This is a genomic window from Ramlibacter sp., assembly GCF_036676645.1.
Lineage (GTDB): Bacteria > Pseudomonadota > Gammaproteobacteria > Burkholderiales > Burkholderiaceae_C > Ramlibacter.
In genome coordinates, this window is record NZ_JAKFCM010000022.1 from 1 (window position 1) to 57,063 (window position 57,063).

The 57,063-nt window shown below is 70.1% G+C and carries 49 protein-coding genes (1 of these 49 only partly in view); 37 read left to right on the top strand and 12 right to left on the bottom strand.

The features are described from left to right. Positions 1-111 precede the first annotated feature (111 nt). Positions 112-1,260 carry an NAD(P)/FAD-dependent oxidoreductase gene (locus V6M57_RS04275; protein WP_332813745.1) on the top strand — a complete coding sequence of 383 codons (1,149 nt, stop codon included), beginning with the start codon at positions 112-114 and terminating at the stop codon, positions 1,258-1,260. Between the two features lie 80 nt (positions 1,261-1,340). Here the strand turns inward: V6M57_RS04275 and V6M57_RS04280 are convergent, their stop codons facing one another. Continuing rightward, entirely contained in the window at positions 1,341-2,393 is a 1,053-nt protein-coding gene (locus V6M57_RS04280) for a quinone-dependent dihydroorotate dehydrogenase (protein WP_332813746.1), read from the bottom strand. Positions 2,394-2,431: 38 nt separating this feature from the next. Between V6M57_RS04280 and rpiA the strand changes: the two genes are divergently transcribed. Further along, positions 2,432-3,103, top strand: coding sequence for a ribose-5-phosphate isomerase RpiA (gene rpiA, locus V6M57_RS04285; protein WP_332813747.1), 672 nt, complete (start codon positions 2,432-2,434; stop codon positions 3,101-3,103). On the opposite strand, the gene V6M57_RS04290 is transcribed toward rpiA, so the two are convergent. The 5 genes from V6M57_RS04290 to V6M57_RS04310 form a co-directional block, all read right to left on the bottom strand. After that, the gene (locus tag V6M57_RS04290; RefSeq protein ID WP_332813748.1) at positions 3,100-3,756 is read right to left on the bottom strand and encodes a DUF4124 domain-containing protein; all 657 of its coding nucleotides are present in this window, start codon (positions 3,754-3,756) and stop codon (positions 3,100-3,102) included. The genes rpiA and V6M57_RS04290 overlap by 4 nt on opposite strands. A gap of 28 nt (positions 3,757-3,784) precedes the next feature. Next, positions 3,785-5,815, bottom strand: coding sequence for a M3 family metallopeptidase (locus V6M57_RS04295; RefSeq protein WP_332813749.1), 2,031 nt, complete (start codon positions 5,813-5,815; stop codon positions 3,785-3,787). Between the two features lie 68 nt (positions 5,816-5,883). Then, positions 5,884-6,735: a bifunctional methylenetetrahydrofolate dehydrogenase/methenyltetrahydrofolate cyclohydrolase FolD gene (folD, locus tag V6M57_RS04300; protein ID WP_332813750.1), complete on the bottom strand. Its 852-nt coding sequence runs from the start codon at positions 6,733-6,735 to the stop codon at positions 5,884-5,886. Then, positions 6,732-7,361 (bottom strand): response regulator transcription factor, encoded by a 630-nt coding sequence (locus tag V6M57_RS04305; protein WP_332813751.1) that lies wholly within the window; start codon positions 7,359-7,361, stop codon positions 6,732-6,734. Before V6M57_RS04305 ends, folD begins: the two co-directional genes overlap by 4 nt. Continuing rightward, positions 7,358-9,895 carry a PAS domain-containing sensor histidine kinase gene (locus V6M57_RS04310; protein ID WP_332813752.1) on the bottom strand — a complete coding sequence of 846 codons (2,538 nt, stop codon included), beginning with the start codon at positions 9,893-9,895 and terminating at the stop codon, positions 7,358-7,360. The genes V6M57_RS04305 and V6M57_RS04310 overlap by 4 nt, the downstream gene beginning before the upstream one ends. A gap of 185 nt (positions 9,896-10,080) precedes the next feature. Here V6M57_RS04310 and aceE point away from each other — a divergent pair, with 185 nt between their 5' ends. Genes aceE through lpdA (V6M57_RS04330) form a run of 4 tightly spaced genes read left to right on the top strand, consistent with a single transcriptional unit; the run spans position 10,081 to position 17,037 of the window. After that, complete coding sequence (gene aceE / locus V6M57_RS04315; protein WP_332813753.1) at positions 10,081-12,792, top strand: pyruvate dehydrogenase (acetyl-transferring), homodimeric type; 2,712 nt, start codon at positions 10,081-10,083, stop codon at positions 12,790-12,792. Between the two features lie 43 nt (positions 12,793-12,835). After that, positions 12,836-14,578 carry a dihydrolipoyllysine-residue acetyltransferase gene (gene aceF / locus V6M57_RS04320; protein WP_332813754.1) on the top strand — a complete coding sequence of 581 codons (1,743 nt, stop codon included), beginning with the start codon at positions 12,836-12,838 and terminating at the stop codon, positions 14,576-14,578. A 30-nt stretch (positions 14,579-14,608) separates the two neighbouring features. Continuing rightward, positions 14,609-15,199, top strand: coding sequence for an MFS transporter (locus tag V6M57_RS04325; RefSeq protein WP_332813755.1), 591 nt, complete (start codon positions 14,609-14,611; stop codon positions 15,197-15,199). After that, complete coding sequence (lpdA, locus tag V6M57_RS04330) at positions 15,196-17,037, top strand: dihydrolipoyl dehydrogenase (RefSeq protein ID WP_332813756.1); 1,842 nt, start codon at positions 15,196-15,198, stop codon at positions 17,035-17,037. The genes V6M57_RS04325 and lpdA (V6M57_RS04330) overlap by 4 nt, the downstream gene beginning before the upstream one ends. 12 nt (positions 17,038-17,049) lie before the next feature. Here the strand turns inward: lpdA (V6M57_RS04330) and V6M57_RS04335 are convergent, their stop codons facing one another. Further along, on the bottom strand, positions 17,050-17,589 hold the full coding sequence (locus tag V6M57_RS04335) for a C40 family peptidase (RefSeq protein ID WP_332813757.1): 540 nt from the start codon (positions 17,587-17,589) through the stop codon (positions 17,050-17,052). A gap of 216 nt (positions 17,590-17,805) precedes the next feature. On the opposite strand from V6M57_RS04335, the gene V6M57_RS04340 reads away from it, so the two are divergent. Then, entirely contained in the window at positions 17,806-18,867 is a 1,062-nt protein-coding gene (locus tag V6M57_RS04340) for a PQQ-dependent sugar dehydrogenase (protein WP_332813800.1), read from the top strand. 7 nt (positions 18,868-18,874) lie between these two features. Here the strand turns inward: V6M57_RS04340 and V6M57_RS04345 are convergent, their stop codons facing one another. Both V6M57_RS04345 and V6M57_RS04350 read right to left on the bottom strand, forming a co-directional pair. Further along, complete coding sequence (locus V6M57_RS04345; RefSeq protein ID WP_332813758.1) at positions 18,875-19,525, bottom strand: response regulator transcription factor; 651 nt, start codon at positions 19,523-19,525, stop codon at positions 18,875-18,877. 9 nt (positions 19,526-19,534) lie between these two features. After that, entirely contained in the window at positions 19,535-20,605 is a 1,071-nt protein-coding gene (locus tag V6M57_RS04350) for a hybrid sensor histidine kinase/response regulator (protein WP_332813759.1), read from the bottom strand. A gap of 217 nt (positions 20,606-20,822) precedes the next feature. On the opposite strand from V6M57_RS04350, the gene V6M57_RS04355 reads away from it, so the two are divergent. The 8 genes from V6M57_RS04355 (at position 20,823) to V6M57_RS04390 (ending at position 32,330) form a co-directional block, all read left to right on the top strand. Beyond that, positions 20,823-22,034 (top strand): GGDEF domain-containing protein, encoded by a 1,212-nt coding sequence (locus V6M57_RS04355; protein WP_332813760.1) that lies wholly within the window; start codon positions 20,823-20,825, stop codon positions 22,032-22,034. 48 nt (positions 22,035-22,082) lie between these two features. Beyond that, positions 22,083-22,682, top strand: coding sequence for an isochorismatase family protein (locus V6M57_RS04360; RefSeq protein WP_332813761.1), 600 nt, complete (start codon positions 22,083-22,085; stop codon positions 22,680-22,682). 77 nt (positions 22,683-22,759) lie between these two features. Continuing rightward, positions 22,760-24,649: a propionate--CoA ligase gene (locus V6M57_RS04365; RefSeq protein ID WP_332813762.1), complete on the top strand. Its 1,890-nt coding sequence runs from the start codon at positions 22,760-22,762 to the stop codon at positions 24,647-24,649. Between the two features lie 220 nt (positions 24,650-24,869). Then, positions 24,870-27,740 (top strand): 2-oxoglutarate dehydrogenase E1 component, encoded by a 2,871-nt coding sequence (locus V6M57_RS04370; RefSeq protein WP_332813763.1) that lies wholly within the window; start codon positions 24,870-24,872, stop codon positions 27,738-27,740. A 118-nt stretch (positions 27,741-27,858) separates the two neighbouring features. Next, positions 27,859-29,124 carry a 2-oxoglutarate dehydrogenase complex dihydrolipoyllysine-residue succinyltransferase gene (gene odhB / locus V6M57_RS04375; protein WP_332813764.1) on the top strand — a complete coding sequence of 422 codons (1,266 nt, stop codon included), beginning with the start codon at positions 27,859-27,861 and terminating at the stop codon, positions 29,122-29,124. Positions 29,125-29,192: 68 nt separating this feature from the next. Next, positions 29,193-30,626, top strand: coding sequence for a dihydrolipoyl dehydrogenase (gene lpdA, locus V6M57_RS04380; RefSeq protein WP_332813765.1), 1,434 nt, complete (start codon positions 29,193-29,195; stop codon positions 30,624-30,626). A 10-nt stretch (positions 30,627-30,636) separates the two neighbouring features. Next, positions 30,637-31,734, top strand: a complete 1,098-nt coding sequence (gene zapE / locus V6M57_RS04385; protein WP_332813766.1) for a cell division protein ZapE — start codon at positions 30,637-30,639, stop codon at positions 31,732-31,734. Next, entirely contained in the window at positions 31,731-32,330 is a 600-nt protein-coding gene (locus V6M57_RS04390) for a hypothetical protein (protein WP_332813767.1), read from the top strand. Before zapE ends, V6M57_RS04390 begins: the two co-directional genes overlap by 4 nt. A gap of 36 nt (positions 32,331-32,366) precedes the next feature. Here the strand turns inward: V6M57_RS04390 and V6M57_RS04395 are convergent, their stop codons facing one another. Continuing rightward, positions 32,367-33,128, bottom strand: a complete 762-nt coding sequence (locus V6M57_RS04395) for a PP2C family protein-serine/threonine phosphatase (RefSeq protein ID WP_332813768.1) — start codon at positions 33,126-33,128, stop codon at positions 32,367-32,369. Between the two features lie 108 nt (positions 33,129-33,236). On the opposite strand from V6M57_RS04395, the gene V6M57_RS04400 reads away from it, so the two are divergent. Together V6M57_RS04400 and V6M57_RS04405 are read left to right on the top strand one after the other, a co-directional pair. Beyond that, positions 33,237-33,440 carry a YdcH family protein gene (locus V6M57_RS04400; protein ID WP_332813769.1) on the top strand — a complete coding sequence of 68 codons (204 nt, stop codon included), beginning with the start codon at positions 33,237-33,239 and terminating at the stop codon, positions 33,438-33,440. Further along, positions 33,440-35,482 carry an ATP-dependent DNA helicase gene (locus tag V6M57_RS04405; RefSeq protein ID WP_332813770.1) on the top strand — a complete coding sequence of 681 codons (2,043 nt, stop codon included), beginning with the start codon at positions 33,440-33,442 and terminating at the stop codon, positions 35,480-35,482. Before V6M57_RS04400 ends, V6M57_RS04405 begins: the two co-directional genes overlap by 1 nt. Before the next feature lie 150 nt (positions 35,483-35,632). Here V6M57_RS04405 and V6M57_RS04410 read toward each other — a convergent pair whose 3' ends face one another. Next, a complete protein-coding gene (locus V6M57_RS04410; RefSeq protein ID WP_332813771.1) occupies positions 35,633-36,430 on the bottom strand; it encodes an outer membrane protein assembly factor BamD in 798 nt (265 codons plus the stop codon). Between the two features lie 15 nt (positions 36,431-36,445). On the opposite strand from V6M57_RS04410, the gene V6M57_RS04415 reads away from it, so the two are divergent. From V6M57_RS04415 to V6M57_RS04510, 20 genes are all read left to right on the top strand, one after another. Further along, positions 36,446-37,552, top strand: coding sequence for an RluA family pseudouridine synthase (locus tag V6M57_RS04415; protein ID WP_442968777.1), 1,107 nt, complete (start codon positions 36,446-36,448; stop codon positions 37,550-37,552). 75 nt (positions 37,553-37,627) lie between these two features. Then, positions 37,628-38,374, top strand: coding sequence for an SMC-Scp complex subunit ScpB (gene scpB, locus V6M57_RS04420; RefSeq protein WP_332813772.1), 747 nt, complete (start codon positions 37,628-37,630; stop codon positions 38,372-38,374). Further along, complete coding sequence (locus V6M57_RS04425; protein WP_332813773.1) at positions 38,371-39,825, top strand: pseudouridine synthase; 1,455 nt, start codon at positions 38,371-38,373, stop codon at positions 39,823-39,825. The genes scpB and V6M57_RS04425 overlap by 4 nt, the downstream gene beginning before the upstream one ends. A 112-nt stretch (positions 39,826-39,937) precedes the next feature. Further along, positions 39,938-40,363 (top strand): nucleoside-diphosphate kinase, encoded by a 426-nt coding sequence (gene ndk, locus V6M57_RS04430; RefSeq protein WP_332813774.1) that lies wholly within the window; start codon positions 39,938-39,940, stop codon positions 40,361-40,363. A gap of 19 nt (positions 40,364-40,382) precedes the next feature. After that, a complete protein-coding gene (gene rlmN / locus V6M57_RS04435) occupies positions 40,383-41,552 on the top strand; it encodes a 23S rRNA (adenine(2503)-C(2))-methyltransferase RlmN (RefSeq protein WP_332813775.1) in 1,170 nt (389 codons plus the stop codon). Positions 41,553-41,554: 2 nt separating this feature from the next. After that, positions 41,555-42,379, top strand: coding sequence for a type IV pilus biogenesis/stability protein PilW (gene pilW / locus V6M57_RS04440; RefSeq protein WP_332813776.1), 825 nt, complete (start codon positions 41,555-41,557; stop codon positions 42,377-42,379). Next, positions 42,372-43,316: a helix-turn-helix domain-containing protein gene (locus tag V6M57_RS04445; protein WP_332813777.1), complete on the top strand. Its 945-nt coding sequence runs from the start codon at positions 42,372-42,374 to the stop codon at positions 43,314-43,316. The genes pilW and V6M57_RS04445 overlap by 8 nt, the downstream gene beginning before the upstream one ends. A 76-nt stretch (positions 43,317-43,392) precedes the next feature. Continuing rightward, the gene (ispG, locus tag V6M57_RS04450; protein ID WP_332813778.1) at positions 43,393-44,670 is read left to right on the top strand and encodes a flavodoxin-dependent (E)-4-hydroxy-3-methylbut-2-enyl-diphosphate synthase; all 1,278 of its coding nucleotides are present in this window, start codon (positions 43,393-43,395) and stop codon (positions 44,668-44,670) included. A gap of 11 nt (positions 44,671-44,681) precedes the next feature. Beyond that, positions 44,682-45,965: a histidine--tRNA ligase gene (gene hisS / locus V6M57_RS04455; protein WP_332813779.1), complete on the top strand. Its 1,284-nt coding sequence runs from the start codon at positions 44,682-44,684 to the stop codon at positions 45,963-45,965. A 60-nt stretch (positions 45,966-46,025) separates the two neighbouring features. Continuing rightward, positions 46,026-46,706 carry a YfgM family protein gene (locus V6M57_RS04460; RefSeq protein ID WP_332813780.1) on the top strand — a complete coding sequence of 227 codons (681 nt, stop codon included), beginning with the start codon at positions 46,026-46,028 and terminating at the stop codon, positions 46,704-46,706. Next, entirely contained in the window at positions 46,703-47,860 is a 1,158-nt protein-coding gene (gene bamB / locus V6M57_RS04465) for an outer membrane protein assembly factor BamB (protein ID WP_332813781.1), read from the top strand. The genes V6M57_RS04460 and bamB overlap by 4 nt, the downstream gene beginning before the upstream one ends. A 23-nt stretch (positions 47,861-47,883) precedes the next feature. After that, positions 47,884-49,221, top strand: coding sequence for a ribosome biogenesis GTPase Der (der, locus tag V6M57_RS04470; RefSeq protein WP_332813782.1), 1,338 nt, complete (start codon positions 47,884-47,886; stop codon positions 49,219-49,221). A gap of 136 nt (positions 49,222-49,357) precedes the next feature. Continuing rightward, positions 49,358-49,606, top strand: coding sequence for an RNA chaperone Hfq (gene hfq / locus V6M57_RS04475; RefSeq protein WP_332813783.1), 249 nt, complete (start codon positions 49,358-49,360; stop codon positions 49,604-49,606). 106 nt (positions 49,607-49,712) lie between these two features. After that, positions 49,713-50,849 (top strand): GTPase HflX, encoded by a 1,137-nt coding sequence (gene hflX, locus V6M57_RS04480; RefSeq protein WP_332813784.1) that lies wholly within the window; start codon positions 49,713-49,715, stop codon positions 50,847-50,849. 45 nt (positions 50,850-50,894) lie between these two features. Continuing rightward, positions 50,895-52,214: an FtsH protease activity modulator HflK gene (gene hflK / locus V6M57_RS04485; protein WP_332813785.1), complete on the top strand. Its 1,320-nt coding sequence runs from the start codon at positions 50,895-50,897 to the stop codon at positions 52,212-52,214. 18 nt (positions 52,215-52,232) lie between these two features. Next, a complete protein-coding gene (gene hflC, locus V6M57_RS04490) occupies positions 52,233-53,135 on the top strand; it encodes a protease modulator HflC (RefSeq protein ID WP_332813786.1) in 903 nt (300 codons plus the stop codon). Positions 53,136-53,138: 3 nt separating this feature from the next. After that, positions 53,139-53,327: a DUF2065 domain-containing protein gene (locus tag V6M57_RS04495; RefSeq protein ID WP_332813787.1), complete on the top strand. Its 189-nt coding sequence runs from the start codon at positions 53,139-53,141 to the stop codon at positions 53,325-53,327. Positions 53,328-53,408: 81 nt separating this feature from the next. Then, positions 53,409-54,557 carry an ATP phosphoribosyltransferase regulatory subunit gene (locus V6M57_RS04500; protein WP_332813788.1) on the top strand — a complete coding sequence of 383 codons (1,149 nt, stop codon included), beginning with the start codon at positions 53,409-53,411 and terminating at the stop codon, positions 54,555-54,557. A 29-nt stretch (positions 54,558-54,586) separates the two neighbouring features. Beyond that, the gene (locus V6M57_RS04505) at positions 54,587-55,915 is read left to right on the top strand and encodes an adenylosuccinate synthase (RefSeq protein ID WP_332813789.1); all 1,329 of its coding nucleotides are present in this window, start codon (positions 54,587-54,589) and stop codon (positions 55,913-55,915) included. A gap of 19 nt (positions 55,916-55,934) precedes the next feature. Beyond that, positions 55,935-56,459 (top strand): phosphoribosyltransferase, encoded by a 525-nt coding sequence (locus tag V6M57_RS04510; protein ID WP_332813790.1) that lies wholly within the window; start codon positions 55,935-55,937, stop codon positions 56,457-56,459. A 10-nt stretch (positions 56,460-56,469) separates the two neighbouring features. Here V6M57_RS04510 and V6M57_RS04515 read toward each other — a convergent pair whose 3' ends face one another. Beyond that, on the bottom strand, positions 56,470-57,063 hold the 3' portion of the coding sequence (locus tag V6M57_RS04515) for a LysR family transcriptional regulator (RefSeq protein WP_332813791.1). It continues 321 nt past the right edge of the window; 594 of the gene's 915 nt are visible here — the last part of the coding sequence; its start codon lies beyond the right edge, outside the window; it ends in the stop codon at positions 56,470-56,472.

Sequence of the window (57,063 nt, forward strand, 5' to 3'; positions counted from 1 at the left end):
GCCTTCACACGGCAGGGGTCACATGTTCGATCCATGTATCACCCACCAGGAATCCCGAAGCCGGCCTCGTGCCGGCTTCTTCGTTTCCGGCGCTGACAGAGGGGCGGAGGAATGGATCGAGTCGATGCCATCGTGATCGGTGCCGGGGTAGTCGGCCTCGCGGTGGCACGCGCGCTCGCGCAGGGCGGCCGCGAGACGATCGTGCTGGAGGCCCAAGCGGGTATCGGCCAGGGCGTCAGCTCGCGCAACAGCGAGGTGATCCATGCCGGCCTGTACTACGCGCCGGGCTCGCTCAAGGCCCGCTTGTGCGTGCGCGGCAAGGAGCTGCTGTACGCACTGTGCGCCAGCCACGGCATCGGGCATCGCCGCTGCGGCAAGCTCACGGTGGCCAATAGCGAGGCAGAGGTCCCGTCCTTGCGCGGCCTGCAGGCCCGCGCAGTTGCAAACGGCGTCGAGGTCGAGTGGCTCGAGAGCGACCAGGCGCTGGCCATGGAGCCGGGCCTGCGCTGCATCGCGGCGCTGCACTCGCCCAGCACTGGCATCGTCGACAGCCATGGCTTCATGCTGGCGTTGCAGGGCGACCTGGAGCGGGCCGGCGGGATCGTGGCGTTCGGCGCGCCGGTGGATTCGGCCCGCCTCGGGGTACAGGGCGGGCTGCACGTGGTGAAGCTCAGCGACGGCACCGAGCTGGCCGCGCCGGTGCTGGTCAACGCGGCCTCGCTGCATGCCTGCGCGCTGGCACGGCGCTTCGAAGGTCTCGATCCGCGCTTCGTGCCGCGCGAGTGGTTCGCCAAGGGCAACTACTACGCGCTCAGCGGCCGCGCGCCGTTCACTCGCCTGATCTACCCCGCGCCGGCCGATGCCCACCTGGGCACGCACCTGACGCTGGACCTGGGCGGCCAGGCCAAGTTCGGGCCCGACATCGAGTGGCTGGACATCCGCACGCCCGAGGAGATCGACTGGCGAGTCGATCCTGCGCGCGCGGATGGTTTCTATTCCGAGGTGCGGCGCTACTGGCCGGGGCTGCCCGATGGCAGCCTGCAACCCAGCTACAGCGGCGTGCGGCCCAAGATCCATGGGCCGCACGAGAAGGCGCCGGATTTCCGGATCGATGGGCCGGCGCTGCATGGGGTGGCGGGGCTGGTCAACCTGTTCGGGATCGAATCGCCGGGGCTGACGAGCGCGATGGCGATCGGGGAGGAGGTCGCGGCGATGTTGCAGGCGACGGGTGATGGATTGCGCGGCTCAAGCCCGCAATGACATGAATCCGGGCGGCGCCATGAGCCCCGGGGTAACGTCCGGCGCCATGAGTCCGGGCGGCACCGCACCGGAGGAGGCCGTCACGCCGGCGCGTGGCGCATCTGCTTGACTGCCTGCGCCGCCTCGCGCACCAGCGCCGGCCCTTTGTAGATGAGCCCGGTGTAGATCTGCACCACGTCGGCGCCGGCGCGCACCTTGCTCACGGCGTCCTCGCCGCTCAGGATCCCGCCCACGCCGATGATCGGGAACCCCGCTCCCAGCGCTGCGCGCAGTTGGGCGATCACCCGGTTGCTGGCCGCCAGCACCGGCGCGCCGCTCAGGCCTCCCGCTTCTTTGGCATGCGGCAAGCCCTTCACCGCCTCGCGCGAGACGGTGGTGTTGGTGGCGATGACGCCGTCCATGCCGTGCCGGCGCAGGGTGGCGGCGATCACGCCCACCTGCGCTTCGTCCAGGTCCGGCGCGATCTTCACGAACAGCGGCACGCGGCGGCCGTGCTCGCGCGCCAGTTCTTGGCGTCGGGCGGCCAGGGCGCCCAGCAGCGCGTCCAGCGCCTCGTCGGACTGCAGCGTGCGCAGGTTCTTCGTGTTCGGGCTGGAGATGTTGACCGCCACGTAGTCGGCATGCGGATAGACGCCCGCCAGCCCGAGCAGGTAATCCTGCGTGGCCGATTCGATCGGCGTGGCGGCGTTCTTGCCGATGTTCAGCCCGAGGACGCGGCCCTGGCGGCGGAACGAGGACCGCTGCACGTTGGCCACGAAGGCATCCAGGCCGTCGTTGTTGAAGCCCAGCCGGTTGATCAGCGCATTCGCTTGCGGCAGCCGGAACATGCGCGGCCTGGGGTTGCCCGGCTGCGGCCTGGGCGTGACGGTGCCGACCTCGACGAAGCCGAAGCCCATCGCGCCCAGTCCGTCGATGGCGCGTGCGTTCTTGTCCAGCCCGGCGGCCAGGCCGACGCGGTTGGGAAACTTCAGCCCGGCGAGCTCGACCGGGTCGTCCACCAGCCCCGCGCACCAGGCCCAGGACAGCGGCGTGCCCTGCAGCCGGGCCAGCGATTCCATGGTGAGGTCGTGTGCGGCTTCGGGGTCCAGCCCGAACAGGAAGGGGCGCGCGAGCGAGTAGGGCAGCAGCGGCATGGATAATTTGTGGCTTTGCAACAGCCGGGGATTGTCGCGTGACCCAGGATGAACTGAAGGCCCTGGTCGGCCAGGCCGCATTGCAGTACGTGGTGCCGGGCGAGATCGTCGGCGTGGGCACCGGCTCCACCGTCAACAAGTTCATCGAGGCGCTGGCCGGCATGAAGGACCGCATCCGCGGCGCCGTCTCCAGCTCGCTCGCCTCCACCGATCGCCTGCGGGCCATCGGCGTGCCGGTGTTCGATGCCAACGAAGTGGAGGAGCTCTCGGTCTACATCGACGGCGCCGACGAGATCGACGGCGGGGGCTTCATGATCAAGGGCGGGGGTGCCGCGCTGACGCGCGAGAAGATCGTGGCGGCGCAGTCGCGGCGCTTCGTCTGCATCGCCGACGAATCCAAGCTGGTGCCGGTGCTGGGCGCCTTCCCGGTGCCGGTGGAGGTGATCCCGATGGCCGCCGCGCGCATCACGCGCCAGTTCGCGGCCATGGGCGGGCAGTCCCGCCTGCGGCTGAAGGACGGCGCGCCGCTGGTCACCGACAACGGCCAGCACATCCTGGACGTGGGCGGCCTGCGCATCCAGGATCCGCTCGCGTTCGAGAGCGAAGTGAACCAGTGGCCGGGGGTGGTGACGGTGGGCGTGTTTGCCCGCCAGAAGGCGGCCGTGTGCCTGCTGGGCACCGCAGGCGGCGTGCGGACGCTGCAGTTCTAGAAGATGATGCCGGCCGGGTTGTTGCCGGGCGGCAGTGCGGGCGCCGGCGCGGGGGCCGCCGCGGCCGGCCTGGCGGCAGCGGTGGGGGTGGCGGCGCGCAGGGGCTGCGCCACCACCAGCGGGCTCGGCTCCGGCTGGCGGTATCCACTGGGCAGGCGCGAGGTGCGCGGGTAGCCGGCCGCATCGAGGAACTGCGACCATTCGGCTTCCGAGAAGCCCTTGAGCTGCTGCGAGCCCACCGTCACCAGCGGCAGGGCGGCCGAGCCACCGCTCAGGCGTTCCATCGCCGCGACGTCCTCGTCCGAAGTGACCGTCTTCTCGGTGAATGGAATGCCACGTTGCGACAGGAACACCCGGCCCGAGCTGCAGGGGGCGCAGTCGGGGCCGGTGTACAGCGTCACCGGGTAGCGGCCGGCGACCTGGCGCAACTCGAAGGGCAGGGCGGCGTTCCCGGTTGCCGCCAGGCCGGGCGCGGCCACCACCGGCGCCGGCGCGGCCTTCACGCCGGGGTCCACCGGCGGCTTGTCGGAAAAGGTCACCCGCCCGTCGGGCCCCACGATCCGGTACACCTGCTGCGCGCCGGCGGTGCAGGCGCCCAAGGCCAGCGCGAGCGCGGCCAGTCGGATGGCGAAGGGGGCGGCGGCGATCGTCATGCCGCGAATTGTCCTTCCGTGACCGAGGTCACGCCATGCCTTGGTGGCGTAACAGGGCATCCAGTGTGGGCTCGCGGCCACGGAAGGCCTTGAAGGAGTCCATGGCCGGGCGGCTGCCGCCCGTCTCCAGGATGGCCTGCCGGTAGCGGCGCCCGGTCTCCACGCTGGGCATGCCGTCCGGCGCGGCGGTCTCCTCGAAGGCTGCATAGGCGTCGGCCGACAGCACCTCGGCCCACTTGTAGCTGTAATAGCCGGCCGCGTAGCCGCCCGCGAAGATGTGGCTGAAGGTGTGCGGCGTGCGGCTGAATTCCGGCGAAGGCAGCACCGCCACTTCGGCACGCACCTGCCGCAGCAGCGCCATGAAGTCGCCGGCCGGGTCGTGCCCGGTGTGCAGCAGCATGTCGTACAGCGCGAACTCGATCTGGCGCAGCGTGGCCAACCCGCTCTGGAAATTCTTCGCGGCCAGCATCTTGTCGAACAGCTCGCGCGGCAGCGGCTCGCCGGTGTCCACGTGCGCCGTCATGTGGCGCAGCACCGCCCACTCCCAGCAGAAGTTCTCCATGAACTGGCTGGGCAGCTCCACGGCGTCCCATTCCACACCGCTGATGCCGGACACGTCGCGCTCCTTCACGCGCGTGAGCATGTGGTGCAGGCCGTGGCCGGATTCGTGGAACAGCGTGATCACGTCGTCGTGCGTCAGCAGCGGCGGCTTGCCGTCCACGCCGTCGGCGAAGTTGCAGACCAGGTGCGCCACGGGCGTCTGCAGGCGGCCATCGTCGGGCCGCGCCCAGCGTGCCCGCACGTCGTCCATCCAGGCGCCCCCGCGCTTGCCGTTGCGCGCGGCCGGATCCAGGTAGAACTGGCCCACCAGCTCGCCGGCGCGCTCGATCCGGTAGAACTCCACGCGCGGGTTCCAGGTCGGCGCCTCGTCGCGCCGGATCGCCACCTCGAACAGCGTCTCGATGATCCTGAACAGGCCCGCCAGCACCTTGGGCGCGGTGAAGTACTGCTTGACCTCCTGTTCGCTGAATGCATAGCGCGCCTCCTTGAGCTTCTCGCCGATGTAGCTCCAGTCCCAGGGTTGCGGGTCGGCAATGCCGAGCTGGTCGGCGGCGAAGGCGCGCAGGTCGGCCACGTCCTTCTCGGCATGCGGCCGGGCCCTGGTCGCGAGCTCGCGCAGGAATTTGATGACCTGTTCCGGCGACTCGGCCATCTTGGGCACGACCGAGACCTCGCCGAAGTTGCGGTAGCCCAGCAAGCGCGCTTCTTCCAGGCGCAGCGCCAGGATCTCGCGGATGTTGGCCGTGTTGTCGAACTTGCGGAATTCCTCCGGGGCCTGGTCGCTGGCCCGCGTGACGTAGGCGCGGTACAGGCGCTGGCGCAGCTCGCGGCTGTGCGCGAACTGCATCACCGGCAGGTAGCTGGGCATCTTGAGCGTGAGCTTCCAGCCTTCCTTGCCTTCCATCTCGGCCGCGGCGCGGGCGGCGTGGACCACGTCATCCGGGACGCCGTCCAGCTCATCGCGGCTCGCGTAGTAGGCGAAGGAATCGGTGGCGTCCAGTGCGTTCTCGCTGAACTTCTGGCCCAGCTCGGCCTGGCGCTCCTGGATTTGCGCGAAGCGCTCCTTGGCCTCGCCCTGCAGTTCGGCGCCGCCCAGCACGAAGTTGCGGACGGCGTTCTTGTGGGCCTGGCGCTGCTCGGGATCCAGTTTCGCGGGGTCCATGGCCTTGTACTTGGCGTACAGGCGCTCGTCGGAACCGAGGCGGGTCCAGAAATCGGTGATCTTCGGCAGGGCGGCGTTGTAGGCGGCGCGCAGTTCGGGCGTGTCGGCCACGCTGTTGAGGTGGCTCACCGCACCCCAGGCACGGCCCAGCCGTTCGGTGGTGCAGTCCAGGCGCCGTGCCATGGCCTGCCAGTCGGCGGGGAAGTCGGGCGCCACGACCGCTTCGAGGGCCGCTTCGCTCTCCGCGAGCAGGCTGTCGATGGCGGGAGCCACGTGCTCCGGACGGATCCGGTCGAAAAGGGGAAGGTCCTGGAAGTCGAGCAGGGGATTGGGCATGCCGGTCATTTTGCGGCAGCCCCGCCGACTTCAACGGCCTGCGGGATCGGCTTTGCCGATGGCGGCGATCAGCCTGCCGCGCGCTCGGCCGCTTCCAGCGTATTGACCAGCAGCATGGCGCGGGTCATGGGGCCGACCCCGCCGGGCACCGGGGTGATCCAGCCGGCGACTTCCTTCACGCCGGCGAAGTCGACGTCGCCGCACAGCTTGCCTTCGTCGTTGCGGTTCATGCCGACGTCGATGACCACGGCGCCGGGCTTGACCATGTCGGCTGTCAGCACGTTGCGCCTGCCCACGGCGGCGACCACCACGTCGGCCTGCAGCGTCAGGGCCTTCAGGTCGCGGGTGCGGCTGTGGCAGACGGTGACGGTGGCGTCCTTCTGCAGCAGCATCAACGCCATCGGCTTGCCGACGATGTTGCTGCGGCCGATCACCACCGCATGCTTGCCGCGCAGCTCGTAGCCGATGCTCTCCAGCATCTTCATGCAGCCATAGGGCGTGCACGGCCAGAAACCGGGTTGTCCGGTGAGCAGCGCACCGGCGCTGGCCACGTGGAAGCCGTCCACGTCCTTGGCCGGCGCGATGGCCTCGATCACCTTGCTGGCGTCCATGTGCCTGGGCAGCGGCAGCTGCACCAGGATGCCGTGCACGGCGGGGTCGTCGTTCAGCGTGCGGATGCGCTCGAGCAGCTTGTCCTCCGGCAGGTCGGCCGGGTAGGTCTCCAGCGTGGCCTTCAGGCCGGTCTGCGTGCTGTCGTTGGCCTTGTGGCGCGTGTAGACCTGGCTGGCGGGGTCTTCGCCGACCAGGATGATGGCCAGCGCCGGCTCGATGCCGCGCGCCTTCAGGGCCTGGGTGCGGCCGGCGACTTCGGCACGGATCCTCTGGGCGAGCGCGTTGCCGTCGATCAGCTGGGCGGTCATGCCTTGGCCGGGTGTTGCTGGCCGAGGGCGATCTTCAGCAGGTCGGCCACCGTGTTGGCGTTCAGCTTTTCCATGATGTTGGCGCGGTGCGCCTCCACGGTCTTGATGCTGATGCCCAGGTCGTCGGCGATCTGCTTGTTCAGGCGGCCGGCGACGATGCGCTCCAGCACCTGCGCTTCGCGGCTGGTCAGCTTCGACAGCAGCGCGTCGCGGCTGGCGGCGCTCTGGTATTCGGCGAAGGCGCCCCTGGCGTGCTCCAGCATCCGCTCGACCAGGCTGACCAGCTCCTCTTCCTTGAAGGGCTTCTGGATGAAATCCATGGCGCCCTTCTTCATCGTGTTGACGGCCATCGGCACGTCGCCGTGGCCGGTGATGAAGACCACCGGCAGCGGCGACTTGCGCTCGATCAGGCGGTCCTGCAGTTCCAGCCCGGTCATGCCCGCCATGCGGATGTCGACGATCAGGCAGGCGACTTCGCGCGGGTCGTAGCGGGAGAGGAAGGACTCTGCGGATTCGAAGCAGCGGACCCGGTAGTCCTTGCCTTCGAGCAGCCACTGGAGGGAGTCGCGCACGGCCTCGTCGTCATCGACGACATAGACGGTGCCCTTCTTGGGGATCAGGCTCATGCAACGGCTCCGGCGTCCTTGTTTGCTGCGGAAGTGATAGCGCCCGAGACCGGTATCCAGAAGGAGAAACGGCAGCCGGCGACTTCGCTCCCATTGTAGATGTTCTCCGCCTGCATCCGGCCCTGGTGCGACTCCACGATCGAGCGGCAAAGGTTCAGGCCGATGCCCATGCCTTCGGCCTTGGTGGAGAAGAAGGCCTCGTACAGGCGCTCCAGGACTTCGGGCGACAGGCCCTGGCCGGTGTCCTGCACCGAGAAGTCCACCACCGGCTGGTTGTCGACGTGCCGCGGCACCACGCGCAGTTCGACGCTGCGCTGCGCAGTGGGCCGGCGCGCATGCTCGATCGATTCGGCCGCATTCTTCAGCAGGTTGACCAGCACCTGCTCGATCAGGATCGGGTCGACCATCAGCATGGGCAGGCGCGCCGCGACGTAGTGCGACAGCCGCACGTTGCGCCGGCGCAGTTCGATCTCGGCCAGCTCCACCGCCTCGCTCACCATGGTGGGCACGTCCGAGAGCGTGCGATTGGGCTCGCTGCGCCGCACGAAGCTGCGGATGCGCTGGATGATCTGGCCGGCGCGGTGGGCCTGCCGCGCCGTCTTGTCCAGCGCCTCCAGCAGGTGGTCTTCCTTCATCTGCCCGGCCCGGATGCGCGACACCATGCCGTTGCAGTAGTTGTTGATCGCCGTGAGCGGCTGGTTCAACTCGTGCGCCACGCTGGACGCCATCTCGCCCATGGTGACCAGGCGGCTGGCGGACTGGGCGCGCTCGGCCTGGGCGGCGGCCTGCTCCTCGGCGTGGCGGCGCGGGGTGATGTCGGTGGCGATCACCATCTGCGCCAGGCGCCCGTCCACCCAGTTCAGGTAGCGCGAGCGCACCTCCAGCCACTTGCCCAGCTCGGGCACGAAGATCTCCGCGTTCTCGGATTGCGCGGAGGTCAGGTGGCCGGTGGGCAGGCCGGCGAAGGCGTCGACCTCGTCCAGCTGTTCCTCGGTGCGCGGCTGGTCGGGCACCCCGGCCTGGGCCACCATCTGCAGGTGGCCGCCGGTGTTCAGGCCGAACCACAGGCGGTACAGCTTGTTGGCGAACAGCAGCTCCTCGCTGCCCAGCGGCGCCACCGACACCGAGGCATCGAGCGCCTCCAGCACCGTGGTGAAGCGCTCGTACGAGGCCGACAGCTGCTCGCGGATGCGGTTCGGCTCGGTGATGTCGGTCATCGACGTCATCCAGCCGGTCTGGTGGCCCTTGGGGTCGATCAGCGGCGACACGTACAGCCGGGCGTCGAAGATGCTGCCGTCCTTGCGCTTGACGCGGGTCTGGAAGCCGCCGGGGGTGCTGCGTCCGTTGATCTCGTCGTCCAGGCGCGCGGCCAGTTGCTCGCGGTCGGCGTCCGGCCAGTACGGGAAGGGCGCGGTGCGGCCCACCAGCTCCGCCTCGGTCCAGCCGGTCATCTGGCAGAACGCCGGATTGACGTAGCTGATGCGCCCCTGCATGTCGAGCGCCCGCATGCCGGTGAGCATGGAGTTCTCCATCGCGCGGCGGAAGTTGGTTTCGGCGATCAGCGCCTGCTGCGCCTGCATGCGCCGGCGCGTGTGGCGCCAGTTGCCGATCAGCATCCAGGCCGTCATGGCGCTGAGCGTGCCCACCAGCCAGAACAGGCCGCTGCCGACCACGCCCAGCGAGGTGCGGTAGGCCTGCCCCCGCAGCACCAGCCCGTTGCCGACCGGGGACACCGGTACTTCGAATTCGTTGGCCTGCGGTGCCGCCCAGGACAGCAGGCGGCTGGCCGTGCCGCGCGGGGGCAGCGCCTGGCCGGCCAGCAGGCGGCCCCTGGCGTCCAGCAGCGAGACCGCGTAGCGCGCCGAGACCTCCGACGGGACGCCGTAGCGCAGCAGGCTGTCGATCGAGTACTCGGCCAGGATCACGCCGCCGAAGCGGGCCTGGTCGGCCAGCGGCACGTGCAACTGCAGCATCTGCGGCGGGTCGGTGCCGGCGCTCGGCTGCGAATACACCGGCTGCTGGACGTCGCGCACCAGCGAATAGGTGGCTTCGGTCTCGCTTCCCGACCCCAGCAGGTCGCCGGCGTTGCGCAACTGCTGGGCCGGCACGCTGGGCCCGGCGTACGAAGCGCGGATGCGGCGGCGCCCGTCGACCCAGGACATGGCCTGCAGTTCCGGGTACTGGATCACCAGGGTCTCCGCCCGGCTGACGAATTCCTCCGCGTCGACCTCCTTGTTGGAAACGTCGCGCGCGATCCGCATCAACTGCTCCTGGCGCTCCAGCAGCCGCAGGCGCAGGCGCTGCTGCGCGTACTCGACGTCGCGCCGGACCGCTTCCTGCTCGCGATCCATTTCCTCCAGCCGCAGGTACCAGAACGCCGAAAGGATGGCGGCGAGGAACAGCAGCACCGCGGCCAGCGGCGCCAGCATCGCGAAGCGGTCCTGCCGGCCCGGGGTCTGGCGGCGCCACCAGCGCCGCAGCCAGGGCACCGGCGCGGCGGCCTCGTGCAGGTCGTGGGCGCTGCTGTCTTGCATGGAGGCTGAGAGTGTAGGTGAGCCCTTCGAGTGCCCGGCAACCGCATTGTGAAATGGTGCAGCGCAATTTGAAACGGAATTCGATCTATGCCACACTGGCGCGGACCCCGCAGCGGCCCGCGCCTGCCGGCGCAGGCCAGCCGTTGCACCCGTACTAAATTAGCCCGAATCCACAGGAGACCAGCATGTCAGCCCAGCCCGAGCACGCTTTCGGCGCGGCCGCCAACGACACGGACGCCCAGGAAACCCGCGAGTGGCTCGACGCGCTTTCCGCCGTCATCGCCACCGGAGGCCGCGAGCGTGGCCACTTCCTGCTGGAACACCTGCTCGAGCAGGCCCGGCAGGAGGGCATCGACATGCCGTTCTCCGCCACCACCGGCTACGTGAACACGATCGAGCCGCAGGACGAGGAGCGCTGCCCGGGCGACCTCGAGATGGAGGAGCGGCTGCGTGCCTACATGCGCTGGAACGCGATGGCGATGGTGGTCAAGGCCAACCGCCTGCATCCCGAGGACGGTGGCGACCTGGGCGGCCACATCAGCTCGTTCGCGTCGGTGGCCACCATGTTCGGCTGCGGCTTCAACCACTTCTGGCACGCCGAGAGCGAGAACCACGGCGGCGACTGCCTCTACATCCAGGGACACAGCTCCCCCGGCGTCTATGCGCGCGCCTTCCTGGAAGGGCGCCTGACCGAGGACCAGCTGCTGCATTTCCGCCAGGAAGTCGGCGGCAAGGGCCTGTCCAGCTACCCGCATCCCAAGCTGATGCCCCACTTCTGGCAGTTCCCGACGGTGTCCATGGGACTGGGCCCGTTGATGGCGATCTACCAGGCGCGCTTCCTGAAGTACCTGCACGCGCGCGGCATCGCCGACACCGCCAACCGCAAGGTCTGGGCCTTCCTGGGCGACGGCGAGATGGACGAGGTGGAGTCCATGGGCGCGATCGGCGTGGCCACGCGCGAGAAGCTGGACAACCTGATCTTCGTCGTCAACTGCAACCTGCAGCGGCTGGACGGCCCGGTACGCGGCAACGGCAAGGTGATCCAGGAGCTCGAAGGCGAGTTCCGCGGTGCCGGCTGGAACGTGATCAAGCTGGTCTGGGGCAGCTACTGGGACCCGCTGCTGGCGCGCGACAAGGATGGCATCCTGCGGCAGGTCATGATGGAGACGCTGGACGGCGACTACCAGCACATGAAGGCCAACGACGGCGCCTACGTGCGCAAGCACTTCTTCGGCCGCCATCCCAAGCTGCTGGAGATGGTCGCGAAGATGAGCGACGAGGACATCTGGCGCCTCAACCGCGGCGGCCACGACCCGCAGAAGGTCTACGCGGCCTATCACCGCGCGGTCAACCACAAGGGCCAGCCCACGGTGCTGCTGGTCAAGACGGTCAAGGGCTTCGGCATGGGCCGCGCCGGCGAGGGCAAGAACATCGCCCACCAGGCCAAGAAGATGAGCGACGAGGACATCCGGGCCTTCCGCGACCGCTTCAACATCCCCATCCCCGACGACAGGCTGCCGGAGATCCCCTTCTACAAGCCGGAGGAGGACACGCCGGAGATGAAGTACCTGCACGCGCGGCGCCAGGCGCTGGGCGGCTACCTGCCCAAGCGCCGCGCCAGGGCCGACGAGCAGTTGCCGGTGCCGCCGCTGGAGGCGTTCAAGGCGGTGCTGGAGCCCACCGCCGAGGGCCGCGAGATCAGCACGACGCAGGCGTTCGTGCGCTTCCTGACGACGCTGCTGCGCGACAAGCAGCTCGGCCCGCGCGCCGTGCCCATCCTGGTGGACGAGGCCCGCACCTTCGGGATGGAAGGCCTGTTCCGCCAGATCGGGATCTACAACCCGGAAGGCCAGAAATACACCCCGCAGGACCGCGACCAGGTGTCCTACTACAAGGAGGACCAGGCCGGGCAGATCCTGCAGGAGGGCATCAACGAGGCGGGCGGGATGGCCAGCTGGATGGCGGCGTCGACCTCGTACTCGACCAACAACCGCATCATGGTGCCGTTCTACATCTACTACTCGATGTTCGGGCTGCAGCGGGTGGGCGACCTGGCCTGGGCCGCGGGCGACATGCAGGCGCGCGGCTTCCTGCTGGGCGGCACCTCCGGGCGCACCACGCTGAACGGCGAGGGCCTGCAGCACGAGGACGGCCACAGCCACATCCTGGCGCAGACCATCCCCAACTGCGTGAGCTACGACCCCAGCTTCGCGCACGAGGTCGGGGTGATCCTGCACCACGGCCTCAAGGGCATGGTGGAGCGGCAGGACAACGTCTTCTACTACATCACCCTGCTCAACGAGAACTACGCCATGCCGGGCCTGCAGCCCGGCACCGAGGAGCAGATCATCAAGGGCATGTACCTGGCGCTGCCCGCCGCCGGCAAGGACCGGGCGCCGCTGGTGAACCTGCTGGGGTCCGGCTCGATCCTGCGCGAGTCGATCGCGGCCCGGGATCTGCTGGACAAGGACTGGGGCGTGCGCGCCAACGTGTGGAGCTGCCCCAGCTTCAACCAGCTGGCGCGCGAAGGCCAGGACTGCGAGCGCTGGAACCTGCTGCATCCGACCGACAAGCCGCGCGTGCCCTTCGTCGCGCAGCAGCTGCAGCCGCATGCCGGCCCGGTGGTGGCCTCGACCGATTACATCAAGGCCTACGTGGAGCAGATCCGGCCGTTCCTGCCCAAGGGCCAGGGCTACAAGGTCCTGGGCACCGACGGCTTCGGCCGCAGCGACTTCCGCAGCCGCCTGCGCGAGCACTTCGAGATCAATCGCCACTACATCGCGGTGGCTGCGCTGAAGGGGCTGAGCGAGGAGGGCAAGGTACCGGCCGCCAGGGTGGCCGAAGCCATCGCGAAGTACGGCCTGGACGCCGACAAGATCAACCCGTTGCACGCCTGAGCGCCGGCCGGCGGCTCACAAGAACAAACAGGAGAACAGGCCCATGGCATCGGTCGAAGTGAAGGTCCCCGACGTCGGGGACTTCAAGGACCTCGCGGTCATCGAAGTGCTGGTCCAGCCGGGAGACACGATCAAGCCGGAGCAGTCGCTGGTCACCGTCGAGTCGGACAAGGCCTCGATGGAGATTCCGTCCAGCCACGGCGGCGTGGTCAAGGAGCTGAAGGTCAAGCTGGGAGACAAGGTCTCGGAAGGGTCGGTGCTGCTGGTGCTGGAAACCGGCAACGCCGCCGATGCTCCTGCCGCTCGATCGGCCGTGCCATCTCCCGCTCCGGCGGGGACCGGCGCGGGAGCGCCCCCTGCCGCCGCTGGCGCTGGCGCAGCGCCGGCCCCGGGCGCCGCAGCGACCGCGCCCCAGCCCTCTCCCGGCCAGGGAGCGAGCAGGACGATCGAGGTCCGCGTGCCCGACATCGGCGAATTCAAGGACGTCGCCGTCATCGAGCTGCTGGTCAAGCCGGGCGACCCGGTCAAGCTCGAGCAGTCGCTGATCACGGTGGAAAGCGACAAGGCCTCGATGGAGATCCCTTCCTCCGCGGCCGGCGTGGTCAAGGAATTGAAGGTCGCGCTCGGCGACAAGGTGAACATCGGCGATCCGGTCGCCGTGCTGGAAGGCGCGGCCGAGGCGAGCCCCTCGCCCCGGCCCCCGGCTCCCGGGCCGGAGGGCGCGGCCGCAACGGCCGCCATTGCACCGGCTCCCGTGCCGGCGCCGGCGGAGGGAGGGCGGAGTGGCGGCCAGGGTCAGGGGCGCGTCCTGCCCACCGCCGCCCTGCCGCCGCACGAGCCCGCCGCCCCCACGGGCAAGCTGCCCCATGCCTCGCCTTCGGTGCGCAAGTTCGCGCGCGAGCTGGGCATTCCGCTGGGCGAGGTGCAGGGCTCGGGACCCAAGGGGCGCATCCTGCAGGAAGACCTGCAGAATTTCACCAAGGCGGTGATGCGCGGCGACGCCAGCACCCAGGCAGCCGCCGGCAAGGGCGCCGCGGCGCCCGGCGGTGCCGCGCTCGGCCTGCTGCCCTGGCCGAAGGTGGACTTCGAGAAGTTCGGACCGGTCGAGCGCAAGGACCTGTCGCGCATCAAGAAGATCGCCGGCCCCAACCTGCACCGCAACTGGGTGATGATCCCGCACGTCACCAACCATGACGACGCCGACATCACCGAGCTGGAAGCCTTCCGCGTGCAGCTCAACAAGGAGAACGAGAAGAGCGGCGTGAAGGTGACCATGCTGGCCTTCCTCATCAAGGCCAGCGTGGCGGCCCTCAAGCAGTTCCCGGAATTCAACAGCTCGCTGGACGGCGAGCAGATCGTGCTGAAGGGCTACTGGCACATCGGCTTCGCGGCCGACACGCCCAACGGCCTGGTGGTGCCGGTGATCAGGGACGCCGACCGCAAGGGCATCCTGCAGATCAGCGCCGAACTCTCCGAGCTGGCGAAGAAGGCGCGCGAGGGCAAGCTGACGCCGGCGGAGATGAGCGGCGCGACCTTCACGATTTCCTCGCTTGGCGGCATCGGCGGGCGCTACTTCACGCCCATCATCAATGCGCCGGAAGTCGCTATCCTCGGGGTGTGCCGCAGCCGGACGGAGCCCGTCTGGGACGGCGGTCAGTTCCAGCCCCGGCTGATGCTGCCGCTGTCGCTGTCGTGGGACCACCGCGTCGTCGACGGCGCCGCAGCCGCCCGCTTTAACGCCCACCTGGGCGCCATCCTGGCGGATTTCCGCCGAGTGCTTCTCTGAACGGGAAGAAGAGCAAGAAGAACGTTGCTTATGACGACTGTCGTGGTAGTGAGGAAGGCCGGCCAGATCGCCATCGCCGCCGATACCCTGGTGACCTTCGGCGACACCATGCTGTCCAAGCGTTACGAGGACAACGCCAAGATCTTCCGCGTGGACACCGAGGCCGGCCCCAGCTACGTCGGCATGGCCGGCACCGTGGCGCACTTCCCGGTGCTGCGCAAGGCGATCGGCTCCATGCCGCGCGAGATCCTGCAGCTGGGCAGCAAGGACGAGGTGTTCGACACCTTCACCAAGCTGCACCCGTACCTGAAGGACAACTTCTTCCTGCAGACCAAGGAAGAGGACAGCGATCCCTACGAGTCCAGCCAGTTCAGCGTGGTCATCGCCAACGCCACCGGCATCTACGGCCTGTACAGCTACCGCGAGGTGTTCGAGTTCAAGGAGTTCTGGGGCATCGGTTCGGGGCGCAGCTTCGCGCTCGGCGCCATGCATTCCATCTACCACAAGGCCAAGACCGCGCGCGAAGTGGCCGAGGCGGGCATCACGGCCGGATGCGAATTCGACCGCAACTCGTCGCTGCCCTTCGACCTGTTCACGCTCAAGACCAAGGAATCCAGATGAGCCGGGTGGAGGTGAAGGTCCCCGATATCGGGGACTTCAAGGACGTGGCCGTGATCGAGCTGCTGGTGCAGCCGGGCGACGCGGTCCAGGTGGAGCAGTCGCTCGTCACGGTGGAGAGCGACAAGGCCTCGATGGAGATCCCGTCCAGCCACGCGGGCGTGGTGAAGGAACTGAAGGTCAAACTGGGGGACAAGGTGTCGCAGGGCAGTGTGCTGCTCTCGCTCGAGACCGAGGCTTCCGCCCAGGAGAGCCCGCCGCAGCCAGCAACCCGGGCAGCGGCAGCCCCCGCGGCGAATGCGGGTGCCGCGCCCGCGCCGCAAGCCGGCGCGGCCCCAGCCCCGGCCTCCGCCGGCGCGGGAGGGAGTCAGGCCCGGGCCGCCGCGGCAGCAAGCCCGGCCGGCGGTGACTACGACTGCGACGTGCTGGTGCTCGGTGGCGGCCCCGGCGGCTATTCGGCGGCGTTCCGCGCGGCCGACCTCGGCCTGAAGGTCGTCCTGGTCGAGCGCTACGCCACGCTGGGCGGCGTTTGCCTCAACGTGGGCTGCATCCCGTCCAAGGCCTTGCTGCACGTGACGGCCGTGATGGACGAAGTGAGCCACTTCGAGTCGCTCGGGGTGAGCTTCGGAAAACCCACGGTCGACCTCGACAAGCTGCGTGCGCACAAGTCCAGGGTCGTGGGCAAGCTCACCGGCGGCCTGGCCGCGATGGCCAAGATGCGCAAGGTCACCGTCGTGCGCGGCACCGGGCAGTTCACCGGCACGCACGAACTGGAGGTGGCGGAGACCGCCGGAGCAACGGGCCAGGAGCCCACCGGCCGCAAGCAATCGCTGCGCTTTCGCAATGCCATCATCGCGGCCGGCTCCCAGGCCGTGCACCTGCCGTTCCTGCCGCAGGACCCGCGCATCGTGGACTCCACCGGTGCGCTGGAGCTTTCGAACGTCCCGAAGCGCATGCTGGTCCTCGGCGGCGGGATCATCGGCCTCGAAATGGGCACGGTGTATTCCACGCTGGGCGCGCGCCTCGACGTGGTCGAGATGCTCGACGGCCTGATGCAGGGCGCCGACCGCGACCTGGTGCGCGTGTGGCAGAAGATGAACGCGCCCCGCTTCGACAAGGTCATGCTCAAGACCCGGACCGTCGGCGCCGAGGCGACCCAGGACGGCATCCGGGTGCGTTTCGAGGGCGAGCAGGCGCCGCCGGAGCCCCAGGTCTACGACCTGGTGCTGCAGGCCGTCGGGCGCAGCCCCAACGGTCGCCGAATCGGCGCCGACAGGGCCGGAGTGCAGGTCGACGAGCGCGGCTTCATCCCGGTCGACATCCAGATGCGCACCAATGTGCCGCACATCTTCGCCATCGGCGACATCGTCGGGAACCCCATGCTCGCGCACAAGGCGGTGCACGAAGGCCACGTCGCGGCCGAAGCGGCCGCCGGCGAGAAAAGCGCGTTCGAGGCCCGCGTGATCCCGAGCGTGGCCTACACCGATCCGGAAGTGGCCTGGGTGGGACTGACCGAGGACCAGGCCAGGGCGCAGGGAGTCGCGATCACCAAGGGTCATTTCCCCTGGAGCGCTTCCGGCCGTGCCATCGCCAACGGGCGCGACGAGGGCTTCACCAAGCTGCTGTTCGACGCGAAGACGCACCGCATCCTCGGCGGCGGCATCGTCGGCACGCATGCCGGTGACATGATCGGCGAGGTCGCCCTGGCCGTGGAGATGGGGGCGGACATGGTGGACATCGGCAAGACGATCCACCCGCACCCGACCCTGGGCGAGAGCATCGGCATGGCGGCGGAGATCGCCGAGGGCACCTGCACCGACGTGCCGCCCCAGCGCAGGTAGCCGGCCTGCCGGCTAGGGCTGGTCGGCCGGCACCGCAGGCTGGGCCAGCCGCACCCGGCGCGCACCGTCGAAGCGCCGCTGCCAGTAGCTGCCGTTCATGCTTTCCAGGCGGACCTCGGCGCCCGGCTTGGGCGAGTGGATGAACCGGCCCTCGCCGACGTAGATGCCCACGTGGCTGAAGGCGCGGCGCAGGGTGTTGAAGAACACCAGGTCGCCAGGGCGCAGGTCGTGCTTGTCGATCACCTGGGTGGCGGCGGCCTGCTGCTCGGCCTTGCGGGGCAGCACCAGCCCGACGGTCTGCTCGTACATGGCCTTGACGAAGCCGCTGCAGTCGAAGCCCGTTTCCGCGTCGTTGCCCCCGCGGCGGTAGGGCACTCCGAGGAAACCCATGGACGTCACCACCAGTTCCGAGGTGGTGTCGGTGATGCGCTCGCGCATGGTGTCCAGGCGGGCGATGACCCCCTTGTCCACCATGAAGCGCTGCAGATCGTCTTCGGCCGAGGACGGCGCGGCCTGCGCCGGCCCTGCGGCCAACGCCAGGATAGCGACCATGCTGAGCCACCTCGACATGGCGCGCAGGGTAAGCACCGTGATACAAGAAGTCAAGCGAGGTTTGGAATGTAAGCCCTTGATGCAGTTGCGATTTGGCCCTGGGCCTTTCGGCCCAGAGTCCGCACGTGCAGCATCCCGGCAGGCACCAGGAGGTCATGGATGAGCCGATTCGAGAAGCTTGCAAGGGGCCGGCGCACCGCCCTGGTCGCCGGTGCGATGGCCGTTCTGGCGGCCGCTGCATCGGCCGAGCCCAGGGCCCGGACGGTCGCAACGGGGCTGGACCATCCCTGGGCCGTGGCCTTCCTGGAGGAGGGCCGCTTCCTCGTCACGGAACGCCCCGGCCGGATACGGGTCGTGGAGCCGGACGGGCGGCTCGGGCCGCCCCTGCGGGGCGTGCCGCAGGTGGCTGCCGGCGGGCAGGGTGGCCTGCTGGACCTGGTGCTGGATTCCGGGTTCGCGGCCAATCGCACGCTGTACTTCTGCTTCTCCGAGCCGGGCAGCGGCGGCAATTCGACGGCCCTGGCGAAGGCCCGGCTGGCAGCCGACCGCAGCGGCCTCGAGGGCGTGCAGGTGATCTTCAGCCAGAAGCCGAAGGTGGACAGCCGCATGCACTTCGGCTGCCGGATCGTCGAAGCGCGCGACGGCACCCTGTTCCTGACCACGGGGGATCGCTACTCGCGCATGAAGGACGCGCAAAGGCTGGACAACCACATCGGCAAGGTGATCCGGGTGAACAAGGACGGCACGCCGGCGGCCGGCAACCCCTACCTCGACCGCGACGGCGCGCTGCCGGAGATCTGGAGCCATGGCCACCGCAATTCCCAAGGGGCCACGCTGGCCCCGGACGGGCGATTCTGGATGCACGAGCACGGCGCCCAGGGCGGCGACGAGATCAACCTCCCGCAGGCCGGGCGCAACTACGGCTGGCCGGTCATCACCTGGGGCGTCGACTACGGCGGCGGCCGGATCGGCGAAGGGATCACGTCCCGGCCCGGGATGGAGCAACCGCTGCACTACTGGGTGCCGTCGATCGCACCTTCCGGCATGGCATTCCTCACCAGCGACCGCTATGGCGCGGACTGGAAGGGCAACCTGTTCATCGGCTCGCTGAAGTTCGGCTACCTCGACCGCATCGAGCTGCAGGGCGACAAGGTCATCCGCGAGCACCGCTTGCTGGAGAGCGCCGGCCGCGTGCGCGACGTGCGTCAGGGGCCGGACGGCCTGCTGTACCTGCTGACCGACAGTTCGGACGGCCGCCTGCTGCGGCTGGAGCCCTGAGCCGCGCTCAGGCCTTCACCAGGCCCTTGCGAACCGCATAGCGCGTCAGGCTGGCGATGTCGTTGAGCTTGAGCCGCTCCATGATCCGGGCGCGGTGCACGTCGACGGTCTTGGACGAAAGGCCCAGTTCGAACGCGATCTCCTTGGAGGCCTTGCCCTGCGCGATCAGCTTGAGGATCTCGAGCTGGCGCTCGGTCAGCTCCTCGCTGGCGGTCGGCTCGGAAGGCTGGAGCAGCCGCTGCGCGATCACCGGGCTGAAGTAGGTGCCGGTCGCCATCACGCTGCGGATCGACTGCTCCAGCTCGAAGGGCGGGGCGTCCTTCATCAGGTAGCCGCAGGCGCCGCTGGCGACGGCGCGCTTGACGAAATCGACCGTGTCGTACATCGACAGCACCAGCAGGCGCACGCCGGGGTACCGGCCGTGGATTTCGCCGATGGCGGCAATGCCGTCCATGCCCGGCATGGAGATGTCGGTCATCACCACGTCGGGCCGCAGCGACCCGACCAGCGTGACCAGCTCGCGCCCGTCGCGCGCCTCGGCGATCACCTCCACGCCGTCGATCATGGACAGCAGCGCCTTGATGCCCGAGCGGACCAGGTCGTGGTCGTCGGCCAGCACCACGCGGATGGTGGCGGTTTTCGATGGGGTGTTTCTCATTGGTTCTCGCTACAGCACCGCGCGGATGGCCACCCCCGCACCCGGCCGGGTGCGGATGTGCAGCCGTCCGCCGGCCACCTCCGTGCGTTCGATCATGCCGTACAGCCCGACGTTGCGCTCGCTGGGCTGGCCCTCGAGCACCGACTGCCGGTCGAAGCCGCTGCCGTCGTCCAGCACCAGCAGGCCGATGCGTCCCTCGGGCAGGAAGCGCAGCCGGATCCGGACCCTGCCGGCATTCGCATGGCGCACGGTGTTGACCAGCGCCTCCTGGACCAGCCGCATTGCGACCGAGGCGTTTTCGCCCGGTGACCCGGGTTCCGTGCCCCGCGTGCTGACGTCGAAGGCGAGCCCGGCCGGCGCGGCGATGCGCTGCACGGCGGCCTGCACGGCGGGCACCAAACCCAGCAGGTCCAGCTGGGCGGGTCGCAGCAGGAAGGACAGCGTCTTGACCTGCTCGACGGCCGCCTGCGCCAGCTCCATGGCCGTTCCGGTGTGCTGGCGGGCTGCCTGCGGGTCGGGCGAGCGCTGGGCCGCGTGCAGGTGGATGACCATGCCGGTCAGGGTCTGCCCCAGCTGGTCGTGCAGTTCGCGCGAGATCAGGCTGCGCTCGCGCTCCTGCGCCACCACCAGCCGCGCCGAAAGCTTCTTCAGCCGGCGGTAGGCCGCTTCCAGCTCGCGCGCCATGCGCTCCTGCTCGGTGGCGCGGCGCCGCTCGGCCATCACCCGCTCGATGATCTGCGGCAGCGTGCCCAGCTTGTCCTTGGTGACGTAGTCCTTGGCGCCGCAGCGCAGCACGTGCACCGCGGCTTCCTCGCCGATCGCGCGCGTCACCACCACCAAGGGAGTCGGCAGCTGCCGCGCCATCAGGATCTGCAGGGCCGCGTACGGCGAGAAGCACGGCATGTTGAAGTCGCACAGGATCGCGTCGTAGTCGTCCTGCAAGGCCTGGCCGAAGCTGGTGGCGTCGTCGACGCGGTGCAGTTCGTAGCGCCGCAGGGGGTCGGCTCGCTGCAGCGCGATGCCCATCAGCTCGACGTCGTCGGGGTTGTCTTCCACGCACAGCAGTCGCACGGCAGGCACTGGGACGGAAGGCGGTTGCGCGGCCATGGATGAGCACTCGGAAGCCGGCGAAAGTTTACCCGTGGGGTAGGCGTGGCCCGGCTGGCGCACGGGCCCTTTGGTAAGCAAATTCCCTAATACCGAACCCGCACACGCTTAACGGCACGGTAACTCTTCGGTGGTTTGATCTGGTCACGCGATGTAAGTGCCGCGCGCTCGGACAGGGAGTGCCACAAGAGTGAAAGAAGTAACCACGCCGGCCCAATCGACCTTGCCGCCCGCTCCCCACGGGAGCGGTGCGCTGGGCGGCGGGCGGGCCGGCCTGCCGCCCGGCTGGGTGTCCGGCCGCGCGCGCCGGCTGGAGCCCTGGCTGCTGGCGGCGATCGCGATCGCCCTGACGGCGGTGGCCGTGTTCCTGCAGGCGGACGTCCAGTCGGCCGCAACGGTGGCCCTGCTGCCGCTGCTGGCCGCGGCGTGGGCGCAGGCGCGCCCCGCCTGGCGCCAGCGCGAACTGGCCGTCCGGGCCTTCGCCGTTGCCGCAGCCGCACTCCTGCTGCCCCTGCAGGAAGCCCCCGACGCGGTCACTCCCGAAGCCCTCTGGCAACTCTGGCTGGCACTCGTGGTGGTTGCCTATGCCGTGCTGCTGCGTCCGGCCTGGGCGCTGGGCCTGCTGGCGTTCTCCGTCCTGCAGTGGGCCCCGGCATGGCTGCTCGCGCCGGATCCGGCGGTGCACGGCCCATCGGTTGGCCTGCTGCTGGTGCCGCTGGCCCTGGCCGCCCTGTTGGTCGGCGGCTGGTTGCGGCGCGCCGATGCCGGCCACGAAGCGCATCGGTTCGATCCGGCGACACGCCTGTGCACGCTGGAGGGCCTGCTCGCCCATGGGGAAGAGTTGCTGGCGGCGCGCAGCCGGTCCGGGGCGACCCTGGCCGTCTTCGACTGCAGCGACCTGCTGGAGGTGCGTCACATCTATGGGAGCCGCGTGGCCCGGACCCTGCTGCACCGGCTCTCCGGCAAGCTGGCGGCGATTGCCGGCGACCGCGGGTTGGCCGCGCGCACCGGCCCGGTGGAGTTCGCCGTCCTGCTGCCCGGCGCGGGCCGCGAGCGGGCCCTGGCGACGCTGCAGCACGTGCTGGGCGCGCCCTCGCGCATCGAATACGAGGCGGGCGACAGCGAGATCATGCTGGTGCCCGATTTCCTGCTGGGCCGGCTCGGCGAGGAGGAAGACGACCTCGCGGGGCTGCACCGCCTGCTCAGCCACAAGCTGGCGTGGACGCGCGAGCAGGAAGCGCGCCGGCGCCGCTACCTGCGGCTCGAGCGCGAGCGGCATTCCCAGTCGATGCCGCTGTCGCCCGGGGCGCGCCCGCACGCGCGCTCCGCGAGGGCCTCCGCCGCGAAGGCCGGCCGGCCCGAACTGCCCTCCACGCTGCCGCTGCCGCTGGGCGCGAGGTGACGCCGCGGCGCGGGGGATAATCGGGGCCTTTCCCCGAACCCCGCTCGCATGCTGCTGGACACCGACGAATCCCAACTGGTGCTGGTCGACTACCAGCAGCGCCTCATGCCGGCGATCCACGACGGCGCCGCCGTGCTGGCGAACGCGCGCCGACTGGCCGGCGCAGCCCGGCTGCTGGAGGTCCCCAGCTGGGGCACCGAGCAGAACCCGGCCGGGCTGGGTCCGCTGGATCCGTCCCTGCCTCCCCTGCTGGGCAAGGTCCTCCCCAAGATGTCGTTTGCCGCCGCGCAGGACCTGGCGCCGCACCTGCGGCCGCCGGCGCGTGCGCCGCAAGGCAATGCCCGCAGCCTGCCCCGGCACCTGCAGAAAGCCGCCGCGCCGGAAGCCGGCCGCAACAGCGTCGTGCTGGCCGGCTGCGAAGCGCATGTGTGCCTGCTGCAGACGGCGCTGGAATTGCTGGACGATGAGTTCGACGTCTGGGTGGTGACCGATGCCTGCAGTTCGCGCACCGAGCGCAACCGCGACGCCGCGTTCGACCGGCTGGCCGGCGCCGGCTGCGAGCTGGTCACCACCGAAATGGTCGTCTTCGAATGGCTGCGCAGCTGCGAGCACCCGCGCTTCCGGGAGGCCTTGGCCCTCGTCAAGTAGGGGGCGGGCGCCGCTGCATCCGCGCGGGGCTGCGCCGGCGGCCACAATAGCCGGCACAACAGCAAGAGGAGACGCACATGGGCTACGAAGAGTTCTACCGCCGCTCCGTCGAGCAACCGGACGCGTTCTGGGCCGAGCAGGCCCGGCTGATCGACTGGCAGGTGCCGCCGCAGACCATCTGCGACGACAGCCGTGCCCCGTTCACGCGCTGGTTCGTCGGCGGCACCACCAACCTGTGCCACAACGCGGTCGACCGGCACCTGAAGGATCGCGCGCAGCAGCCGGCCCTGATCCACGTCTCGACCGAAACCGATACCGAGCGCGTCTACAGCTTCGCCGAACTGCATGCCGAGGTGCAGCGCGCCGCCGCCATGCTGCTGGGGCTGGGGGTGCGCAAGGGCGACCGGGTCCTGATCTACATGCCGATGATCCCGGAGGCGGTGTTCGCCATGCTGGCGTGCGCGCGCATCGGCGCCATCCACTCGGTGGTGTTCGGCGGCTTCGCCTCGGTGTCGCTGGCCACCCGCATCGAGGATGCGGCCCCCCGCGTGGTGATCAGCGCCGACGCCGGCTCGCGCGGCGGCAAGGTCATGGCCTACAAGCCCCTGCTGGACGAGGCGATCCGCCTGTCGTCGCACAAGCCCGACTCGGTGCTGCTGGCCGACCGCGGCCTCGCCCCGATGGAGCGGGTGGCCGGCCGCGACCACGACTGGTCGGTGCTGCGCGAGCGGCACATGGACGCGCAGGTGCCCTGCGAATGGCTGCAGTCCACCGACATCAGCTACACCATCTACACCAGCGGCACGACCGGCAACCCCAAGGGCGTGCAGCGCGACGTGGGCGGCTACGCGGTCGCCCTGGCGGCCAGCATGGCGCACATCTTCCAGGGACGCGCCGGCGAAACCTACTTCTCCACCAGCGACATCGGCTGGGTGGTGGGGCACAGCTACATCGTCTACGGGCCGCTGATCGCGGGCATGGCCACCATCCTCTACGACGGCCTGCCGACCCGCCCGGACGCCGGCATCTGGTGGAGCCTGGTCGAGAAATACAAGGTCACGGCCATGTTCAGCGCGCCGACCGCAGTGCGCGTGCTCAAGAAGCAGGACCCGGCGTACCTGAAGAAGCACGACATCTCCAGCCTGCGGGCGCTGTACCTGGCCGGCGAACCGCTGGACGAGCCGACCGCCCGCTGGATCTCGGATGCGCTGGGCATCCCGATCATCGACAACTACTGGCAGACCGAGAGCGGCTGGCCGATCCTGACCATCGCCAACGGCGTCGAGCGCAAGCCCAGCAAGTTCGGCAGCCCGGGGGTGCCGATGTACGGCTACAAGGTCAAGATCCTGCACGAGACCACCGGCGAGGAACTCACCGGCGTCGACCAGAAGGGCGTGGTGGTGATCGACGGGCCGACGCCGCCCGGCTTCATGCAGACCGTCTGGCGCGACGACGAGCGTTTCGTCCGCACCTACTGGCAGACCATCCCGGGCAAGCAGGTCTACAGCACCTTCGACTGGGGCATCCGCGACGAGGACGGCTACTACTACATCCTCGGCCGCACGGACGACGTGATCAACGTGGCCGGGCACCGGCTGGGCACGCGCGAGATCGAGGAGAGCATCTCCAGCCACCCGGGCGTGGCCGAGGTCGCGGTGGTCGGCGTTGCCGACCCGATCAAGGGCCAGGTGGCGATGGCGTTCGCGGTGCCGCGCGACGCCGCCGCGCTGTCCGATCCGCAGGCGGCACTGAAGCTGGAAGGCGACGTCATGAAGGTGGTCGACCAGCAGCTCGGCGCCGTGGCGCGGCCGGCGCGCGTGCGCTTCGTCAGCCTGCTGCCCAAGACCCGCAGCGGCAAGCTGCTGCGCCGTGCCATCCAGGCCGTGTGCGAAGGCCGCGACCCCGGCGACCTGACCACCATCGAGGATCCCTCGGCGCTGCAGCAGGTCCGGGACCTGGTGTCCTGAGCCGGCCCGTTCCGGTTCGAACGCCCCTTTTCCAGGCTCTCCCCGAAAGGCGGGAGCGACGGCACGCATCACGGTGCGATCGGTTCGGTGGCACAATCCGCCATTGCAACAGTCCAGGCCTTCCAGCCCACAGTTCGCATCCGCCAACCGGTCCAGCCGTGCCGCGGAAGGTTCCTTCAACCAACTGAAGCCCCCTGAAGGGGGGCAGAAAGTCAGCGAGATGAGCGATCCCGGCTCCGTCTTCACGGCCTATCGCGGCAACTCCTACCTGTTCGGCGGCAACGCGCCCTACGTGGAGGAGATGTACGAGAACTATCTTGCCAACCCCGGCAGCGTTCCCGACAACTGGCGCGAGTACTTCGATGCGCTGCAGCACGTGCCTGCGTCCGACGGCAGCGAGGCGCGCGATGTGCCGCACCTGCCCGTCATCAACGCCTTCGCCCAGCGCGCCAAGCAGGGCGGCACCCGGGTGGTGGTGGCCGGCGGGGCCGACCCCGAACTGGCCCGCAAGCGCACGGCCGTCCAGCAGCTGATCGCCGCGTACCGCAACGTGGGCAGCCGCTGGGCCGACCTCGACCCGCTCAAGCGGGCCGAGCGCGAGAACATTCCCGAGCTGGAGCCTTCGTTCTACGGCTTCACGGCCGCCGACCAGGAGGCGGTGTTCAACACCAGCAACACCTTCTTCGGCAAGGAAAGCATGTCGTTGCGCGAGCTGATCAACGCGCTGCGCGAGACCTACTGCGGCACCATCGGCGCCGAGTACATGTACATCAGCGACCAGGGGCGCAAGCGCTGGTGGCAGCAGAAGCTCGAGTCGATCCGCACCAACCCGAACTTCGGGCCCGCGAAGAAGAAGCACATCCTGAATCGCCTGACCGCGGCCGAAGGCCTGGAGCGCTTCCTGCACACCAAGTATGTGGGGCAGAAGCGCTTCTCGCTGGAAGGCGGCGAGAGCTTCATCGCCTCGATGGACGAACTGATCCAGCGCGCCGGCGAGAGGGGCGTGCAGGAGATCGTGATCGGCATGGCCCACCGCGGCCGCCTGAACGTGCTGGTCAACACCCTGGGCAAGATGCCCAAGGACCTGTTCGCGGAGTTCGAGCACACGGCCAAGGAGGAACTGCCGGCCGGCGACGTCAAGTACCACCAGGGCTTCAGCTCGGACGTCAGCACGCCCGGCGGCCCGGTGCACCTGTCGCTGGCGTTCAATCCCTCGCACCTGGAGATCGTCAACCCGGTGGTCGAAGGCTCGGTGCGCGCCCGCATGGACCGCCGCGCCGACCCCCGGGGCAAGCAGGTGCTGCCGGTGCTGGTGCATGGCGACGCCGCCTTCGCCGGCCAGGGCGTGGTGATGGAGACGCTGGCGCTGGCCGAGACGCGCGGCTACTTCACCGGCGGCACGGTGCACATCGTCATCAACAACCAGATCGGCTTCACCACCTCCGACCCGCGCGACAGCCGCTCGACCCTGTACTGCACCGACGTGGTCAAGATGATCGAGGCGCCGGTGCTGCACGTGAACGGCGACGACCCCGAGGCGGTGGTGCTGGCCACCCAGCTGGCGCTCGAGTACCGGCTGGAGTTCGGCACCGACGTGGTGGTGGACATCGTCTGCTTCCGCAAGCTGGGCCACAACGAACAGGACACCCCTTCGCTGACCCAGCCCCTGATGTACAAGAAGATCGCGGCCCACCCGGGCACGCGCAAGCTGTACGCCGACAAGCTGGCGGCCCAGGGCCTGGGCGACACGCTCGGCGACGACATGGTCAAGGCCTACCGCGCCGCCATGGACGCGGGCAAGCACACGGTCGACCCGGTGCTGACCAATTTCAAGAGCAAGTACGCGGTCGACTGGACCACGTACGTGGGCAAGAAGTGGACCGATGCCGCCGACACCGCAATCCCGAACGCGGAATGGAAGCGGCTGGCCGAGCGCATCACCACGGTGCCGGACAACTTCACCGTGCACCCGCTGGTGCGCAAGGTGCTGGAGGACCGCGCCGCCATGGGCCGTGGCGAGGTCAACGTCGACTGGGGCATGGGCGAGCACATGGCGTTCGCCTCGCTGGTGGCCAGCGGCTACCCGGTGCGCCTGTCCGGCGAGGACTGCGGGCGCGGCACCTTCACCCACCGCCACTCGGTGCTGCACGACCAGAACCGCGAGAAGTGGGACACCGGCATCTACGTGCCGCTGCAGAACGTGGCCGAGAACCAGGCCCCGTTCGTGGTGATCGACTCCATCCTGTCGGAGGAGGCCGTGCTGGGATTCGAGTACGGCTACGCCTCCAACGACCCCAACACCCTGGTGATCTGGGAAGCGCAGTTCGGCGATTTCGCCAATGGCGCGCAGGTCGTGATCGACCAGTTCATCGCTTCCGGCGAAGTGAAGTGGGGCCGGGTCAACGGCATCACCCTGATGCTGCCGCACGGCTACGAAGGGCAGGGGCCGGAGCACAGCTCGGCGCGGCTGGAGCGCTTCATGCAGCTGTCGGCCGACACCAACATGCAGGTCTGCCAGCCCACCACCGCCAGCCAGATCTTCCACCTGCTGCGCCGGCAGATGGTGCGCCCGCTGCGCAAGCCGCTGGTGATCATGACGCCCAAGTCGCTGCTGCGGAACAAGGACGCCACCTCGCCGCTGACGGAGTTCACCCGGGGCGGCTTCCAGACGGTGATCCCGGAGCACAAGGACCTCAAGGCCGAGAAGGTCAAGCGGGTGATCGTGTGCTCGGGCAAGGTCTATTACGACCTGGCCAAGAAGCGCGAGGAAAAAGGCGCCGATGACGTTGCCATCCTGCGCGTCGAGCAGCTGTACCCGTTCCCGCACAAGGCATTCGCCGCCGAGCTGAAGAAGTACCCGAACCTCGCCGAGCTGGTGTGGTGCCAGGACGAGCCGCAGAATCAGGGGGCCTGGTTCTTCATCCAGCACAACATCCACGAGAACATGCAGGAAGGCCAGAAGCTCGGTTACGCGGGGCGGGCAGCCTCGGCATCGCCCGCGGTCGGCTACGCGCACCTGCACCAGGAGCAGCAGAAGGCCCTGGTGGAGGGTGCGTTCGCCAAGCTCAAGGGCTTCGTGCTGACCAAGTAGGCGTTATCCCCGCGAAGGCGGGGGTCCGGTGCGCTCCGAAGTCCTCAGGTCGGGCGCTCTGGATCCGGGCCTGCGCGGCCGCGACGCGAGACACAGACAAGAATCTCCAGGAAAACAAATGGCAATCGTTGAAGTCAAGGTGCCGCAGCTGTCCGAGTCGGTGGCCGAGGCCACCCTGCTGCAGTGGAAGAAGAAGGCCGGGGAGGCCGTCGCGCAGGACGAGATCCTGATCGAGATCGAGACCGACAAGGTGGTCCTCGAGGTGCCCTCGCCGAGCGCAGGCGTACTGGCCGAGATCGTGGTGGCCGACGGCGGCACCGTCGTCGCGGAGCAGGTGATCGCCAGGGTCGACACCGAAGGCCGCGCCGGTGCTGCCGCACCCGCTGCCGCCGCACCCGCGCCGACCGCTGCCCCGGCTGCGCCGGCCACGGCCCCGGCCGCTGCCGGCGCGAAGTCCGGCATCGCCATGCCGGCGGCCGCCAAGCTGATGGCCGACAACCAGCTCACGCCCGGCTCGGTGCCCGGTACCGGACGCGATGGCCGCGTGACCAAGGGCGACGTGCTGTCGGCCGTCGCCGGGGGCGCCGCCAAGGCCGCCGTGCCGCCGCCCGTGCCCGCTGCGCGCCCCGCCGCGCCGGCCCTGCCCCAGGTGGCGGCCCCCGCGGGCGGGCCCGACCTGGGCGACCGCCCCGAGCAACGCGTGCCCATGAGCCGCCTGCGTGCCCGGGTGGCCGAGCGGCTGCTGCAGTCGCAGTCCACCAACGCCATCCTGACCACCTTCAACGAGGTCAACATGGCCCCGGTGATGGAGATGCGCAAGAAGTTCCAGGAGCGGTTCGAGAAGGAGCACGGCGTCAAGCTGGGCTTCATGAGCTTCTTCGTCAAGGCCGCGGTGCATGCGCTCAAGAAGTACCCGGTGATCAACGCCAGCGTCGACGGCAACGACATCGTCTACCACGGATACTTCGACATCGGCATCGCGGTGGGCTCGCCGCGCGGGCTGGTGGTGCCCATCCTGCGCAACGCCGACCAGATGTCGTTCGCGGACGTCGAGAAGAAGATCGCCGAGTTCGGCCAGAAGGCCAGGGACGGCAAGCTGGGGCTGGAGGAGCTCACCGGCGGCACCTTCTCCATCTCCAACGGCGGCGTGTTCGGCTCCATGCTGTCCACCCCCATCATCAACCCGCCGCAATCGGCCATCCTGGGCGTGCACGCCACCAAGGACCGCGCGGTGGTGGAGAACGGGCAGGTCGTGGTGCGGCCCATGAACTACCTGGCCATGAGCTACGACCACCGCATCATCGACGGCCGCGAGGCGGTGCTGGGCCTGGTGGCGATGAAGGAAGCGCTGGAGGATCCGGCGCGGCTGCTGTTCGATATCTGAGGTGAAGACAAGGCCCCTGACGGGGCCTTGTCCTTGAGGCGGGGCTTCGCCCGAAAGAGATTTTTCCCATGGCCAACAAGAATTTCGACGTCGTCGTCATCGGCGGCGGCCCCGGCGGCTACATCGCCGCCATCCGCGCGGCGCAGCTGGGTTTCAGCACCGCCTGCATCGACGACTGGAAGGGCAAGGACGGCAAGCCGGCGCCCGGCGGCACCTGCACCAACGTCGGCTGCATCCCCTCCAAGGCGCTGCTGCAGTCCTCCGAGAACTTCGAGCACGCCGGCAAGCACTTCGCCGACCACGGCATCGCGGTGAGCGGGCTGTCGATCGACATCGCGAAAATGGTCGCGCGCAAGGACGCCGTCGTGAAGCAGAACAACGACGGCATCCTGTACCTGTTCAAGAAGAACAAGGTCAGCTTCTTCCACGGGCGCGGCTCGTTCGCCAAGGCCGGGGCCGAAGGCTACGAGATCAAGGTGGCCGGCACGGCCGAGGAGACGATCACCTGCAAGCACGTGATCGTCGCCACCGGCTCCAACCCGCGCGCGCTGCCCGGTGCCGATTTCGACGAGGTCAACATCCTGTCCAACGACGGCGCGCTGCGCATTCCGGCCGTGCCGAAGAAGCTGGGCCTGATCGGCTCGGGCGTCATCGGGCTGGAGATGGGCTCGGTGTGGCGCCGCGTCGGCGCCGAGGTGACGGTGCTCGAAGGCCTGCCGACCTTCCTGGGCGCGGTCGACGAGCAGATCGCCAGGGAGGCGAAGAAGGCCTTCGACAAGCAGGGCCTGAAGATCGAACTGGGCGTGAAGGTCGGCGAGGTGAAGAACCGGGGCGACAAGGGCGTCACCGTGGCCTACACTGACGCCAGGGGCGAGGCCCGCAAGCTGGAGGTCGACAAGCTGATCGTCTCGATCGGCCGCGTGCCGAACACGAGCGGACTCCATCCGGAAAGCGTGGGCCTGAAGCTCGACGAGCGCGGCGCCATCGTGGTCGATGGCGAGTGCCGCACCAACCTGCCCAATGTCTGGGCGGTCGGCGACGTGGTGCGCGGGCCGATGCTGGCGCACAAGGCGGAGGAGGAGGGCGTCGCCGTGGCCGAGCGCATCGCCGGCCAGCACGGCCACGTCGACTTCAACACGATTCCCTGGGTGATCTACACCAGCCCGGAGATCGCCTGGGTCGGGCGCACCGAGCAGCAGCTCAAGGCCGATGGCGTGACCTACCGGGCCGGCACCTTCCCGTTCATGGCCAACGGCCGAGCCCGCGCGCTGGGCGACACCACCGGCATGGTCAAGGTCCTGGCCGATGCGAAGACCGACGAGATCCTGGGCGTGCACATCGTGGGCCCCATGGCCAGCGAGCTGATCGCCGAGGCGGTGGTCGCGATGGCGTTCCGCGCCTCCAGCGAGGACATCGCGCGCATCTGCCATGCCCACCCGTCGCTGTCCGAGGCGACCAAGGAAGCGGCCCTGGCCGTCGACAAGCGGACGCTGAACTTCTGATCAGCGGCCGATGTCCGTCCGCCAGGCCTACGAAGCCGAACTCAGGGCTCGCGGGTACACGAGCGATCCGGCGCAACTGCGTGCCGTCCAGGCGCTGGACCGCTGCGCCCGGGAATGGGCGCAGTACAAGGAGAAGCGCTCCAACGCCTTCAAGAAGCTGATCAACCGCCCCGAAATCCCGCGCGGCGTCTACATGTACGGCGGGGTGGGGCGGGGCAAGAGCTTCCTGATGGACTGCTTCTACGGGGCGGTTCCCCTGCGGCGCAAGACGCGGCTGCACTTCCACGAGTTCATGCGCGAGGTGCATCGCGAACTGGCCGAGCTGCAGGGAACGGTCAACCCGCTGGACGCGCTGGGGGCCCGCATGGCCCGCCGCTTCCGGCTGATCTGCTTCGACGAGTTCCACGTCGCCGACATCACCGACGCGATGATCCTGCACCGGCTGCTGCAGGCGCTGTTCGACAACGGCGTGGGCTTCGTCACCACGTCCAACTTCCGGCCCGACGACCTGTACCCGAACGGGCTGCACCGCGACCGCATCCTGCCCGCCATCGACCTGCTCAACGAGAAGCTGGAGGTGATCAACGTCGACAACGGGACCGACTACCGGCGGCGCACGCTGGAGCACATCAGGCTCTACCACACGCCGCTCGGCCCGCGGGCCGACGCCGAGATGGACCGGGCGTTCGGCGAGCTGGCCGAGAAGCGCGACGAAGACCCGGTCCTGCACATCGAGCAGCGCCAGATCCGCGCGCGCCGCAAGGCCGGCGGCGTGGTCTGGTTCGATTTCCGCACGCTGTGCGGCGGCCCGCGCTCGCAGAACGACTACCTGGAGATCGCCAGCCAGTTCCACACCGTGCTGCTGTCCGACGTGCCCCACATGCCGGTCAACATGGCTTCGGAAGCACGCCGTTTCACCTGGCTGGTCGACGTGCTCTACGATCGGCGCGTGAAACTGATCCTGTCCGCCGCCGTGCCGCCCGAGCAGCTCTACACGGAGGGGCCGCTCGCCCACGAATTCCCGCGCACGGTCTCGCGCCTGAACGAAATGCAGTCCGCGGAGTTCCTGGCACAGGAGCGGCGCACCGTGGACACCCGACTGACATGAACAGGAAGACCGGCTGGCTGCTGGCCATCTGGCTCGCCCTGCCGGCGGCCGCCCAGGCGCCGGACGAGGCGGCGGCCGAACGCGCCCGCATCGCGTCCGAGCGCAGCCGCATCGAGGCCGGGTTCGAGCAGGCGAAACGGGCCTGCTACGGCAGGTTCGCCGTCAACGACTGCCTGGCCGAGGCGCGCTCGAAGCGGCGCGAAGGCCTGGCCGCGTTGCGTGCGCAGGAGATCACGCTGGACGATGCCCAGCGACAGCGCCGTGCGGCCGAGCGCATGAAGGAACTCGACGAGCGCCGCGAAAGCCAGGCGCGCGAGCTCGAGGACGCCCGTGCGCGGGCGCAGGCCGAGGAGAGCGACCGCCGGCAGCGCGGCGCGGCGGACAAGGCCGCCCACGCGCAGCGCAAGCGCGAGCAGGCCAGCGGACGGGCCGAGCGTGCCGCCGGGCCGCGCGAGGAGCACCAACGTCCCGACACGCAGGAAAACCTGCAGCGCCATCGCGACCGGGTGAGCGAAGCGCAGGAGCGCAAGGCCCGGGTGCAGGAGCGTGCCGCCCGGGATGGGACGCCCGCCAAGCCGCTGCCGGTGCCGCCCTGAGCAGGCGTCCGGCCGCCAGTTGCCGCCGCCGGCGGCTCAGCCCTCCAGCGGCTCGAGCTTGACGATGACCAGCGACAGGTTGTCGCCGCCCCCGTGTCCGCGCGAGCGTGCCTTCTCGATCAGGAATTCGCTGGCCTCGCGGGGCGACAGCGAGGACAGCACCGACCCCAGCTCGTCCGGGCTGAAGTAATGCCAGACGCCGTCGCTGCAGGCCATCAGCACGTCGCCGGGGCGCAGCTGGGGCACGAAGTGCAGCGTGGCAGGCGGGTCGTCCTCCGCGCCCAGGCAGCCCATCAGGATGTTGGACTGCGGGTGCACGTTGGCCTCTTCCTCGGTCAGCTGGCCGGCATCGACCAGCGTCTGTACATAGGAGTGGTCGAGCGTGCGCCGGACCAGCTTGCTGCCGTGGAAGTGGTAGATGCGCGAGTCGCCCGCATGGACCCAGTGGCAGTCGCCGCCCGGGTTGATCAGGTAGGCCGCGATGGTGCTGTGCGGCTCCTGCTCGGCCGCGATGGCGGTGAGCTTGATCACCAGGTGCGCCTCCTGCACCACCTGCTTGAGCAGGCTGCCGGCGTCGTCGTGGTCGGGCGAGTAGCGCTCGAACAGCTGCCGGGCCGTCAGCATCACCTGGTCGGAGGCCTTGCGGCCACCGCTGCGCCCGCCCATGCCGTCGGCCACGACGGCCAGCACGCAGCCGCTGGCCCGGGGATGCGGGACCAGCGCGACCTGGTCCTGCTGGTACTCGCGGTCGCCCTTGTGGATGCCGGTGGCGGCGGTGAGTCGGTAACCTTTGCCCATGCTGCTGGAGGAAGTGCGCCGCTGCGGCGCGCTCGCTTGTTGCCCTCGGAAGACGTATTATCGTCCGACACCCGCAGAGCTCCCGGTGCGCCTGCGCCAACCCATTCCGTGGAATCGAACCTGCATTCGCCCGAGCGGCGGCTGATCGAGCTGCGGATGGAGCACGCCGACCTGGACGCGCTGATCGACCGCACCGCGCACGAGACCCCGCTCGACGAGCTGGCCCTGCGCCGACTGAAGAAGCGCCGCCTGGCACTGCGCGACCTGATCGTGCAGCTGGAGCTGGCGCTGGATCCCAAAGAACCTGCCTGATGACCCTGACCGAAGCCGTGGGGCTGGCATTCGCAGCCGACGGCGTCCTGCCGTGCGCGGTGCCGGCCTTCCGTGCCCGCCCCGCCCAGACCGAGATGGCGCTGGCCGTCGCGCGTGCCATCGAGCAGGGCGGGGCGCTGGTGGTCGAGGCCGGCACGGGTGTCGGCAAGACCTACTCCTATCTGGTGCCCGCGCTACTGTCGGGCGAGCGGGTGATGCTGTCCACGGCCACCAAGACACTGCAGGACCAGTTGTTCGGCCGCGACCTGCCGCGGCTGGTGGAGGCGCTCGGACTGCCGGTGCGAACCGCCCTGCTCAAGGGCCGCGCCAGCTACCTCTGCCTGCACCGGATGGCGCTGGCCCGCCAGGACCCCGGCGCAGCCGATCGCAGCGTGATGGCCACGCTGGCCCGGGTCGAGCAGTGGGCGCAGGCCACCCGGACCGGCGACCTGGCGGAGCTCCCGGGCCTGGACGAGCGCTCGCCGGTGATCCCGCTGGTGACCTCGACGCGCGACAACTGCCTGGGCTCCGCCTGCCCGCGCTTTCGCGAGTGCCACGTCAACCATGCGCGGCGCGAGGCGCTGGCGGCCGACGTGGTCGTGGTCAACCACCACCTGTTCTTCGCCGACCTGGCGGTGCGCGAATCCGGCATGGCCGAGCTGCTGCCCACCGTGCGCGTGGCGGTGTTCGACGAAGCGCACCAGCTCAACGAGACGGGCGTGCAGTTCCTCGGCCGCCAGCTCGGTACCGGGCAGCTGCTGGACTTCACGCGCGACCTGCTGGCCGCCGGCCTGCAGCTGGCCCGCGGCCTGCAGGACTGGCAGCAACGGGCCGGCGCGCTGGAGCGCGCCACGCGCGAGCTGCGGCTGGTGGTGGGCAGGGCTGCGGCCTCGTCGCGCCTGCGCTGGGCCGGGGACGCACCCGAGGGCCTGCCGGCCGCGCACTGGCAGGCCGCGCTGGCGGACGTGCAGTCGGCCTGCGAGGCCGTGATCGACGCCTTGGCCACCGTCAGCGAGATCGCCCCGGACTTCATCCGCCTGCAGGAGCGGGCGACCACGCTGGCCGGGCGGGTCGCGCACTTCCTGGCCGGGCCCGAGCCCGGTTCGGTGCGCTGGGTCGACGTGGCCCAGCAGCTGCGGCTGGTCGAATCGCCGCTGGACATCGCCGATGCGGTGCGCAGCAAGCTGCTCAAGGACGGATCCGGAGAGGAGGACGCCGACGGGCCGGCGGACGACCGCGAAGCGGCGCCCCGCCGATCCTGGATCTTCACCTCGGCCACGCTGGGCGACGACGAGCGCCTGACCTGGTTCACCGAGCCCTGCGGCCTGCAGGAGGCGCAGGTGCTGCGCGTGGGCAGCCCGTTCGACTATCTCTCGCAGGCGGCGCTGTACCTGCCGCGCGGGCTGCCGCGCCCGGCCGACCCGGGCCATGCCGGCGCCGTGGCGCAGCTGGCGGGCGATGCGGCGCAGCGCCTGGGCGGGCGCACCATGGTGCTGACCACCACGCTGCGCGCGCTGCGCAGCGTGGGCGACGAGCTGCAGCGCCGGTTCCGCGACTCGCACGACATCGAGGTGCTGGTGCAGGGCCAATGGCCCAAGCGCCGGCTGATCGAGCGCTTCCGCGAAGGCTCGCAGCAGGGCGGCCCGGGCTGCCTGCTGGTCGCATCGGCCTCCTTCTGGGAGGGCGTGGACGTCCCCGGCGATGCGCTGCAACTGGTGGTCATCGACAAGCTGCCGTTTCCGCCGCCGGCCGATCCGCTGGTGGAGGCGCGCTCGCAGCGCCTGGAAGGGCAGGGCCGCAATGCCTTCAGGGACTACTTCGTGCCCGAAGCCGCCGTGGCCCTCAAGCAGGGCGCCGGCCGCCTGATCCGCCGGGAGTCCGATCGCGGTGTCCTCGTCGTGTGCGACACCCGGCTCGCCACCATGTCCTACGGACGCCGCCTGCTGGCCGCACTGCCGCCCATGCGGCGGCTGGATTCGCCGGAAGCATTCGAAGGGGCCCTGGACGACCTGTCGGCCGTCAGGGACCTGTCCATCCTCTGAGAAACGGTGCGATTCCCCCAAACGATGTCATCCCGGCGCACGGCCGGGATCCATCTCCCGCGGTTCGCGATCGCGCTGCGGTCGATCGGCGCGCCGGGTGGATCGTCGGCCTGCCCCAGACCGGGTCCGGGGTCGAGCCCGCGATGACGCCTACCAGAACTTCCACCAGGGCTCGGCTTCCCTGGCCTTGAATCCCCGGGTCAGGTACTCGCTGTCCGGATAGGTCTTCTCCAGGACGCGGCGGCTGTCGTCGCGCAGCTGCGCCATGCCGAGCGCATCGTACGAGCGCACCAGGATGAACAGGGCCTCCTCCAGCGCCGGCACCTCGCGGTAGTCGGCCAGCGCGGCCTGGGCGCGGTTGATGGCGGCCACGTAGGCGCCGCGCGTGTAGTAGTAGCGCGCCACGTGCACCTCGTACTGCGCCAGCGAGTTGACGATGTACGTCATGCGGGTGCGGGCATCGGGCGCGTAGCGCGATTCGGGGAACCGGGTCACCAGCTCGCGGAAGGACTCGAAGGATTCCTTGGCCGCCTTCTGGTCGCGCTCGGACAGGTCCTGGCGCGAGATGAAGGAAAACAGGCCCAGGTTGTCGTTGAAGTTGACCAGCCCCTTGAGGTAGAGGGCGTAGTCGATGGCGGGGCTGGCCGGGTGCAGCTTCATGAAGCGGTCAAGCGTGGCCATGGCCTGGGCCTGCTCGCCGGCCTTGTAGTGGGCGTAGGCCTTCTCCAGTTGCGCCTGCTGCGCCAGCGGCGTGCCGGCGGCGCGGCCCTCGAGCTTCTCGAACAGCGGCACGGCCTTGTCGTAGGCGCCCGCGTTCATCTCCTCCCTGGCTTCGGCGTGGATGCGGTTCGGACTCCAGGCGGCCGTCTTGTCCTCTTCGACCGTGGAGCAGGCGGCGAGCAACAGCATCGACAAGCCGGCGGCACACGATAATTTCGCTCGAAGCATGAAGCGCAGACCTTCTTGAAACAGGGCCGCACGATTATAGGAGGGGGCCTCCCCGAGCCGGCCGGCGCGGCGCTGCCCGACGACGAGGCCGAGGCGGCCGAAGCGGCGTCGGAACTGCGCGAGTTCGCGGTCGGACCGGGGCAGCATGGCCTGCGCCTGGACCAGGCGCTGGCCGAACGGGTGCCGGAGTTCTCCCGCAGCTACCTGCAGCAGCTGGTGAACGGCGGGGCCGTGACCCTGGGCGGCCGCCGCGCCGCCCGGCCCGCGCAGCGCGTGAAGGCCGGCGACGCGATCGCCATCGAGCTGCGGCCCACGCCGCAGAGCCTGGCGTTCCGCCCCGAGCCCATGCCGCTGGCGGTGGTGCACGAGGACGAGCACCTGCTGGTGATCGACAAGCCGCCCGGCCTGGTGGTGCACCCGGCCCCGGGGCACTGGAGCGGCACGCTGCTCAACGGCCTGCTGGCGCGCGACCCGCAGGCCGGGCTGGTGCCGCGCGCCGGGATCGTCCACCGGCTGGACAAGGACACCAGCGGGCTGATGGTGGTGGCGCGCACCCGCGCGGCGATGGAGGCCCTGGTGCGGCTGATCGCCGCTCGCGAGGTCGCGCGCCAGTACCTGGCGATCGGCCTCGGCCGCTGGCAGGGCCCGCCGGACCGCACCGTCGACGCGCCCATCGGCCGCGATCCGCGCCAACGGCTGCGCATGGCGGTGGTCGACCTGGCCCGGCATGCCGGCAAGCCGGCGCTGACCACCTTCGCGCTGCTGGACAACGCGGCGGACGCCTGCCTGGTGCGCGCCAGCCTGCACACCGGGCGCACGCACCAGATCCGCGTGCACATGGCGCACCTCGGCCATCCGCTCGCAGGCGACGAGCTGTATGGCGGCGCGGCGCAGGCCCGGGGCGGCGAAGGCAGCCTCGCGCGGCAGGCGCTGCACGCCTTCCGGCTCGCCTTCGCGCACCCGTTCACGGGCCAACCGCTGGCCTTCACTTCGCCCCTTCCGGCCGACTTCGTGCACGCCCTGTCGGCCTGGGGGCTGCGTTACAATCCGGCTTCAGCGCTGGCGCCAGCAGCCACGCCTGCCGGGCCCGCCGCTGCGCCCGCCGGCCGCCAGCCGCGATGACACCGCCGCCCTTCTGACGGGCCCCCCTGACGGGAACGCCCCGGCGCCCCGTCCAGCCAGGAAGTACGCAAGAAGATGAATACCGCGGATGCCAGGCGCGTCCTGGAGACAGCGCTGATCTGCTCGCCCCAGCCCTTGCCGGTGCGGGAGCTGCGGGTGCTGTTCGACGACGAGCTCGGCGCCGACACCATCAAGTCGCTGCTGCAGGAGCTGCAGGACGAATGGGCGCAGCGCGGCGTGGAACTGGTGTGCGTGGCCAGCGGCTGGCGGTTCCAGAGCCGGCCCGGGATGCGCGAATACCTCGACCGGCTGCATCCCGAAAAGCCGCCGAAGTACACGCGTGCGACGCTGGAGACGCTGGCCATCATCGCCTATCGCCAGCCGGTCACGCGCGGCGACATGGAAGACATCCGCGGCGTCACGATCAACACCCAGATCCTCAAGCAGCTGGAAGACCGCGGCTGGGTGGAGGTGATCGGCCACCGCGAGGCGCCGGGACGGCCGGCGCTGTATGCCACCACGCGCCAGTTCCTGGACGACCTGGGCCTGGCCTCGCTCGACCAGTTGCCCATGCTGGAGTCGCCGGGCCGGCAGATCGAGGCGCTGGCCGGTCTCGCGGGCGAGGGCGACGCGGACCAGCCGATGCTGCAGATGGAAGTCGGGGAAGCGCCCGACGCCGGCGCCGATGCCGATCCCGAGTCCCTGCCGCAGGTCGAGGCGGTGGGCGGCGTCGCTGCGCCCGACCTCCCGTCACGGCCCGACACCCCGCAGCCGCCTTCCGGCGACGCCGAAGCGCCCCCGTCCTCACCCGAAGTCGCATGAATTCCACCGACCCGACCCATCCCTCCGCCGAGGCCACCCCCCTGGACGACGAGGATCTGGCTGCGCCAGGCGAGGGGCACGAAGCGGCCCGGCCGTCCGGCGACGCGCAGGATGCAGCCCGGCCGTCCGGCGAGCCGCGCGGCGCGGCCCTGCCGGAAGCGGACGCGCGCGACCCTGCCGATGATGGCGATGACGACCGCGGAACCGGGGTCTCCGGGGACGAGGACGACGACGAGCGCGAGGACGAGGACCAACCCCGCGCCCGCGGCAAGGCGCCGCGCGAGCGCGCGCCCGCGGCGCCCGCCGCCGAGCCGGTGCGCTTCGAGGACGTGGTGTCCGGCCGCTTCGACGAGCAGGAGCAGGCCGCCGACGCCGCGCCGCCCAAGCGCGTGCTGGCGCCGCAGGCCGAGACGCCCAAGCTGCACAAGGTGCTGGCGCAGGCCGGCCTGGGCTCGCGGCTGGAGATGGAGCAGCTGATCATGGAGGGCCGCATCTCGGTCAACAACGAGCCCGCCCACATCGGCCAGCGCATCCAGTTCGGCGACCAGATCAAGGTCAACGGCAAGCCGATCAGGGTGCGCATCGCGCCTCCGGCGGCGCGCGTGATCGCCTACCACAAGCCGGTGGGCGAGGTGGTCACGCACGACGATCCGCAGAACCGCCCGACGGTATTCCGCAAGCTGCCGAAGCTGCAGCAGGGCAAGTGGCAGTCGGTCGGCCGGCTCGACCTGAACACCGAAGGCCTGCTGCTGTTCACCAGCTCGGGCGAACTGGCCAACCGGCTGATGCACCCGCGCTTCGGCCTGGAGCGCGAGTACGCGGTGCGCGTGCTGGGCACGCTGTCGGCCGAGGGACGGCAGCGCCTGCTGGAGGGCATCGAGCTCGAGGACGGCCGCGCCCAGTTCGGCTCGATCGAGGACGGCGGCGGCGAGGGGGCCAACAACTGGTACCGCGTCACGATCTCCGAAGGCCGCAACCGCGAGGTGCGGCGCCTGTTCGAGGCGCTGGGCCATGCCGTCAGCCGCCTGATCCGCATCCGCTACGGCGCGATGGTGCTGCCGCGCGGCCTCAAGCGCGGCCAGTGGCTCGAACTGGACGAGCGCGACATCCGCGCGCTCACCCAGGCGGCGGGCGGCGCACCTGCGGGCGAGCGCGCGCCCGGCGACGGCGGCAAGCCGCGCAACCGCCGGCGCGGCAACCGCAGCGGCGGCCCGAGACCCGACGGCGCGCGCAACGCCGGCCAGCCCACCGGCAAGGCCCAGGGGCAGCAGCGCCGCGCCAAGGACCGCTCCGGCGGCGGCGCAGCCCAGCCCGACCCGATGAAGACCTCCTTCGGCTACATCGGCGCCGACAGCTTCCTGCGACAGCGCCAGGGCGGGCCGGGCGCGGGCGGCGGGGGCGGCGGCCAGCGCCGCGGAGGCCAGCGGCGCAACAATCGCGGCGGCCGCTGAGGCGGCAGCCCGGTTTAAAATACCGGGTTTTTTCGGGCTTGGCCCGAACTTCCTGCAGCGCTTCGCATCCCAGCGGCGCAGCCCCCATTTCCACATCAACAGGTACGCACCCATGGCGATCGAACGCACCCTCTCCATCATCAAGCCCGACGCGGTGGCCAAGAACGTGATCGGCCAGATCTACGGCCGCTTCGAGGCCGCCGGCCTGAAGATCATCGCCGCCAGGATGGCCCATCTGTCGCGTCGCGAAGCCGAGCAGTTCTACGCCGTGCACAGGGAGCGCCCCTTCTTCAAGGACCTGGTGGACTTCATGGTGTCGGGCCCGGTGATGATCCAGGTGCTGGAAGGCGAGAACGCGATCCTGAAGAACCGCGAGCTGATGGGCGCCACCGACCCGAAGAAGGCCGACAAGGGCACCATCCGCGCCGACTTCGCCGACAGCATCGACGCCAACGCGGTGCACGGCTCCGATGCACCCGAAACCGCGCAGGTGGAAGTGGGCTTCTTCTTCCCCGGCATGAACATCCACTCCCGCTGATCGCGGGATTCCGCATGCGATGACGCCAGCTCCCGAGTCCGGTCGCAGGGCCAACCTGCTCGATTTCGATCTCGAGGGGCTGGCTGCGTTCTGCGCTTCGCTGGGCGAGAAGCGCTTCCGCGCGACGCAGCTGTTCCGCTGGATCCACCAGCGCGGCGCGCGCGACTTCGACCAGATGACCGACCTGGCGAAGTCGCTGCGCGACAAGCTCAAGGCCTGCGCCACGATCGAGGGGCTGACCGTCGCCAGCCGCCAGGCCTCGGCCGACGGCACCATCAAGTGGCTGTTCGACGTCGGCGGCGGCAACGCCGTGGAGGCCGTCTACATCCCGGAGGACGACCGCGCCACGCTGTGCGTGTCGTCGCAGGCCGGCTGCGCCGTGGGCTGCCGCTTCTGCTCCACCGGCCACCAGGGCTTCTCGCGCAATCTCACCACGGGCGAGATCGTCGCCCAGCTCTGGTATGCCGAGCACCACCTGCGCGAACAGCTGGGCACGCGCGATCGCGTGATCTCCAACGTGGTGATGATGGGCATGGGCGAGCCGCTGCAGAACTACTCGGCGCTGGTGCCGGCCCTGCGCGTGATGCTGGACGACCATGGCTACGGCCTGTCGCGCCGGCGCGTGACCGTCTCCACCTCGGGCGTGGTGCCCATGATCGACCGGCTGGCGCAGGACTGCCCGGTGGCGCTGGCCGTCTCGCTGCACGCGCCCGGCGACGCGCTGCGCGACAACCTGGTGCCGTTGAACCGCAAGTACCCGCTGGCCGAGCTGCTGGACGCCTGCAACCGCTACCTGCAGCACGCCCCGCGCGACTTCATCACCTTCGAGTACTGCATGCTCGACGGGGTCAACGACCAGCCGGAGCACGCGCGCGAACTGATCGCGCTGGTGCGCGGCCACGGCGGCCGCGGCGTCAACTGCAAGCTGAACCTGATCCCGTTCAACCCCTTCCCCCAATCCGGCCTGACGCGCTCGCCCCACAGCCGCGTCGCCGCCTTCGCGGCATTGCTGAGCGATGCTGGTATCGTCACCACCGTGCGCAAGACGAGGGGGGACGACATCGCCGCCGCCTGCGGCCAGCTGGCCGGCGACGTGCAGGACCGCACCCGGGTGGGCGAGCGCATCGCCCGCCAGCGCACCGTGATCCTGAAACGGGCGCCGGCGCAAGCCGAGGCCAAGGAGTCGTGAGCATGAAGCGCGGGGTGGGCCTGTGGGGCCTTGTGGCGGCCGTGGTGCCGTGGTCGGGCGTGGTGGCGGCGGGCCTGTTGCTGGGAGGCTGCGCCCAGACCGCCGAAGTCGGCCGGGCGGCCGGCGACATCCCCACTGCTTCCGACGAGACCGAAGCGCGCCGCCGCGCCCGCATCCGCATGGAGCTGGCGGTGGGTTACTTCGAGCAGGGAAAGACGGCCGTGGCGCTCGACGAGCTCAAGCAGGTCATCGCCGCCGATCCGACCTTTTCCGATGCCCACAACCTGCGCGGCCTGGTGTACATGCGGCTGAACGACGCGGGCCAGGCCGAAGAGAGCTTCAAGCGCGCCGTCTCGCTGAACCCGCGCGACGCCAGCGCCACCCACAACCTGGGGTGGCTGCAATGCCAGCAGCGCCGATTCCCGGAGGCCGACCGCTCCTTCGATCAGGCCCTGGCCAACCCGCTCTACCCCGATCGCGCCAAGACGCTGATGGCCAAGGGCTTGTGCCAGGCCCAGGCCGGCCAGCCGGCCGAGGCGGAGAAGAGCCTGGCGCACGCCTACGAGATCGACGCCGGCAACCCGATCGTCGGCTACAACCTCGCCGCGCTGCTGTACAAGCGCGGCGAGCTGGAGCGCTCGCAGTTCCTGATCCGCCGGCTGAACAACAGCCAGCTCGCCAACGCCGAGACACTCTGGCTCGGCGTCAAGGTGGAGCGCAGGCTGGGCGACCGGCTCGCCATGGGCCAGCTGGCCGACCAGCTCAAGCGGCGCTTCCCGCAGTCACGCGAGGCCGCGGCCCTGGACCGCGGAGCTTTCGATGAGTGAGGCCGCCGCAGCGCCGCAGCCGTCCGCCGGCGACCTGCTGCGGCAGGCGCGCGAGTCCGCGGGCCTGCACGTGGCCGCGCTGGCGGTGTCGCTCAAGGTTCCCGTGCGCAAGCTCGAGGCGCTGGAGGAAGACCGCTATGGCGACCTGCCCGACGCCGTCTTTGCCCGCGCCCTCGCCTGCAGTGTCTGCCGCACCCTCAAGATCGACCCCCAGCCGGTGCTGGCGCGCCTGCCGCAGACGGCGGCGCCGCGGCTTGTGCAGGCGCACGAGGGCCTCAACGCACCGTTCCGTGCGCCCGGAGACGCGGTGGCGGCCGGCTGGCAGCAGCAACTGCTGCGGCCGGTGCCGCTGATGGTCGGCGCGCTGCTGCTGGGTGCACTGGCCATCCTCCTGCTGCCGACGCTGCGCATCGAGGAGGGCCTGTCCAGGGCCCGGACCGACGCGCCGGCCGTGCCGATGGCGGAACCGGTCGTGGTCCAGCCGGGGGCGGCCGCGGCCGCCGATCCGGCAACGCCCCCCGCCGATCCGTCCCATGCCCCGATGGTCGACCCGGCCGGCCAGGCGCCGGCTGCGGCAGCTTCGGGCACGCCCGCGGCCGCGGCTGCGGCTGTGCAAGTCCCGGCAGCGCAGCCGGTCGTCGCCATGCCCGCGGCGCCCGCCGCGACGGCCGAGCCGGCCGCCGCTCCCGCCGCGGCGACCGGCGGCCTGGTGGTCTTCAAGGCCAGCGGACCGTCGTGGGTGCAGGTCGTCGACAGCCGCGGCGAGGTGGCGCTGCGCCGCCTGCTGGCGGCCGGCGAGAGCGCCGGCGCCTCCGGCAACCTGCCCCTGTCGGTGACCGTCGGCAGCGTCAACAGCACCGCCGTCGTGGTGCGCGGCAAGCCCTTCGACCTGGGCGCCGTCGCGCGCGACAACGTGGCCCGGTTCGAAGTGAAGTGAAATGAACCACCCCGCGGGGGGCGCTTGAATTCGTGGCGATGCACACTCCGCGCTGCCTGCTCCCGTTTCCTGGCCGATGACATCTCCTGAACCCTGCCTGCCGGTGCTGCCGGCCTCTCCCGCTCCTCGCCGCACCCGCCAGGCGCGCGTGGCCTGGGGCGCGCGCGTGGTCACGGTGGGCGGCGACGCGCCGGTGCGGGTGCAGTCCATGACCAACACCGACACCGTGGACGCGGTCGCCACCGCGATCCAGGTGAAGGAGCTGGCGCAGGCCGGCTCGGAGCTGGTGCGCATCACCGTCAACACGCCCGAAGCGGCGCAGCAGGTGCCCTACATCCGCGAGCAACTCGACCGCATGGGTGTGGACGTGCCGCTGGTGGGCGACTTCCACTACAACGGCCACCGGCTGCTGAGCGAGTTCCCGGACTGCGCGCAGGCCCTGTCCAAGTACCGCATCAACCCCGGCAACGTCGGCAAGGGCGACAAGCGCGACCGCCAGTTCGGCCAGATGATCGAGGCCGCCATGCGCTGGGACAAGCCGGTGCGCATCGGCGTCAACTGGGGCAGCCTCGACCAGGAGCTGCTGGCGTCGCTGATGGACGAGAATGGGCGCCGCGCCGAGCCCTGGGACGCCCGCAGCGTGATGTACGAGGCCCTGATCACCTCGGCCATCGAATCCGCGCGCCGCGCCGAGGCGATGGGCATGCGCGGCGAGCAGGTGATCCTGTCCTGCAAGGTCAGCGGCGTGCAGGACCTGGTGTCCGTGTACCGCGAACTGGCGCGCCGCTGCGACTACCCGCTGCACCTGGGCCTGACCGAAGCCGGCATGGGCACCAAGGGCACGGTGGCCTCCAGCGTGGCGCTGGGCATCCTGCTGCAGGAGGGCATAGGCGACACCATCCGCGTCTCCCTCACCCCGCAGCCAGGCGAGTCGCGCACGCAGGAAGTGGTGATCGCATCGGAAATCCTGCAGTCGCTCGGATTGCGCGCGTTCGTGCCCAGCGTCACCGCCTGCCCGGGCTGCGGCCGCACCACCAGCACCACCTTCCAGGAACTGGCCAAGCAGATCGACGACCACCTGCGCGCCAACATGCCGCTGTGGCGCACCCGCTACCCGGGCGTCGAGAAGCTGCGCGTCGCGGTGATGGGCTGCATCGTCAACGGCCCCGGGGAGAGCAAGCACGCCGACATCGGCATCAGCCTGCCCGGCACCGGCGAAGCGCCCGCCGCGCCGGTGTTCATCGACGGGCAGAAGGCGACGACCCTGCGCGGCGACCACATCGCGGCCGAGTTCCACCAGATCGTCGAGAACTACATCGAGAAGCGGTTCGGTTCCGTCTCCAAGGCGGACTGAGCCGGCACCCCATGGCTGAAAAACTCAGTGCCGTCAAAGGCATGAACGATATCCTGCCGCCCGAGTCGGCGCGCTGGGAGTGGCTGGAAGACAAGGTACGCGGCCTGATGGCGCGCTACGCCTACCGCAACATCCGCACGCCGATCCTGGAGCCCACCCAGCTGTTCGTGCGTGGCCTGGGCGAGGTGACCGACATCGTCGAGAAGGAGATGTATTCCTTCGAGGACCGCCTCAATGGCGAGCACCTCACCCTGCGGCCGGAGAACACTGCCGGCGTGGTGCGCGCCGTGGCCGAGCACTCGCTGCTGTACGACGGCGGCAAGCGCCTGTACTACCTGGGCCCGATGTTCCGGCACGAGCGCCCGCAGCGCGGCCGCTACCGGCAGTTCCACCAGATCGGCGCCGAGGCCCTGGGTTTCGCGGGGCCGGACGTCGATGCCGAGCTGATCCTGCTGGCCGACGCCCTCTGGAAGGAACTGGGCCTGCTCGACGTGCGGCTGGAGATCAACAGCCTGGGCCAGCCCGAGGAGCGGCGGCAGCACCGTACGGAGCTGATCGCCTACCTGGAGCGGAACGCCGACCTGCTGGACGAGGACGCGAAACGGCGCCTGCACAGCAACCCGCTGCGCATCCTCGACACCAAGAATCCGGCCATGCAGGCCATGGTGGAAGGCGCCCCCCGGCTGATCGACTTCTTGGGCGTGCAGTCACTGGCCCACTTCGACGGCCTCAAGGCCATGCTCGAGGCCAACGGCATCGCCTACCGCATCAATCCGCGGCTGGTCCGCGGCCTGGACTACTACAACCTCTCGGTATTCGAGTTCGTCACCGAGCGGCTCGGCGCCCAGGGCACCATCTGCGCGGGCGGCCGCTACGACTACCTGATCGGGCAGATCGGCGGCAAGCCGGCGCCGGCCGTGGGCTGGGCCATCGGGGTCGAGCGAGTGCTGGAACTGGTGAAGGAGCAGGGCGCGGACTTCGATGCGCCGGCGCTGGATGCCTACGCGGTCGTGCCGGATGCCTCGGCCTTCCCGACGGCCCTGAAGACGCTGCAGGCCCTGCGCGCGGCCGGCGTATCGGCGCAGATGCATGCAGCTTCGGCCGACGGCCTGGGTAGCATGAAATCGCAGTTCAAGAAGGCCGACGCCAGCGGCGCCCGCTACGCCCTGGTGTTCGGCGGCGACGAACTGGCGGCCGGCGAGGTCACCGTCAAGGCCCTGCGCGACGGCAGCGGCGCGCAGCAGCGCCGGCGCCTGGCTGCTGCGGCCGACTGGGCCGGCACGCTGAAGAGCTGAGCCGCCGGCTCACTACAATGCCCGGCTGCCCGGGTGCATCCGGCCGCCCACAAGGATTTCATGGCTTCACACCTCGACCTCGAAGAACAGGAACAGCTTGACCAGCTCAAGCACTTCTGGAAGACCTACGGCAACCTGATCTCCTGGCTGCTGATCGCCGTGTTCGGCTCCATCGCGGCCATGAACGGCTGGCAGTGGTACGAACGCACCCAGTCGGCGAAGGCCTCGGCAATCTACGACGAGGTCGAGCGGGCCGTGCAGGCGGGCGACTTCGCCCGCGCCGAGCAGGGCTTCACCGACGTGAGGGACAAGTTCGGCGGCACGGTGTTCGCGCAGCAGGCCGGCCTGCTGGTCGCGCAGGCCGCGGCCGACAAGGGCCAGCCGGATGCCGCGCGGGCGGCGCTGGCCTGGGTCGCGGAAAACGCATCCGACGAGGGGCTGCAGGCGATCGCACGGCTGCGGCTGGCAGCGCTGCTGGTCCAGGCCAAGTCCTACGACGAGGCCCTCAAGCAGCTCGAGGCCGAGCTGCCGCAGGAGTTCGCGCCGCTGGCCGCCGACCGGCGCGGCGACATCTACAACCTGCAGGGCAAGAAAGCCGAGGCCAGGGCCGAATACGAACGGGCCTGGAAGGGCCTGGAGGCCCAGGCCGACTACCGCCGCATGGTCGAGGTCAAGCTGACCGCGCTCGGCGTCGACCCGAAGAGCTTGGCCGGCGAGAAGGCCGGAGGCGCCCGGTCATGACGCCAGGGAGCGTCCAGGCGGTCCTCCGGCGCGGACTGGTCGCGGCGGCCGTTGTGGTGGCCCTCACCGGGTGCTCCATGCTGCCCTTCCTCGGCGGCGGCGCCGAGAAGCCCCAGCCGGCCGAACTGCAGGCCAATCCGGCCACGCTGGGCATCCGCGCGGCCTGGACCAACCGCATCGGGCCGGTGTCCTTCCCGCTGGAGGTCCATGTCACCGGCCAGCAGCTGGCGCTGGCGTCCAGCGACGGCACGGTGGCCCTGCTGGATGCAGCCACCGGTCGCGATCTCTGGCGCGCCAGCGTGGGCGCGACCATCGCGGCCGGCGTCGGCAGCGACGGCAGCACGCTGGCCGTGGTCACGTCCGGCAACGAACTGGTGGCGCTGTCCGGCGGCCGGGTACTGTGGCGCGAGAAGCTGCCGGCGCAGGCCTATACGGCGCCGCTGGTGGCGGGCAAGCGCGTGTTCGTGCTGGCCGCCGACCGCTCGGTGAGCGCCTTCGACGGCGCCACCGGCCGCCGCCTGTGGAGCCAGTCGCGCCCGGGTGAGCCGCTGGTGCTGCGCCAGGCCGGCGTGCTGCTGGCGGTCGGCGACACGCTGGTGGCCGGGCAGGGCGGTCGCCTGGCGGGCCTGAATCCCCTGAATGGCAGCGTGCGCTGGGAAGCCCCCATCGCCACTCCCCGCGGCACCAACGACGTCGAGCGGCTGGTCGACCTGGTCGGCCCGGTCAGCCGCGTCGGCCCTTCCGTCTGCACCCGCGCCTACCAGGCCGCCGTCGGCTGCGTGGACACGGCGCGCGGCACCCTCGCCTGGACGCGCCCGGCGCGCGGCACCGAGGGCGTCGGCGGCGACGAGCGCATCGTGGTGGGCACCGAGAGCGACGACCGCGTGGTGGCCTGGCGCCGCGACAGCGGCGAGCGCGCCTGGGTGCACGACAGGCTGCTGCACCGCGCGCTGTCGGCGCCGCTGGTGGTGGGCAGCTCGGTGGCGGTGGCCGACGGCACCGGCTGGCTGCACGTGCTGTCGCGCGAGGACGGCTCGCTGCGCAACCGCGTCGCCACCGACGGCAGCGCATCCGCCGCGGCGCCGGTGGTGGCCGGCACCACCCTGGTCGTGGTGACGCGCAACGGCGGCGTGCACGCCTTCGTGCCGCAGTAGGCGGCAACAGGAGAAGGGCGGCCGTGAAACCCGTGATGGCCCTGGTGGGCCGCCCCAACGTCGGCAAGTCCACGCTGTTCAACCGGCTGACGAAGACGCGCGACGCGATCGTCGCCGACTTCGCCGGGCTGACGCGCGACCGCCACTACGGCAACGCCAGGCACGGCCCGCACGAATTCATCGTCATCGACACCGGCGGCTTCGAGCCGACCGCCGAGAGCGGCATCTACATGGAGATGGCGCGGCAGACGCGCCAGGCCGTCGCCGAGGCCGACGTGGTGGTCTTCGTCGTCGACGCGCGCGAGGGCCTCTCGGCCCAGGACCACGACATCGCGGCCTACCTGCGCAAGCTGGGCAAGCCCACCGTGCTGGCCGCCAACAAGGCCGAGGGCATGACCGAGGGCGTGCAGCTCTCGGAGTTCTACGAACTGGGGCTGGGCGAGGTGCACGCGGTTTCCGCGGCGCACGGCCAGGGCGTGCGCAGCCTGGTCGAGGTGGCGTTCGCGTCCCTGGACCTGCCCGAGCCCGACGAGGAGGCCGACGAGGCGCCGCCCGGCGTGATCCGGCTGGCGGTCGCCGGCCGGCCCAACGTGGGCAAGTCCACGCTGATCAACACCTGGCTGGGCGAGGAGCGGCTGGTCGCCTTCGACCTGCCGGGCACCACGCGCGACGCGATCTCGGTGCCGTTCGAGCGCGGCGGCCAGCGCTACGAGCTGGTCGACACGGCCGGGCTGCGCCGCAAGGGGCGGGTGTTCGAGGCCATCGAGAAGTTCTCGGTGGTCAAGACCCTGCAGGCCATCGAATCGGCCCACGTCGTGGTGCTGCTGCTGGACGCCACCCAGGGCGTGACCGACCAGGACGCGCACATCGCCGGCTACATCCTGGAAAGCGGCCGCGCCGTGGTGATCGCGGTCAACAAGTGGGATGCGGTCGACGCCTACCAGCGCGAGCAGGTGCAGCGGCAGATCGAGGCCCGCCTGGCCTTCCTGAAATTCGCCGCGCTGCACCTGATCTCCGCGAAGAAGCGCCAGGGGCTGGGCCCCCTGTGGAGCTCGATCGCCCAGGCCCACAAGGCGGCCATGACCAAGATGTCCACGCCGGTGCTGACGCGGCTGCTGCAGGAAGCGGTGCAGTTCCAGGCGCCCAAGCGCTCGGGCATGTTCCGGCCCAAGCTGCGCTACGCCCACCAGGGCGGCATGAACCCGCCTGTGATCGTGGTGCACGGCAACTCGCTCGAGCACGTCACCGATGCGTACAAGCGCTTCCTGGAGGGGCGCTTCCGCAAGGCCTTCGACCTCATCGGCACGCCGCTGCGCATCGAGATGAAGACCTCGAAGAATCCGTACGCCGACAAGGATTGAGGGGTCCGGCCAACTGCGGCCCTTGAACCCGACCGTGGCGCCCCCACGTCAGGCGGACGGCAGCGATGCCGAAGACTTTGCCCGGCGGGTTGCTGTGGTAAGGTGCGTTTTCCACTTCCCGAACACGGAGAATATCGTGAGCAACAAAGGGCAGCTACTACAAGACCCGTTCCTCAACACGCTGCGCCGAGAGCACGTGCCGGTGTCGATCTACCTGGTCAACGGGATCAAGCTGCAGGGGCAGATCGAATCCTTCGACCAGTACGTCGTCCTGCTGAGGAATACCGTCACCCAGATGGTCTACAAGCACGCCATCTCCACCATCGTCCCCGGCCGCGCCGTCAACTTCTCCGCCGCGGAGAGCAGCGAGGCCGCCGCCGGCTGAACCGCCGCGCCGGCGCGCGCTCTCCCGCCGGGGCGCGGCCCTTCCCGACAGCCCCGATTCCGTTTTGCAGCAAGTCCCCGCAACACCTGAAGCCCCCGCGATCCTGGTGGGGGTCGACCTTGGCCTGCCGCACTTCGACGCCGGGCTCCAGGAGCTCGGCGAGCTGGCGCGCACGGCCGGCCTGGAGCCGGTGGCGCGCCTGACCGCGCGCCGCAAGGTGCCCGACGCGGCGCTGTTCGTCGGCCGCGGCAAGGCCGACGAGATCAAGGCGCTGGCCGAGGAAACCGGCGCCACCGAAGTGCTGTTCGACCAGGCCCTCAGCCCCGGCCAGCAACGCAACCTGGAGCGCCACCTGGGGCTGCCGGTCAACGACCGCACGCTGCTGATCCTGGAGATCTTCGCCCAGCGCGCCCGCAGCCATGAGGGCAAGCTGCAGGTCGAACTGGCCCGCCTGCAGTACGTCAGCACGCGGCTGGTGCGGCGCTGGTCGCACCTGGAGCGGCAGACCGGCGGCGCCGGCGTGCGCGGCGGCCCGGGCGAGAAGCAGATCGAGCTGGACCGCCGGATGATCGGCGACGCCATCAAGCGCACCCGCGAGCGGCTCGAGAAGGTCAAGCGCCAGCGCCACACCCAGCGCCGCCAGCGCGAGCGCCAGGGCGCCTTCAACATCTCGCTGGTCGGCTACACCAATGCCGGCAAGTCCACGCTCTTCAATGCGCTGGTCAAGGCGCGCGCCTATGCGGCCGACCAGCTGTTCGCGACGCTGGACACCACCACCCGGCGGCTCTACCTCGACGACGAGGAGGGCGGCTCAGGCGGCCGCTCGGTCTCGCTGTCCGACACGGTCGGGTTCATCCGCGACCTGCCGCACGGCCTGATCGACGCCTTCCAGGCCACCCTGCAGGAAGCCGCCGATGCCGACCTCCTGTTGCACGTGGTCGACGCGGCCAACCCGCACCACCCCGAGCAGATCGAGGAGGTGCAGCGCGTGCTGCACGAGATCGGCGCCGGGAAGGTGCCGCAGTTGCTGGTCTTCAACAAGCTCGATGCGCTGGAGGCCTCGCAGCGGCCGCGCCGGCCCGCCGACCGGGTCGAGATCGAGGGTACGCCGGTGCGCCGGCTGTTCGTCAGCAGCCGCACCGGCGAAGGCCTCGCCGCGCTCCGCCAGGAACTCGCCTCCCGGGCCGCCGGCGCCAGCGCGTCCATGCAGCCCGGTGATGAATTGCACGACGCCGCCGCCTGATTGGGCACAATCGGCCCAGCCACACGAAAAGAAACACAACCCGGAATGAAGCTTCACGCCCCCCGCATGCTCGCCGCGCTGGCCTGGCGCCTCCGAGGCATGTTCAACCTGAACGACCCGCGCTGGGGGCGCGGCAGCGGCAACGACGACGACTCCAAGGACAACCGGCCCGACCCGCAACGCCCCGACGGGCCGCGCGGCCCCAACCAGGGGCCGCCCGACCTCGACGAGCTCTGGCGCGACTTCAACCGCCGCCTGGGCGGCCTGTTCGGCGGCGGGCGCGGCCGCCGCCCCGATCCGAACGGCAATTTCCAGCCGGACATGAAGAGTGCCGGCATCGGCATCGGCCTGATCGTGGCCGTGCTGGTGCTGATCTGGCTGGGCACGGGCTTCTTCATCGTGCAGGAAGGCCAGCAGGCGGTGATCACCCAGTTCGGCCGCTACAAGGCCACCGTGGGCGCCGGCTTCAACTGGCGCCTGCCATACCCGATCCAGCGCCACGAGGTGGTCTACGTCACCCAGATCCGCTCGGTCGACATCGGCCGCGACGCCGTGATCAAGGCCACCGGGCTGAAGGAGTCGGCCATGCTGACCGCCGACGAGAACATCCTGGACGTCAAGTTCTCGGTGCAGTACCGGCTCAAGGATGCGCGCGCCTACCTGTTCGAGATCAAGAACCCGGCCGAGACGGTCGTGCAGGCCGCCGAGACCGCGGTGCGCGAGGTGGTCGGCAGCATGCTGATGAACGCCGCCCTCGGCGAGGAGCGCGAGCAGATCGCCCCGCGCGTGCGCAGCGTCATGCAGTCCATCCTCGACCGCTACAACGCCGGCGTGGAGGTGGTGGTGATCAACCTGCAGCAGGGTGGTGTGCGCGCGCCCGAGCAGGTGCAGGCCTCCTTCGACGACGTGAACAAGGCCGGGCAGGAGCGCGAGCGCCTGAAGAACGAGGGCGCCGCCTATGCCAACGACGTGATCCCGCGCGCGGCCGGTTCCGCGGCCCGCCTGCGCGAGGAAGCCGAGGCGTACAAGGCGCGCGTGGTGGCCACCGCGCAAGGCGATGCGCAGCGTTTCCGCTCGGTCCTGGCGGAGTACCAGAAGGCGCCGCAGGTGACCCGCGACCGCATGTACCTGGACACCATGCAGCAGGTCTACGCCAACGTCACCAAGGTGATGGTGGATTCGCGCCAGGGCTCCAACCTGCTGTACCTGCCGCTCGACCGCATCATGCAGCAGGTCTCCGCCGGCGGCGCGGCGGTGGTTCCGCCGGAGCCCGCGTCCGGCAGCAACAACTCGGCGGCGGGCAGCCCGGCCGCCGACCCCCGCACCCGCGATGGCGCCCGCAGCCGCGAGCGCGAGACGCGCTGACCCGGGAGCGCGAAGCACATGAACCGAATCGGATTTTTCGCCGCGGCCGCCCTGGTGGTGCTGGCCCTGCTCAGCTCCATGCTGTTCGTCGTCGACCAGCGCCAGTTCGGCGTGGTCTATGCACTGGGCCAGATCAAGGAAGTCATCACCCAGCCGGGCCTGAACTTCAAGCTGCCGCCGCCTTTCCAGAACGTCAGCTACATCGACAAGCGGCTGCTCAACCTGGACGGCAACGACACCACGCCGGTGCTCACCGCCGAGAAGCAGCCGGTGGTGATCGACTGGTACGTGCGCTGGCGCATCACCGACCCGACCCAGTACATCCGCAACGTCGGGCTCGACGAGGCCACCGGCGCCAACCGCCTGAGCAACGTCGTGCGCAGCGCCTTCAACCAGGAGGTCAACAAGCGCACCGTGCGCGAGCTGCTGTCCTCGGAGCGCGACGAAGTGATGGAGGACGTCAAGACCCAGGTGCTGGCCCAGGTCAAGGGCGCGCAGCCCTGGGGCATCGACGTGATCGACGTGCGCGTGACCCGCGTCGACTACAGCGAGGCGATCACCGAGTCGGTCTACCGCCGCATGGAGGCCGAGCGCAAGCGCGTGGCCAACGAGCTGCGCTCCACCGGCGCCGCCGAGAGCGAGAAGATCCGCGCCGACGCCGACCGCCAGCGCGAGGTGATCATCGCCAACGCCTACCGCGACGCGCAGAAGATCAAGGGCGAGGGCGACGCACAGGCGGCCGCGATCTACGCCGACGCGTTCGGCCGCGATCCGCAGTTCGCGCACTTCTACCGCAGCCTCGAGGCCTACCGCGCGACCCTGAACAAGCGCGGCGACCTGCTGGTGGTCGACCCCGACGGCTCCGAGTTCTTCCGCGCGTTCCGCGGCAACTCCGGCGCGGGGGCCACGCCGAGGAAGTAGGGCTTGGACGGCGCCACCTTCTGGGCCGCACTGGCCCTGGTGCTGGTCTTCGAGGGGCTGTTCCCGCTGCTGGCGCCTGGCAGCTGGCGCGACACCTTCCGCAAGCTGATGGAGCTGCGCGACGGCCAGTTGCGCTTCTTCGGCCTGTGCAGCGTCGGACTGGGCCTGTTGCTGCTGCTGCTGGTGACCTGACCCGGCGACCGGCGCAGCGCCTGCCGTCGAGCCGCAGGGTGCGGCCCGGTAGAATCCCTCTTTTAACAGCTCCCCCTGTCCATGTCCGCCTGGGTCCTGCCGGATCACATCGCCGACGTCCTGCCCTCCGAGGCCCGGCACATCGAGGAATTGAGGCGCCAGCTGCTCGACACCGCGCGAGGCTACGGCTGCGAGCTGGTGATGCCGCCGCTGCTGGAGCACCTGGAGTCGCTGCTCACCGGCACCGGCGAGGCGCTCGGCCTGCAGACCTTCAAGCTGGTCGACCAGCTCTCCGGGCGCACGCTCGGCCTGCGGGCCGACACCACGCCGCAGGTCGCCCGCATCGACGCGCACCTGCTCAATCGCGCCGGCGTCGCCCGCCTGTGCTACTGCGGGCCGGTCCTGCACACCCGCCCCGACCGGCCGCATGCGACCCGCGAGCCGCTGCAGTTCGGCGCCGAGGTCTACGGCCATGCCGGGCTGGAGGCGGACCGCGAGGTGTTGCTGCTGGCGCTGGACTGCCTCAGGGCCACCCAGGTCGCGCCGCTCACCGTGGACCTCGCCGATGCACGCATCGTGCGAGCGCTGTTTGCCGGCGTGATGGTCGACGCGCAGGTGCTGCGCGACGTCCACGCAGCACTCGCGGCCAAGGACGCCACCCGGCTGGAACAGTTGACCCGGGACTTCCCCGCTGCCTCGCGCCAAGGCCTGGCCGCGCTGGTCACGCTGTACGGCGATGCCGGCGTGCTGGCCGAGGCGCGCCGCGTGCTGCCTTCGACGGCCGCGATCGGCGAGGCGCTGGACCAGCTCGAATGGCTGGGCCGCGACCTCGGGGATGTCGCCGTGAGCTACGACCTGGCCGACCTGCGCGGCTACGCGTACTACAGCGGCATGCGCTTCGGCATCTACACGCCCGGGGCCACCGACGCGCTGGTGCGCGGCGGCCGCTACGACGAAGTGGGCGCCGTGTTCGGCCGCAACCGGCCCGCGGTGGGCTTCTCGCTGGACGTGCGCGAGCTGGTCGGCGTGGCGGCCGCGCAGCCGCTCAAGGCCGCCATCCGCGCGCCCTGGGGCGAGCAGCCGGCGCTGCGCGCCGCCATCGCGCGGCTGCGCGCCGCGGGCGAAACCGTGGTGTGCGTCCTGCCCGGGCACGAGAGCAAGGTGGACGAGTTCCACTGCGACCGCGAACTGGCCGAGCAGGCCGGCCGCTGGGTCGTGCGCGCGCTCTGATCCTTTTTCCTCTTTTCCGGTTTTCCGTCATGAACAAGACAACGGGTCGCAATGTGGTCGTCGTGGGAACCCAGTGGGGCGACGAAGGCAAGGGCAAGCTGGTCGACTGGCTGACCGAGATGGCGCAGGGCGTGGTGCGCTTCCAGGGCGGCCACAACGCCGGCCACACGCTGGTGATCAACGGCGTCAAGACCGCGCTGCACCTGATTCCCAGCGGCATCATGCGGCCCGGGGTGAAGTGCTACATCGGCAATGGCGTGGTGCTGTCGCCCGCCAAGCTGTTCGAGGAGATCGAGGGCCTGGAACGAGCCGGCGTGGAGGTGCGCTCGCGCCTGCGCATCAGCGAGGCCTGCCCGCTGATCCTGCCGTTCCACGCCGCGCTGGACGTGGCGCGCGAGTCGCTGCGCGAAAAGGGTGGCAGCGAGAAGATCGGCACCACCGGCCGCGGCATCGGCCCGGCCTACGAGGACAAGATCGCCCGCCGCGCGCTGCGGGTGCAGGACCTGAAGAACCCGGCGCGCTTCGCCGAGAAGCTCAAGGTGCTGCTGGACCTGCACAACCACGTGCTCACCACCTACCTGCACGCCCCGGCGGTGGACTACCAGCCGGTGCTGGACGAGGCGCTGCGCCTGGGCGAGCAGCTGAAGCCGATGATGGCCGACGTCTCGCGCGAGCTGAACGAGGCGCACCGCCATGGCGACAACCTGCTGTTCGAAGGCGCCCAGGGCACGCTGCTGGACGTGGACCACGGCACCTATCCCTACGTGACGTCCAGCAACGTCGTGGCTGGCAATGCCGCCGCCGGCGCCGGCGTCGGGCCCGGCATGCTGCACTACATCCTGGGCATCACCAAGGCCTACTGCACCCGCGTGGGCGGCGGCCCGTTCCCCACCGAGCTGGACTGGGAGAAGCCGGGAACGGTCGGCTACCACCTGTCCACCGTGGGCGCCGAGCGCGGCGTCACCACGGGCCGGCCGCGCCGCTGCGGCTGGTTCGACGCGGCTCTGCTCAAGCGCAGCGCGCAGGTCAACGGCCTGTCCGGCCTGTGCATCACCAAGCTGGACGTGCTGGACGGCCTGGAGGAACTGAAGCTGTGCACCGGCTACGAGCTCGATGGCGAGCAGGTCGACATCCTGCCGCTGGGCGCCGACGAAATCGCGCGCTGCAAGCCGGTGTACGAGGCGCTGGAGGGCTGGAGCCAGAGCACGGTGGGCGTCACGCAGTACGACAAGCTGCCGGTGAACGCGCGCCTGTACCTGCAGCGCATCGAGCACGTGACCGGCGTGCCCATCGATATCATCTCGACCAGCCCGGACCGCGACCACACGATCATGATGCGGCATCCGTACCTCGCTTGAACCCCAGGAGCCCCTTGGAATGTTGACGGAAGACGGCAAGCACCTGTACGTGAGCTACGACGAGTACCACAACCTGATCGAGAAGCTCGCGATCAAGGTGCACCAGTCGGGGTGGACCTTCGACACCATCCTGTGCCTGGCGCGCGGCGGCATGCGGCCCGGCGACATCCTCTCGCGCATCTTCGACAAGCCGCTGGCCATCATGTCGACGAGTTCGTACCGGGCCGAGGCCGGCACGGTCCAGGGCCACCTGGACATCGCCCGCTACATCACCACCCCCAAGGGCGAGATCGCGGGCAAGGTCCTGCTGGTGGACGACCTGGCCGACTCCGGCCACACGCTGCACAAGGTGGTGGACCTGCTGCGCAACAGCTACGAGCCGATCACGGAACTGCGCACCGCGGTGATCTGGGCCAAGGGGCTGTCCACCTTCACGCCGGACTACTCGGTCGAATACCTGCCCAGCAACCCCTGGATCCACCAGCCCTTCGAAGGCTACGACGCCATGGGGCCGGACAAGCTGCTGGAGAAGTGGAAGATCTGAGCGCCGCCGCTCACTGCGGGCAGGCCTGGCCCTCCGCCACCACCTGCTCGCCCAGGTAATCCAGCCAGCTGCGCACCGCCGGCGTCATGCCGCGGCGCGAGGGATACACCGCGTGCAGCACGCCCGAGGGCGGCTCCCAGCCTTCCAGCACGGGCACCAGGCGGCCCTCGCGCATCTCCTGGCGGCACATGTAGTCCGGCAGGACCCCCATGCCGATGCCCCCCAGCACCAGGTGCTTGAGCGTCTGCATGTCGTCGGCGGTACAGCGCGGCTGGTGCAGCAAGTGGAAGGTCCGTCCCTCCGGCCCCAGCAGCCGCCAGCGGGCGCGGCCGTCCACCGCGGACATCGCCACCGTCGGCAGCCCCGCCAGGTCATCGGGCGCCGCCGGCCGGCCCTGGCGCGCCAGCAGATCCGGCGAGGCCAGCAGCGGCGTGCGGGTCAGTCCCAGGCGCTTGACCACGAGGCTGCCGCTTTCGTCCAGCGTGCTGCGCACCCGCAGCGCCACGTCGATGCCTTCCTCCACCAGGTCCACCACGCGGTTGGTCACCTGCATCTCGATGCGCACGCGCGGGAAGGCCTGCAGGAAGGCCGGCAGCAGCGGCGC

Bases quoted from the DNA above. Each gene is read 5' to 3' on its own strand.
- V6M57_RS04460 (WP_332813780.1), top strand. From the start codon at position 46,026: ATGGCTTCACACCTCGACCTCGAAGAACAGGAACAGCTTGACCAGCTC.
- V6M57_RS04500 (WP_332813788.1), top strand. From the start codon at position 53,409: ATGTCCGCCTGGGTCCTGCCGGATCACATCGCCGACGTCCTGCCCTCC.
- V6M57_RS04325 (WP_332813755.1), top strand. From the start codon at position 14,609: ATGACGACTGTCGTGGTAGTGAGGAAGGCCGGCCAGATCGCCATCGCC.
- V6M57_RS04340 (WP_332813800.1), top strand. From the start codon at position 17,806: ATGGCCGTTCTGGCGGCCGCTGCATCGGCCGAGCCCAGGGCCCGGACG.
- folD (WP_332813750.1), bottom strand. From the start codon at position 6,735: ATGACCGCCCAGCTGATCGACGGCAACGCGCTCGCCCAGAGGATCCGT.
- V6M57_RS04360 (WP_332813761.1), top strand. From the start codon at position 22,083: ATGCTGCTGGACACCGACGAATCCCAACTGGTGCTGGTCGACTACCAG.
- hisS (WP_332813779.1), top strand. From the start codon at position 44,682: ATGGCTGAAAAACTCAGTGCCGTCAAAGGCATGAACGATATCCTGCCG.
- V6M57_RS04510 (WP_332813790.1), top strand. From the start codon at position 55,935: ATGTTGACGGAAGACGGCAAGCACCTGTACGTGAGCTACGACGAGTAC.
- V6M57_RS04370 (WP_332813763.1), top strand. From the start codon at position 24,870: ATGAGCGATCCCGGCTCCGTCTTCACGGCCTATCGCGGCAACTCCTAC.
- ndk (WP_332813774.1), top strand. From the start codon at position 39,938: ATGGCGATCGAACGCACCCTCTCCATCATCAAGCCCGACGCGGTGGCC.
- V6M57_RS04305 (WP_332813751.1), bottom strand. From the start codon at position 7,361: ATGAGCCTGATCCCCAAGAAGGGCACCGTCTATGTCGTCGATGACGAC.
- ispG (WP_332813778.1), top strand. From the start codon at position 43,393: ATGACATCTCCTGAACCCTGCCTGCCGGTGCTGCCGGCCTCTCCCGCT.
- odhB (WP_332813764.1), top strand. From the start codon at position 27,859: ATGGCAATCGTTGAAGTCAAGGTGCCGCAGCTGTCCGAGTCGGTGGCC.
- V6M57_RS04405 (WP_332813770.1), top strand. From the start codon at position 33,440: ATGACCCTGACCGAAGCCGTGGGGCTGGCATTCGCAGCCGACGGCGTC.
- rlmN (WP_332813775.1), top strand. From the start codon at position 40,383: ATGACGCCAGCTCCCGAGTCCGGTCGCAGGGCCAACCTGCTCGATTTC.
- pilW (WP_332813776.1), top strand. From the start codon at position 41,555: ATGAAGCGCGGGGTGGGCCTGTGGGGCCTTGTGGCGGCCGTGGTGCCG.
- aceE (WP_332813753.1), top strand. From the start codon at position 10,081: ATGTCAGCCCAGCCCGAGCACGCTTTCGGCGCGGCCGCCAACGACACG.
- hflK (WP_332813785.1), top strand. From the start codon at position 50,895: ATGAAGCTTCACGCCCCCCGCATGCTCGCCGCGCTGGCCTGGCGCCTC.
- V6M57_RS04390 (WP_332813767.1), top strand. From the start codon at position 31,731: ATGAACAGGAAGACCGGCTGGCTGCTGGCCATCTGGCTCGCCCTGCCG.
- V6M57_RS04275 (WP_332813745.1), top strand. From the start codon at position 112: ATGGATCGAGTCGATGCCATCGTGATCGGTGCCGGGGTAGTCGGCCTC.
- V6M57_RS04280 (WP_332813746.1), bottom strand. From the start codon at position 2,393: ATGCCGCTGCTGCCCTACTCGCTCGCGCGCCCCTTCCTGTTCGGGCTG.
- hflC (WP_332813786.1), top strand. From the start codon at position 52,233: ATGAACCGAATCGGATTTTTCGCCGCGGCCGCCCTGGTGGTGCTGGCC.
- aceF (WP_332813754.1), top strand. From the start codon at position 12,836: ATGGCATCGGTCGAAGTGAAGGTCCCCGACGTCGGGGACTTCAAGGAC.
- V6M57_RS04505 (WP_332813789.1), top strand. From the start codon at position 54,587: ATGAACAAGACAACGGGTCGCAATGTGGTCGTCGTGGGAACCCAGTGG.
- V6M57_RS04395 (WP_332813768.1), bottom strand. From the start codon at position 33,128: ATGGGCAAAGGTTACCGACTCACCGCCGCCACCGGCATCCACAAGGGC.
- V6M57_RS04310 (WP_332813752.1), bottom strand. From the start codon at position 9,895: ATGCAAGACAGCAGCGCCCACGACCTGCACGAGGCCGCCGCGCCGGTG.
- V6M57_RS04290 (WP_332813748.1), bottom strand. From the start codon at position 3,756: ATGACGATCGCCGCCGCCCCCTTCGCCATCCGACTGGCCGCGCTCGCG.
- V6M57_RS04295 (WP_332813749.1), bottom strand. From the start codon at position 5,815: ATGCCCAATCCCCTGCTCGACTTCCAGGACCTTCCCCTTTTCGACCGG.
- V6M57_RS04410 (WP_332813771.1), bottom strand. From the start codon at position 36,430: ATGCTTCGAGCGAAATTATCGTGTGCCGCCGGCTTGTCGATGCTGTTG.
- V6M57_RS04335 (WP_332813757.1), bottom strand. From the start codon at position 17,589: ATGGTCGCTATCCTGGCGTTGGCCGCAGGGCCGGCGCAGGCCGCGCCG.
- zapE (WP_332813766.1), top strand. From the start codon at position 30,637: ATGTCCGTCCGCCAGGCCTACGAAGCCGAACTCAGGGCTCGCGGGTAC.
- lpdA (WP_332813765.1), top strand. From the start codon at position 29,193: ATGGCCAACAAGAATTTCGACGTCGTCGTCATCGGCGGCGGCCCCGGC.
- V6M57_RS04365 (WP_332813762.1), top strand. From the start codon at position 22,760: ATGGGCTACGAAGAGTTCTACCGCCGCTCCGTCGAGCAACCGGACGCG.
- V6M57_RS04445 (WP_332813777.1), top strand. From the start codon at position 42,372: ATGAGTGAGGCCGCCGCAGCGCCGCAGCCGTCCGCCGGCGACCTGCTG.
- scpB (WP_332813772.1), top strand. From the start codon at position 37,628: ATGAATACCGCGGATGCCAGGCGCGTCCTGGAGACAGCGCTGATCTGC.
- lpdA (WP_332813756.1), top strand. From the start codon at position 15,196: ATGAGCCGGGTGGAGGTGAAGGTCCCCGATATCGGGGACTTCAAGGAC.
- bamB (WP_332813781.1), top strand. From the start codon at position 46,703: ATGACGCCAGGGAGCGTCCAGGCGGTCCTCCGGCGCGGACTGGTCGCG.
- V6M57_RS04425 (WP_332813773.1), top strand. From the start codon at position 38,371: ATGAATTCCACCGACCCGACCCATCCCTCCGCCGAGGCCACCCCCCTG.
- V6M57_RS04345 (WP_332813758.1), bottom strand. From the start codon at position 19,525: ATGAGAAACACCCCATCGAAAACCGCCACCATCCGCGTGGTGCTGGCC.